The sequence below is a fragment of the Montanilutibacter psychrotolerans genome, assembly GCF_003719825.1.
GTDB classification, from domain to species: domain Bacteria; phylum Pseudomonadota; class Gammaproteobacteria; order Xanthomonadales; family Xanthomonadaceae; genus Montanilutibacter; species Montanilutibacter psychrotolerans.
The window spans coordinates 1-57,671 of the sequence record NZ_RIBS01000001.1; the positions used below are offsets into that span (position 1 = coordinate 1).

Consider the following 57,671-nt stretch of genomic DNA (forward strand, 5'->3'; position numbering starts at 1 on the left):
TGAAACGCACATGCGCCGATGGTAGTGTGGCTTAAGCCATGCAAGAGTAGGTCATCGCCAGGGGCTTTATTGAAAGGCAACCCCCACCTCGCAAGAGGTGGGGGTTTTGTCTTTTCCGGATACAACAACCCACTACGGCCGCCCTCGTGCGGCCGTTTGCGTGTCCGACGTCCCGAGCCGCCACTTGCCGCGGTGAGCGGCCGGAAACTGCGATCTGAAATGGCCATCCAACCGCAGACCCGCCGCATCGCAGCACCACGTTGCGACGGCAGAATGAACGGCCCGAAACTGGGCCGGTTGAATCGATCGTGCGCGCTACTACGAGAAACCCCGCGTAGCGGCGGTGCCGCGCTCGGCATCGTCCGGATACCGCCCGGCAGGAATCAGCACGAGCAAGGACGGCGACACAAACCACCGGTAATGCGATGCCGCCCGGAACGGGCGCGGCGCTGCAACAGCTATCGGGCCAGTCGCCCGCGGCAACCGAGTCAAACAAGAGACCACCACAACGGCAATGTTCGAATCTGCGGAACGGCCGAATCGTTGTGCGCTACTACAAGAAACTCCGGGTATCGGCGGTGCTGCGTTCGGCAATGTCCGGATACTCCCGGCGAGAATTGGCACCAGCAAGCCCGTCGCGTCCGTCTTCTGCGGTCTTGGGGCGTCCTTCTGCTTTTCGATCGCGAGCCTTCCACGGATACCACGGCGGTATGCGAGCTACAGCCATCGAGCCATTGCCTGGCAACCACCACGATCGGATGGCAGTGGGCCCGTTCTGGCTTGATCGTGTCCTCTACCACCGTTTGCGGTCGGCGCCGTGGGCTGCGAATGCGAACGGACAATCCGCCTCTCAAGCATGCCGCGTAGCAGCGTTGTCGCTGGAGGCGTTCTGGCTTGATGGGGCGCTCCCTGCAACCCGGGGAGTCCTGTGCGGATGACGCGCTGGGCGCTGGCCGTCAGACGATGAGCCCCTCGCCTGGTTGGTTGCATGCGCGGACGGGCAACGACGTGATGGGAGCCGCGGAAGCCTTCTTGCGGCGGGGTGAACTTCGTCGATCAGGTGCTCTTCTGTCCTGAAAGTAGCCCAGGCGACGAGCCTGTTGCTGGCGTCGGCTGCAGAGCGCGATCGGGCAGTTGAGAACGCGAGGGCGCGGGTTTCGGAAGTCCTGCGCACGGGGCGGAGGATGCCCCTCGCTAGTAGTAGCCGCACCCGCCGGGCGCTAGAAGCGGAGCCAACCGTGAACCCCGCGCTCTCGGAGCGATCGGTAGTCGCACGAGATCGAGGTAACCAGCCGCTGTCAGCAAAGGGACGAGTACTGCGCGGTCGACGCTCACGCGCGGCGCGCCGCGACACCGTTAGGCGTCAACCGCGACCAACAAGAAGACCACCGCGAACGGTGGTCTTGGCTGATGATTGGATTGCGTCGAGCGCGCTGTTGCGCGGGAAATCGCGCACTCCATGCCCGCCACCGCCGCGATACCGAAGGCGACAACCGCCATCAACAAAAAAGACCACCGCGAGCGGTGGTCTGCGTTGGTGCTTGAATTGCTTCGAGCGCCAGGTAGCGCGGGGAGTCAGAAGACTTGCGGAGGCTCGCCGCCCACGATCACCACGTCGGCGGCGCGGCGGGCGAAGAGGCCGACGCTCACGACGCCGGGGATCTGGTTCAACGCCGCTTCCAGTGCAACCGGGTCCGTGATGGCCAGACCGTGGATGTCCAGGATCGCGTTGCCGTTGTCGGTTACCACGCCGCGTTCGTCAGCGCCTTGGCGCCATACCGGTTGTGCGCCCGTCAGCGCGACGATCCGACGCGCCACCAGACTGCGAGCCATCGGGATCACTTCCACCGGCAGCGGGAATCGGCCCAGCACATCGACGCGTTTGGCCGGGTCGATGATGCAGATGAACTTCTCGCTCGCCTCGGCAATGATCTTCTCGCGCGTCAGCGCTGCGCCACCGCCCTTGATGAGGCACTTCTTCGGATCGCACTCGTCCGCACCGTCGACATACAGCGACAGCGGGCCGGTGCTGTTCAGGTCGAGAACCTCGATGCCGTGCGCGCGCAAGCGCTGCGTGCTCTGCTCGGAGCTCGAGACGGTGCCGCGGATGCGGTGCTGGATCCGGGCCAGCGCGTCGATGAAGTACGCGACAGTGGATCCGGTGCCGACGCCGACGATCATGCCGTCCTCGACGTAGTCGATGGCCTTTTCGCCGGCCAGGCGCTTTGCTTCGGACATGGTCGTGCTTACTCGAGAGAAAGAAGGTATTTCCATTGTGCGGCCGTCACCGGGAATACCGAGAGGCGATTGCCGCGGCGGACCAGGGCGAATTCCTCGCCGAGGCCTTCGGCGTGCTGCTTGATCTCGTCCAACGAAATGGTGCGGCCAAGCTTGCGATCGAAGGCGATGTCGACGAGCTGCCAGCGCGGCTCTTCGCGCGTGCTCTTGGGGTCGAAGTAGTCCGACTTCGGATCGAACTGGGTCTCGTCGGGGTAGGCCTTGCTGGCGACCTTCGCGATGCCGACGATTCCCGGGACCTGGCAGTTGGAGTGGTAGAACAACACGCCGTCGCCGACCTGCATGCCGTCGCGCATGAAGTTGCGCGCCTGGTAGTTGCGTACACCGTTCCATGGTTCGACGCCGACCCTGCGCAGGTCATCGATCGAGAAGGCGTCCGGTTCGGATTTCATCAGCCAATAACGGCGGCGTGCGGTCATGCGTCAGCCATGCGGAAGTCGAACGTCTGGGATTCGGTGCATGCGGCGTCGAGCGTGACGTCCCAGTGGGCGGGCTCGATCTCGTCGACCTGCTGCGTCGAGAACGCGGCGCCAACCAGCCACGGCGGCGCAGGGGCTTCGTGGCGGAACGCGAAGCCGCGATCGTACCAGCCGCCCCCCATGCCGAGCCGGCGTCCGCGGCTGTCGAAGCCGGTCAGCGGCATCACCACCATCGCCATCTGGGCGGGGTCAAGCAACGAGGTGGGCGAGAGGTCGGGCTCGGGGATGCCGTAGCGATTGGTCACCAAGGCATCGCCAGGACGCCACGGAGCAAAACGCAACGTGTCCCCGTCGAGCACGGGCAGGCAATAGACGCAGTCGCTGGGCAACTTGAGCTGCCAGCTGTGCAGCGCGATCTCGCCATCCATGGCCCAGTAGCCTGCGACATACCCAGCAGACGGTGCGAACGGAAGGGCAAGCAGGCGCGCCGCCAATGCGTCGGCGGCAGCAATTCGAATGCTGGCAGGGAGCGCGCGACGGCGATCACGCAACTCGCGGCGTAGCGCCGCTCGGTCAACACGCATGCGGCGCGATCCATGGTGAGGAGGTGTTTCGCGCGGAGTCGGCGACAAGCGTGCGACAGCACGCGCGCCGATCAGCCGTGGCGACAAAAAAATATCCTCCGCCGTGGCGATGCGCGCGAAACGACCTTGAACCGGGGGTTCAAGTGGGGGCGCTTGGCGGCCGTCGGGCTTCCCGCTACAAGGCGGACCTGCACTCCGGGCTGTCGTTGCACCCCCGCGGTCGCAATTAAGGGACAAGGCGAATGTTTGCGCACGCCGTCGTCCACAGCAGAGGACGAGCGAAGTATAGCGTCCACTCCGTCAGACGAGAATCCGTTTGTCGGCATGACGCGCAAACGGTTGGCTTGCGCATTGCATACGTCGCGTTCGTCCATCCGTACAAGATCCGATCGGTGCGGCGATGCAGCCTGGAAACGTCGAGTCCGTCACGCATGTCGTCGCATGCGCTCACCGCAACACCGTAACGCCGCTGGATGAGCGTCGTCGTTCGCCGCGCTACGCATGACGCGTTGCGCGCGCGTCACTGGCTTAGCGAGGCGGCGTCTCGAACAGGCTGTCCAGGCGCCGATGCAGGTCGCCGAGCGTGCGGGACAGTTCGCGATCTCGCTGGGTTGCGTCGTCGCGCAACAGTTGCAGTTCGTGTGCGAAGTTGAGCGCTGCCAGAACGGCGACGCGATCCAGGGCCGCCATGCGGTTGTCGCCGCGGATCTCGCGCATCTTGCTGTCGAGCAGCTTCGCGGCCGCCATCAGGCTGTCACGTTCGTCGGGTTCGCAGCCAACGGTGTACTCGCGATCGAGAAGGCGGATGCTGACCGGGGTACTGCTCACGTGTGCTGCTCCAGCGACTTGAGCCGCGCGATCATCGCCTCGACACGGGTGCGTGCCTGCTCGTTCTTGGCCAACAGCGCCGAGCGCTCGCCGGCGAGGTGCTCCTGCTGCTGGCGCAGGCTTCGGTTCTCTTCGCCGAGTCGGCGCATGCATTCGGCCAGCTCGTCAATGCGGGCGGTCAGCGATTGCAGCTGGGCGAGGAGGTCGGCACGGTCCATTCCGGCACGATAGGCAGGGCCATGAAGGCGGTCAAGCTGGAGGGCGGCGAACCGCGCCAGGGCGCACGTCCGAGGCCTCGCTCAGCCGGTGGGCGGGCGCCGCCGGTCATTCCGCCGCCGCCATCCGCGCCTGGATGAATTCCAGGCATTGCGCCGATTCCAGCGGACGGGCGAACCAGTAGCCCTGGATCTCGTCGCAGTCCTGATCACGCAGGAACATCATCTGCGCTTCGGTCTCCACCCCCTCGGCCACCACGGTCAGGCCGAGGGAATGCGCCATGGTGATGACGGTCGTGACGATGGCCGCATCGTCCGAGTCGCGGCCCAGGTCCGAGACAAACGCCTTGTCGATCTTGAGCGTGGTGATGGGCAAGCGCTTGAGGTAGGCCAACGACGAATACCCCGTGCCGAAATCGTCGATCGCCAGGCCGATGCCCAGCTGGCGGAAGGCCTGCAGCGATTCCGCTGTCTGCCCGGCGTTGGCCATGATCACGCTCTCGGTCAGCTCGATCTCGAACAGCCGTCCCGGCACACCGGTCTCGACCAGCGTGCGCGCCACCACCGCCGGCAACTCGCCGCGCAGCAATTGCAGCGCCGATACGTTGACCGCCATCGACAGGTTTTCCAGTCCCAGGCCGCGCCACCGCTGCAGCGTGCGGCAGGCTTCGCCCAGCACCCACTCGCCGATCTCGTGGATGAGCCCGGTCTCCTCCGCCAGCGGGATGAACCGCATCGGTGGGATCTCGCCGTGCTCCGGGCTGGACCATCGCAACAGGGCTTCGACGCCCGTCACCTGGCCGGTGGCCAGTGACATGCGCGGCTGGAACACCAGGCGCAGTTCATTGCGTTCGATCACCTTCCGCAGTGCCGCCGACATCGTCGCGCGGCGACGGATCTCGATGTCCATCGCTTCGGTGTAGCGCATGTACGTGCGGCGGCCCAATGCCTTGGCCTGATACATCGCAACGTCGGCGAACTTCAGCAGGTCGGTGGGTACCTGCGCATGGTCGGGGTACAGACTGATGCCGATCGACGGCGAGATCACCACGTCGTGGCGTTCGTCGAAGTCGAGCGGGGCGTCGAACGCCGCGATCAGGCTGCGCGCCATCGCCTCGGCATCGTCCGGGTTGTCGATGCTCTCCAGCACCACGGTGAACTCGTCGCCGCCGAGCCGCGCGACCGTGTGCTCCTGGCCCACCGTCTGCTGCAGGCGCGTGGCGGCCGCGCGCAGGATGCGATCGCCGGCCGCGTGGCCGAGCGAATCGTTGACGTCCTTGAAGTGGTCCAGGTCGAGGAACAGGACGGCGATGCGATGGTGGTGTCGACGCGCGCGCACGATCGCGCGCGACAGGCGCTCCGACAGCAGCGTGCGATTGGGCAGGCTGGTCAGCGTGTCGTAGTTGGCCAGGTAACGGAGCTCCTGCTCGGCGCGCTTCTGGTCGGTGATGTCGGTCACCACCGCCACGTACAGGCTGTGTTGGCCGGCGGCGTCGAGCACCGCGCTGCTCTGCAGCCAGCACAGGAACTCGCTGCCGTCCTTGCGCTGTTGCCAGATCTCGCCCGACCAGCGACCGCTGCGAAGCAGTTCTTCGCGCAGTTCGCGGTAGAAGCCGGGATCGTGTTGCTGGCTGTCGATCAGGGCCGTTGGCTTGCCGATCACCTCGGTATCGCGGTAGCCGGTCATGCGTGCGAACGCGGGATTGATCGACACGAACTGGAAGTCGCGATCGAACACCGCCACCGCTTCGGCCATGCTGCGCAGCACTTCGCTGGAGATGCGCCGCTCGCGTTCGGCGCTGCGGCTTGCGCTGATGTCGCGTGCGGTGCCGGCGACACGCAACACGCGTCCATCGCGGCCACGTTCGACCGCGCGGCCGCGCGCACGAATCCAGCTCCAGCCTCCGGCGCTGTTGCGTGCGCGATGCTCCGACAGGAACAGCGGCGTGTTGCCACGCAGGTGCTCGCGCAGTTGTTCGAGTACGTGGGGCAGGTCGTCGGGATGGACGTGGTGATCGCTGTCGAAATGGGTGTCCACGTCGATCTCGGGCGTATCGCCCTGGTGTTCGACGGCCCGCATGCGGTGCATCTCGCGTCGACCCAGGTCGTAGTCCCAGAACTGTTCACCCGACGCCCACAGGGCGAGCTTGAGGCGCTCCTCGCGTTCGCGGATCTGCTGGAAATAGCCCTGCTCGCGGCTGCGATGCAGGTGCCATCGCCAGCCCAGTGCAATCACCCCGCCGATACACGCCAGCACGAACAGCAGGATCGACAGCGGGTGTCGCCACAGCGGCGGCGCGACGCGCACCGGAACCTTGAGTTCCTGGTCGCTCCAACTGCCCTGGCGATTGCCGGCCTGCGCGCGGAACGTGTAACGGCCGGGCGGCAGGCGCGAGTAGGTAATGTCCGTGCGTCCGGCGTTGTCGATCCAGTTGCGATCGAATCCTTCCATCCGGTAGCGATAACGCACCTGGGTAGACGGCGCGTAGTCCAGTGCGCCGATGCGCAGACGCAACAGCGAAGCGCCCGCGGGTACCTCGATGCTGCTCGCCCTCCATTGCGTGCCTTCCGCGTCGGCATCGGGGTCGGCGTCGCTGGCCGCGTCGCCGGAGCGGGCGGCCAACAGGCGCAGCGGCGCGGCCGGGCGCGTGTCGTTGAGTTGCGCCGGATTGAACACGTTGAATCCGCGGACGCCGCCGAACACCAGGCGTCCGTCGCGCAGGCGGGCGACGGCACCGCCGTTGAACTCGAAGTCCTGCAGGCCATCGGCCATGCCGTAGTTGCTGGCCGTGCCGGTGCGCAGGTCGAACCGCGTGATGCCCGCGTCCGTGCCGAGCCAGAGCTGTCCGCGTCCGGACTGCGCGATCGAGTACACCATCGGGACAGGCCGCTTGCCCAGTGCGTCGGCCAGCGGATGGCTGAAACCGATGCGGCCGTCGGCGCCCTCGACCACGCGGCTCAATCCCGCTTGACCGCCGATCCACACGGTGCCGTCCATGCCCAGGTGCAGGGCGCGGACGAGGTTGCCCGCCAGGCTCGTGGGGTCACCGGGGGCGTGGCGGAAATGGCGCAGGCGGCCGGTGGTCGGATCCAGCACGTCCAGTCCGTCGGCGGTGCCGAACCAGATCCGGCCACGGCGATCCTGGAGCAATGCGTGCACGTCGGGATGCGAGAGCTTGCGTGGGTCGCCGTCGCGATGGCTGTAACTGACCAGGCGCTTGCTGTCAGCCCGGTACGACAGCGCGCCCTGGCCCAGCGTGCCGATCCAGAGATTGCCCTGGCGGTCGACCATCAGGCTGCGCAGCATCGAGTTGCCGAACACGCCCAGCGGCACCTGGGTGGCGCGCCGTGTGGCCGGATCGAGCTGCAGCAGGCCATTGCTGGTGGCCAGCCACAGGCGGCCCTGGCCTGCGTCGGCGAGCGCCATGGTGCGTCGGAACTGCTTGCCGGGCTCTGGCACCAGCGGCAGGACCGCACTCCAGTCGTCGAAGCGGTCGGCGGTCAGGTCGTAGCGCAGCAGGCGGGCGTTGTCGGTGCTCAGCCACAACGCCTGCGAGTCCTGCGCGGGCAGGATCGAGCGGATGCTGTCGTCGGCCGCGGGGTTGTCGGTCCGGCCACTGGCGCCATCGAGCACGTAGCGAAAGCGCGTGCCGAGCGGATCGGTCACCGCCACGCCGCGGAACTGGCCACCGATCCACAGCATGCCGCCGCGATCGACCATCAGGCTGGTGACGGTGTTCTCGGGCAGCGTGTGCTCGATCATCTGCTGCTCGTCGACGGTCTGGGCCTTGCCAGTGCCGGGGTCGAAGCGACGCAACCCCCGGCCAAACACCGACAGCCACAGGCGGCCGTCGGGGGCCTGGGCGATGGCGCGGATCTCGGACTGATCGTAGAGGGAGGCGTTGGGCCCGGGCCAGGCGGCAATCTGCTTGCCGCTGGAGTCCAACCGGAACAGGCCATCGACTCGACCGATCCACAGCCGACCGGAGCGGTCGATCAGCAGGCTGCGGGTCGTCCACGGCGGCCCGACCAATGTCGGACGCTGGTTCTCGATCTTGTACAGGCCGGCGGCGCTGGCAAACCAGATCACGCCGGCGCGGTCCACCACCAACTGCTGCCATGGCGCATCGCGCAGGCGTGCGGAATCGAGCGCGAGCACGCTGCTGCGCGCACCGGTGGCCGGATCCAGCACCTCCAGCCCGGCCGCGGTGCCGATCCAGATGCGGCCGGCATGCGGCAGCAACGCCATCACCTGGTAGTGCGCGCGGCCGGCGGCCTGGCCCGTCGCGTACCGTCGGATTTGACCGTTGGTCAGGTCGAGGCGGGCGACGTACTGTGAATAGGTGCCGACCCACAGCGCGCGCCCGGATTCGACCGCGAGCGCGGTGATGTAGTTGTCCGGCAGGCTGTCGCTGGCGCGGGGATCGTGGCGGAATGCCAGGAAGCGCTGGCCGTCGTACCGTTGCAGGCCACCCTGGGTCCCGACCCAGATGAATCCCTGGCGGTCCTGGGTGATCGCGGTGACCGAGGTCTGGACCAGGCCGCGGTCGCGGCCGAGCTGCTCGAAATAGAAGTCGCGCGTGGTCGCATTCGCCACCGGTGCGAGAGCCAGCCCAAGCAGGGCTTGCCCACACAGCAGCAGGGCCAGGAGCCCGGCACGGCAAAAAGCGGAAAGGCGGTTCGAGCGCACGAGCACCGAGGGGCTAGCGTGTCAGGGGCCCAGTGTAGGCAGCCACCGCCAAGCGCGCCAATGCCGCGCGGGTTGGGTCGCTGTCACCGTTGCTACACTGCGATACCTCTCACACAACCATCACCGTGGCCACTACCGACCTGCCGTCCCTGTCTTCCGTCGATGCCGAGATCCGTCAGCTCGCGCTCGCCACCCCGCCCTCGGAGATGCACGGTGCGCTGTGCGGCTGGCTTGCCGGCGGCGGCGCCTCGGTACGCCAGTGGCCGGCACAGGTGCTGGTCGACGATGCCCTGGCCACGCCGGCCGAAGGCAGTGCGCTCGATCGGTTGCGCCTGGCCAGCGCCGCGCAACTGGCCGACCGCAGTTTCAACTTCGAGCTGCTGCTGCCCGACAGCGAAGCGTCACTGGCCGAGCGCAGCGGCGCGCTGTTCGACTGGTGCCGCGGGTTCCTGGGCGGGTTCGGACTTTCCGGTGGCGGGCGCGTGCAGTTGTCGGAAGAGGGCAACGAGGCGCTGGCCGACATCGCCAAGCTGGCCGCCGCGCGTCCCCAGGACGATGGCGACGAGGAAGACGAGGCCGCGCTGGTCGAGATCGAGGAATTCGTACGCGTCGCGGCGCTGCTGCTGCACGGCGATTGCGTGCTGGCCGCGCAGCACCGGCAGCGCCTGAACTGAACCACGCGCCGGCGGTGCGGCAAGCGCACCGCGCGAGCGCAACCGGAAGGCCAGCGCGCTGGCCATGCCGCCCTCTTCGAGCCATCCGATCCGATGCACAAGCCACTCCAGATGCCCGCCAAGGCCCACGTTCGCCGCCGCCGGCAGCTCATGCGAATGGCCGGCACCGACGCGATCCTGATCCTCCCGGCCGCGCGCGAAGCGGTGCGCAGCCGCGACACCCACTACCCCTACCGGCAGGACTCGGACCTGCTGTACCTGACCGGGTTTCCGGAACCCGAAGCGGTGCTGGTGCTGGTGCCGGGCCGCAAGCACGGTGAAACCCTGCTGTTCTGCCGCGAACGCGATCGCGAGCGCGAAGGCTGGGACGGCCCGCGTTTCGGGCCCGAAGGCGCGACGGAAGCATTTGGCCTCGACGATGCCTACCCGATCACCGATCTCGACGACATCCTGCCGGGCCTGCTCGAAGGCCGGACGCGCGTCTACTACCACTTCGGCCGCGATGCCGAGTTCGACCTCAAGCTGATCGGCTGGGTCAACCGCGTGCGCGCGATGATGAAGATGGGCAACAAGCCGCCGCACGAGTTCCTCGAACTGGGGCATCTGCTCGACGAACTGCGCCTGTTCAAGGATCGCGACGAGCTGCGCATGATGCAGCGCGCGGCCGACATCAGCGTGCTTGCGCACGAGGCGGCGATGCGCGCCGCGCGTCCTGGCATCCACGAGTACGAACTGCAGGCCGAACTCGAGCGCGCGTTCCGCATGAACGACGCGGTGCCGGCCTACGGCAGCATCGTCGGTGCCGGCGCCAACGGCTGCGTGCTGCATTACCACGCCAACAACGCGCAGGCGCGCGACGGCGACCTGGTGCTGGTCGACGCCGGCGCCGAGTACCGCGGTTACGCGTCCGACATCACCCGGACGTTCCCGGTCAACGGCCGCTTCAGCCCGGAGCAGCGGGCCCTGCATGATCTGGTCGGCGCCGCCCAGGCCGCCGCGCTCGCGCAGGCGCGGCCGGGCGTGGCGTACGAAGCCGGCCACCTGGCCGCGGTTCACACCCTGACCGAAGGTCTGCTGCGCCTGGGCCTGCTCAAGGGCAAGCTGGAGACCAACATCGCGCAGGGCCTGTACAAGCGCTTCTACATGCACAAGACCGGGCACTGGATCGGCCTGGACGTGCACGACGTCGGTGACTACCGCATCGAGGGCGAATCGCGCCTGCTCGAGGCGGGCATGGTGTTCACGATCGAGCCGGGCCTGTACGTGGCGCCCGACGATGGGACGGTCGACGCGAAATGGCGCGGCATCGGCATCCGCACCGAGGACGACGTGCTGGTGACGGCGTCCGGTCCGGAGGTGCTGACCGGCGCGCTGGCGCGCAGTGCCGATGAGATCGAGGCGTTCATGGCGCAGGGCGTGGCGTCCGCGCACTGATTCCGTCGCAGCATCAATGCGATTGGCCGTGGCTCACCGCGGGCCGACGGATCTGCAGGACATCATTCATCGCGTCAGCGGCACGGGACTTGCCCCGTGCCGCGTTGCGGGCCCGGCCTCAGGCTGCGTTCGCAGCGAAGCCCTCGCGGGTCAGGTTGAGCGGCGCGCCGTCCGTGCACGCCACGTTGTCCTCGATGCGGATGCCGCCGTACGGACGGAACGCCGCGATGCGATCCCAGTCGACCGCATCGGCATGCGGGCCCTGGCGCAGGCCATCCAGCAACAGGTCGACGAAGTAGATTCCCGGCTCGATGGTCACCACCATGCCCGGCTCCAGCACCCGGGTCAGGCGCAGGTACGGATGGCCGTCGGGTTTGGCGATCGTGCCGCCGCTGTCGTTGGCGGCGAAGCCGGCGACTTCGTGCACCTGCAGGCCGATGCCATGGCCGATGCCGTGCGGGAAGAACACGTTGCTGACGCCAGTCTCCAGCGCCGCTTCCGGCGACAGCTTGCTGATGCCGAAATCCTTGAGGATTCCGGCCAGTGCCAGGTGTGCGTCGAGGTGAAGTTGCTTGTAGTCGAAGCCGGCACGGACCGCGTCGCACATCGCCAGTTGCGCCGCGTCGACGGCGTCGATCAGCGCCTGGAACTCGCCGCCGGTGTCGTGCGCATAGGTGCGGGTGATGTCGCTGGCGTAGCCGCGGAAGCTGCCGCCGGCATCGATCAGGAAGCTGCGCGCCGGCTTGGGCGGCAGGTGGTCGCGTTCGGTGTAGTGCAGGATGGCGCCGTGCTCGTTGAGCGCGACGATGTTGTTGTACGGCAGCTCGCTGGCGTCCTGCCCGGCGGCCTGGCAGTAGGCCAGGTGGATGCCGAACTCGCTGGCGCCGGCGCGGAACGCGCGTTCGGCGGCGCGGTGCGCGCGCACGCCGATGCGGGTGGCCTGGCGCATCATCGCGATCTCGTACGGCGTCTTGTAGGCGCGGTGGTATTCGAGGTAGTTGACCACGGCCGGCGGGTTGTTCGGCACAAACGCACCGAGCGTGCTTTGCGGCTCGCCGAGGATCGCGCAGCGCGCGGCGTCGCGGGGAAGGTGCTGCAGTGCTTCGTCGGGTTTGCGGATCACCACGACGTCGAAGTGCTCGACCCAATACCCTGACGGAGCTTCCGGTACCGCGTGCCAGTAATCGAACGGCTGCAGGTAGATCAGCGTGGGCTTCTGGCCGGGCGTGACCACCACCCAGCTGCCGGGATTTCGGGTCAGCGGCACCCAGGCCTTGAACTGCGGATTGGTCGCAAACGGATAGTCGCGGTCGTCGAACAGGTGGTAGTGCAACGTACCGCTGGGGACGACCAGGTGATCGAAGCCGCCGCGCTGCAACGCCTGTGCAGTGCGGGCCAGCAGTTGCTCGATGTGTTGCGGGTATAACATCGCCAGGTCTGGGGCGGTCATTGGGGGCGTCTCTTGGGAGCGTCAATGGATTCTGACGGATTATCTCCCCCGTCGCGGGTGCCGACGATTGGCGCTGGCGACGAAAGCGAGGCGGCGCAGCGTTTTCCGGCTTGGCTCTGGGGACTGATGGCACTGGCGTTCGGCGTCGCGGTGTCGCTGTGGCTGGCGCAGGTGCAGAAGCAGCAGCACCAGGCCGAGCGCGCTGCCGCGATCGAGCGCGTGGCCGAGAACGGCTACCGCGCGCTGCGCTCGCGGCTGGAGTCGTGCGAGTTGCTGGTGCGCTCGGTGCAGACGCTGTTCCTGGCTTCCGAGTCCGTCTCCGATGCCGAGTTCGCGCACCTGTACGAAAACCTGCAGCCGCGCCGAAAATTTCCGAGCCTGATCGCGCTGGCCTACGCGCGCCGCGAGGTGCAGGCGCGCAGCGAGCACTACATCACCGACCGGATCGCGCCGATTCAGGGCAACGAGCGCCTGTTCGGGCTGGACATCGCCGCGCAGCCGGCCAATTTGCGGGCCGTGCTGACGTCGCGGGACAGCGACCTGCCGACGCTGTCGGCGCCGTTCCGCCTGATCCAGCTCGCCGGCCAGGGCCACGATGCCGACGGCGTGACCCTCCGCTTGCCGGTGTTCACGCCCGGTGCGCCGCCGCGCGACCTCGCGCAACGCCGCGCACGCATGGTGGGGTCGCTGGCCGTGTCGTTCCGCGTGGGCCACCTGATCGAGACCGCATTCCCGCAGGAAGCGCGCGAGATGCTGCACATCGCCGTCACCGACGTCACCGACGGCGCGGCATTGCCGTTGTTCGATTCGCACCCGCAGACGACGCACACGCCCGGCGGCGTCCGTTTCGAGCGCGACCTGGATTACGGCGACCGCACCTGGCGGGTGGCGATGCAGCCACTGCGGACCGTGCCCGCGCGCGTCGACTGGGCGCAGTCGCTGCTTCCCACGGGCCTGCTTGCCAGCTTGCTGCTGGCGCTGCTGGCGTGGTCGCTGGCAGGTACGCAACGTCGCGCGCTGGAACTGGGCTGGCGCATGAGCCGGCGATACCGCGAGAGCGAAGAGCGCTTCCGCGCGCTCAACGAGCTTCTGCCGGCCCTGGTGTTGCTGGCCGATGGCGAAAGCGGGCGTGTCACGTACGCCAACCAGGCATCGCGAACGCGCCTGGGCGGTGCGTTGACGCACGTCACGCTGGCGAGTCTGTTCGAAGACCCGGACCTGCGGCTGCAGCTGGAGGAACCCGGCACGCACGGCACCAGCAATGCCGAGGCCGTGCTGCGGGGCCGCGATGGAACGCGCTTCTGGGCCAGCGTGTCGATCGCCCGCGTCCAGCTCGATCGCCGCGACCAGTTGCTGATGGTCGCGGCCGACATCTCCGAACAGCGCGAGCTCACCGAGCGGCTCAGCTACCAGGCCAGCCACGACGCGCTGACCGAGCTCTACAACCGTCGGGAGTTCGAGCGCCGCGCCGAGCGCGTGCTGTCGGGACTGGCTGCCGGAGGCCAGGCCGGAGCGCTGCTGTACATCGACCTGGACCAGTTCAAGCTCATCAACGACACGTCCGGCCACATCGCCGGCGACCAGTTGCTGGCGCAGCTGGCGATGGTGATGCGCGAGCAGTTGCGCGAGGGCGACGTGCTGGCGCGCCTGGGCGGCGACGAGTTCGGCGTCCTGGTCGCCAACGTGCACGACGAGGCCGGGGTGAGGCTGGTCGCTGAGCGCGTGCGCGAACGCATCGATGGCTACGTGTTCGCCTGGGAGGCGCAGACCTACACCGTCAGCGCGAGCATCGGCGCGGTGATGCTCTCGCGTCCGGGGCTTGGTCTCAACGAACTGCTCGCCCATGCCGACACTGCCTGCTACATGGCCAAGGAAAGCGGTCGCAACCGCGTGCATTTCTATTCCGAACAGGACGACGAGGCCGCGCGCCGACGCAGCGAGATGGAATGGGCCAACCGCCTGCGCTGGGCGGTCGACGAGCGCCGCCTGCTGCTGCGTTACCAGGAAGTGTGGCCGCTTGCGCGCGCCGCCGGAGACAGCAAGCGCATCGAGTTGCTGCTGCGTTTCCGCGACGAAGACGGACGGCTGGTGGTGCCCGGCGCGTTCATCCCCGCGGCCGAGCGCTACGGACTCATGCCGATGATCGATCGCTGGGTGATCGAGACCACGCTGGCCAACTTCGACCACCTCCACCCCAGCGGCAGCGCACTGGCACTGGCCACCATCAACCTGTCCGGCGCGAGCATCGAGGACGAGTCGCTGGTCGAGCTGATCCTCTCGCAGCTGGAGACCCACCGCGTGGACCCGGGCCGCGTCTGCTTCGAGATCACCGAGACCGTGGCGGTACGCAATCTGTCGCAGGTCGCACGCTTCATCGAGCGGTTGCGGGTGGTGGGCTGCCGGATCGCACTGGACGATTTCGGCGCTGGCATGTCCTCATTCGGTTACCTCAAGAACCTGCCGATCGACATCATCAAGATCGACGGCAGCTTCATCCGTGACCTGCTGACCGATCCGATGAGCCACGCGATCGTGCGTGCGGTGACCGACATCGGCCACCAGCGCGGCCTGCAGGTGATCGCCGAGTGGGTGACCGGCGAGGAGATCGCGCACGAGCTGGTGGCGCTGGGCGTCGACTACGGCCAGGGCTTTGCCCTGCACGAGCCCGAGACGGTGGTGTTCCAGCGGGATTGAGCGCGTCGGCGGGGTGGGCCGTCGGGAAATGGACGTCGGGAGATGGACCCCGGGCGCGACTGCCCGGCATCGAGTGGCGCGCTGAATCGTCACGCCCGAATCGTCACGCTCGAATCGTCAGGCTCCGGACACGCCCCTTACCTGCGTGCGGCGAATCCGCTCTTGGCGCGATTCAGTTGCAGCCAGCGCTGCAGCTGCGTCAACTGGCTGTCGAGCAGGGTGATGAAGCGCAGGCCGATCCAGGTCTGCCCCGACGCGCTTTCCTGTTCCTGCCACAACACGTGCGCACCTGCTTCGATCGTGGTTATCGGCTCGCCCGGCACGGAGAGATTGAAGCGGAACTGGTACAGCGCATCGTCGACAAGCGCCTTGTTGGCGATCAGCAGCATGCCCGTTTCGGAAAGGTTGCCCAGTTGGCCAACCACGTGATCGGTCATCGTGTCGGTGACCGGCACCAGCTCGGCGATGGGATGGCGATGTACCCGACGGAATTCCTGGTTCATTCGGGGGCCCTGTCCTGATTCGGTTCGGCGAGGTCGTTGAGGCTGCGCAGCGTCATCATCTCCACCTGCCAGGCCCTGTCGACCAGGCTCGCGCAGGTTGCAGGTACCACCCGGACCAGGCCCTGCGCCATCAGGCGCGCCACGCTGTCCAGGCTCTGTTCGCCGATCCGCTGGCCCCGCTGATTCACGAACAGTGCGCTCTCGGTGACCGGGCTGTACCAGGCCAGTCGCCGCCGCACCACGTCCGATTCTCCGGTCCCGGCGAACTCCAGCCAGCTGCCGAATGGCAGCGTGCGCAGCTGATCGAAGCAGGCCTGCGCCTCGGGCGTACGCGGCGCCGTCGGGGCGCCGCGCAGGGCGTCGGGCAGTTCGCCAAGGCGCGTGCGCGCCTTGAGTCGCATCGCCAGTTCGGTACGCGAGACCGGATCGTCGGCGGTCTCGGCGATGGCGGTGAGACGCCGCGCGATCACCAGCGCATCGTCGCCCTGGTAGCCCACCAGCTCCAGCGCCTGTTCGACATGGCCACACAGATCCGGTGGTGCTTCCTGTTCACCGCTGCACACATCGACGATCTGGTCGGTGATCTGGCGTAGCGACCGCCACTGCGGGGAACCTTCACCATTGCGCAGCAAGGTCAGGGTGAGCGCCTCCTGCCACGGTTGCTGCAGCAAGCGGCGCACGAACGGCGGCACCTCGCGTCCGTGGAGGCTGTCGACGATGATCTCGCCGGCGCGCTGCTTGGCCAGCTCCAGCTTCTCCTTGCCGCGCGCCGCCTCCACGTGGCGGCGTTCGGCGATCTCCGCCTTGCGCGCCATCAGCTGGAGGTGTTCCTGCAGCGGCTGGTTGGCCTCGGCAAACACCGACGCATCGCCGTGGTAGTTCTGCACCACGTGGTTGACGGCACGGTGCAGCTGCGTGTCCAGCTGCGGGTCGACCTCGTCCTCGCTGATCCAGTTCGCACCGGCCTCGGCCACCACGTCGAGCAGGCGCCGCGCGGGGTGCTGGTGGTGCACGAAGAAAGCCTGGTCGCGCAGCGCCACGCGCAGCAGCGGCACCTGCAGTCGTTCGAGCAGGGAGGTGCTCGAGGTGCCCGCCCGCAGCTCGCGTCCGATCTGGTCGTACAGCATCGACACCAGTTCGAACGCATCGTTGTCCTCGCGCGACAGGCGGATGGCGTGGCCGGCCTGCTGGCGGCCCTGCGCCAGGACATCCAGGCGAATGTCGTCGGGCGTGCGCGCGCCACCGGCGTGCCCCGACGCGATCCGCGCCTGCTGGCGTTCCAGCGTCTCGGTGAGGGCGTCGGTGGCGATGGTGGGCGTGGGGTCGCCGTTGTTTTCGCCCTTCGCCCCCGCCAGCTCGCGGCGACGCATCAGCAGTTCGCTCAGCCGCGCCATCGCGGCGTCCTCGACGGAGGGAGAATCGGCCTCCGCATCGCCGAACCAGCCCGTGTGCGCGCGCGGCGCGACGACGCCCGACGGCGCCGCCGACAGTTGACGTTTGGCGTGTGCCGTCTGCACGGGTTCGTTCTGCGCCCTGGGCCGGGCTCGCAGTGGAACGAACGACAGCGACGGCAGGACGTTTTCGCGGGCGAGCAGCGCGTTCATGGTGTCCACCATCTGCGCGTACTCGCTCATGACGGTGGTTTCAAAGCTCTCGTACAGCTCGATGCGTGCCGCTTCGTCCAGTTGCAGCGCGTGGCTGCTGGCGCGCGAGAGCATCAGGCCGAGCTGGCGTGGCCCCACCGGCAGCCGCTCGGCATCGAACGCAGGCGTGGCGGCCAGCACGCCGAAGCGCATTCCCAGCAGCATCAGTGACAATCCGGCGCGTGCTTCCTGGCGTGCGGCGATCGCGCGAAGAACGGCCGATTCGTTGGCCACGCTTTCGTCCACCAGCCGCAACTCGCGGGACACGATGGGCGCGATGGCGTCCTGGACACCGCGGATTTCTTCCAGCTCCGGCGTGCGCAGGGCGGCGAAGGCCTCGCCCAGTTCGCCGAACAGACGCGGCCTGAGCGCCCCGCGGTTGGCCTGGACCTGTTCCAGCGCGGTCATGCGGTGCGCCTGCAGGACCGGCATCGTGGTCTGCTCGGCTTGTCGCAGCAGGTGGTGGATGTGGTAGTCGAGCATCTTCTCGACGTGCCGGCCCAGTTCTTCGGCCAGGAAGTCGTGCAGATGGTCCAGCGTGCGCTGGACGCGTCGGGGCAGGCTTTGGCGGGGGGATGTCGGTCGCATCGGCGCGGTTGGTGGCGGCAGCGTGGACATGCGTTTTTCCCGGGGGCCGGAACGGCGATCAGACCATGACGCCGCGGTGTCCGCCAACTGGGCGGCGCTGCGACGACCTGCGGTGTGGCGGCCTTGCTGTCCAACGAGGAGGCCCCGCAGGCCCGTTCAGACTAGGCCGCTTGGCGCCATGCGTAAACCCCGAATTGCGGGGGGCGCCTTCGGGGCCGGTGTGGTTGCCACGTGGCGGATGCCGCTAGGCCCCGCGGCGCGGTATCGGCGCCGCAGTCGCACAAAACGTTGCCCGGCGTTGCGCCGGACGCGGCAGGGAGATCAGTCGCCGAGGAACAGCGCAACCACGTCGTTGGTGAAACGTCGGCCCAGTTCGGTCGGGCGGACGAGGTCGGCCTCGATCGCAAGCCAACCGTTCGCCTCGGCCTGCGCCAGTTGCGCGCCGATCTGCGCCCGGGGCAGACCGGTGGAGGCCTCGAAACGGGTGAGGCTGAAGCCATCGACCAGTCGCAGCGCGTTGAGCATGAACTCGAAGGGCCGCCGCTGCAGGGTGATGCGCTCGTCGCCGCCGATCGCGGCATCGGTGCCGGCGTGGGCGAGGTAGGCCGTCGGATGCTTGAGCTTCCAGCGTCGCAGGATGTCCTGTTCGCTGCCCAGGGTGATCTTGGCGTGCGCCCCGGCGCCGATGCCGAGGTAGTCGCCGTACTTCCAGTAGTTGAGGTTGTGGGCGCACTGACGCTCGGGCTGGGCGTAGGCACTGACCTCGTACTGCCCATAGCCGGCGGCGGCCAGCATCGCCTGGCAATGTTCCTGCATGTCCCAGCTGTCGTCCTCGGCGGGGATGCCGGCCGGTGGGCGCGCGGCGAACACGGTGTTGGGTTCCAGCGTGAGCTGGTAGTGCGACACGTGCGTGGGCTGCAGCGCGAACGCGCGCTCCAGGTCGCGTTCGGCCATCGCCAGCGTCTGGCCGGGCAGGGCATACATGAGATCGAGGTTGAAGTTGTCGAAGCCGGCGTCCTGGGCGAGCTTGACCGCGGCATCGGCCTGCGCTGCGTCGTGGATGCGGCCCAACCGCTTCAGGCAACCGTCGTCGAAACTCTGGATGCCGAAGCTCAGCCGATTCACGCCCGCGGCGCGATAGCCCCCGAAGCGCCCGTGCTCGGCCGTGCCCGGGTTGGTCTCCAGCGTGATCTCGCATCCCGGCGCCATGCGCAGGCGGCTGCTCGCGCCCTGCAGGAAGCGGTCGATGAACTCCGGCGGCATGAGGCTGGGCGTGCCGCCGCCGAAGAAGACGCTGTGCACCACGCGCCCCCACACCAGCGGCAGGTCGTGGTCGAGGTCGGCCAGCAGGGCATCGACGTACGCGGCGAACGGCAGCTCGCCGCGGCCCTCGTGCGAGTTGAAGTCGCAGTACGGGCATTTGCGCACGCACCACGGAACGTGGACGTACAGGGACAGCGGTGGGGTGGTCAGCATGGCGATATTGTCCCACCGGGCCGGCCGGGGAAGTGAACGGCGGCGGGCTCCCGAGCCCGCATTCCCGCGGGGCCTCGGCTTACCCGGCCTATGCGCGCTCGACCTCGCCCTGGGCACGTCGCGCCAGCTTCTGTCGCAGGCTGGCCAGCGCCAGGCCGCGGTGGCTGATGGCGTTTTTCAGTGCGGGCGCGATCTCGGCTGCCGAAACGCCGTTCACCGTGTCCAGGAACACCGGGTCGTACCCGAAGCCGCCGTCGCCACGCCGTGCTTCGAGCACGCGGCCGTGCCATTCGCCCTCGGCGATCAGGGGTTGCGGATCGTCGGCATGGCGGACCAGCACGATCACCGCATAGAAGTGCGCGCCGCGTTGCGTCTGCGGCACGTCGCTCAGTGCGGCGAGCAGCTTGTCGATGTTGGCCTCGGCGTTGCCATGGCCTCCGGCGTAGCGCGCCGAGTACAGGCCGGGTGCGCCGTCCAGAGCATCCACGCACAGCCCCGAGTCGTCGCCCAGCGCCGGCAGGCCGGTCACGCGCGAAGCGTGGCGCGCCTTCAGCAGCGCGTTCTCGACAAAGGTGAGCCCGGTCTCCTCGATGTCCTCGACCCCCAGCTCGCCCTGCGTGACGCAATCAAAACCGCTGTCGTGCAACAGCGCGTTGAACTCGGCGAGCTTGCCGCGGTTGCTGCTGGCGATTACCAGTCGTTTCATGCCTTGTGCTCCAACAGGTCCCAACGATTGCCACACAGATCTTCGAACACCGCGACGCTGCCGTAGGCCTCGCGCCGCGGTGCCTCCAGGAAGCGGACGCCGCGCGCGGTCATGGCGGCGAAGTCGCGGTCGAAGTCGTCGCTGTGCAGGAAGTAGCCGACCCGGCCGCCGGTCTGGTCGCCGATGCGGGCGATCTGGGCGTCGCCCACCGCGCGCGCCAGCAGCAGGCCCGTCGCGTTCGCGCCCGAACCCGGTGGCGTCACGCGCACCCAGCGCTTGCCGTTGCCCAGGTCGGTGTCCTCGCGCAGTTCGAAGCCGAGCACGCCGGTGAACCACGCGATGGCCGCGTCGTAGTCGCGCACCAGCAGGGTGAAGTAGCCGATGGTCTGGGGCATGGCGTGGCGCTCCGGGTCGTGGCGTGGGGGCATGCAGTGGGATCGAGCGCACGCATCGCCCCCGGTTCGAGCCGGGCGCGACCGTGCGGCAGTCGTGACAGGTCCGGCGCCGGCCCGCGTGGGGCTGGACGCGGTTCAGCCCGCCAGCGCCTCGCGTTGCTTGGACACGAGTTCGGCGATGCCCGCTTCGGCCAGCGCGGTCATGGCGGCCAGTTCCTCGCGACGGAACGCATGGCCTTCGGCAGTGCCCTGCAGCTCGATGAAGCCGCCGCCGTCGTTCATCACCACGTTCATGTCGGTGTCGCAGTCGCTGTCTTCAGCGTAGTCCAGGTCGACCACCGGCACGCCACGGTAGATGCCCACCGACACTGCGGCGATCGCACCGAAGATCGGATCGCGTTTGATCTCGCCACGCTTGATCAGCCACTGCACTGCGTCGACCAGCGCCACGTACGCGCCGGTGATCGCCGCGGTGCGGGTGCCGCCGTCGGCCTGCAGGACGTCGCAGTCGAGCGTGATGGTGCGTTCGCCCAGCGCCTTGCGGTCGATGCAGGCGCGCAGGCTGCGGCCGATCAGGCGCTGGATCTCCAGCGTGCGTCCGCCCTGCTTGCCGCGCGCGGCCTCGCGATCGGAACGGGTGTGCGTGGCGCGCGGCAGCATGCCGTACTCGGCCGTGACCCAGCCTTCGCCCTTGCCGCGCAGGAAGGCGGGCACGCGGTTCTCGACGCTGGCCGTGCACAGCACGCGGGTGTCGCCGAAGCTGACCAGCACCGAGCCTTCGGCGTGCTGGGTGTAGCCGCGCTGGATGCGGACCTCGCGCAGCTGTCCGGGAGCGCGGCCGCTGGGACGTGCCACGGTCAGGTCGGGGGCGGCAGTGGTGCCGGTTGTCATCGCGCGATTACCTTGGAAGGGGCGCGCGAGTTTACCATTCGCCCCCTCGCGCCCCTGCCGGAACCTCCGGCGGAGGCCGCCGCGCCCGTCCGGGCGCTTCCCGCAGCGTGGCTGCAAGCCGCTTTGCGCGGCGCCACGCCGTTCCAGGAGCAAGCATGTCGATCCGCAGCATGACCGCGTTTGCCAGTGCCGAACGCGTAACCGAATGGGGCACGCTCGGTTGCGAGCTGCGCTCGGTGAACCACCGTTTTCTCGAAGTGGGCGTGCGCCTGCACGACGAGCTGCGCTCGCTCGAGCCGATGCTGCGCGAGCGGGTGGCCACGCGCATCAGCCGCGGCAAGGTCGACCTGACCCTGCGGCTGCGCGCACCGGAAGGCGCCAACGAGCTGCAGATCAACCCGACCCGCCTTCGCGAACTGGGCGACCTGGCCATCGACATGGCCGCGCGCTTTCCGGGGCTGCACACCGATTTCACCCAGTTGCTGCAGTTCCCCGGCGTGCTGCAGGCACCCGCCGGCGACCCGGCGGCGCTGCAGGCCCAGGCGATCGCGCTGCTGGACGAAACCCTCGACGAATTCGTCGCCGCGCGCGAGCGTGAGGGCGGCAAGCTCGCGGCCGTGATCGGCGAGCGCGTCGATGGCATCGCCCGCATCGCCGCGGACGTCCGCACGCTGATGCCGCAGATCCGCATCGGCCAGCGCACCAAGCTCGAAACCCGCCTGGCCGACCTGGCGCAGCCTGCCGACCCGGGCCGCCTGGAGCAGGAGTTGGTGATCTGGCTGCAGAAGCTCGACGTCGATGAAGAGCTCGACCGCCTCGACGCGCACGTGTCCGAAGCGCGTCGCGTGCTGAAGCTGCGCGAGGCCGTCGGTCGCCGCCTGGACTTCCTGCTGCAGGAGTTCAACCGCGAGGCCAACACCCTGGGCTCCAAGTCCGTTGACGCGCGCAGCTCCGCTGCCGCGGTCGAGCTGAAGGTGCTGATCGACCAGGTCCGCGAGCAGATCCAGAACATCGAGTAGTCCACCCGGGGGAACGGGGAACGACGGGGCAGGTATCGTGATGGCGCGAACCGCCAATGCTTCCGCCAATCCCGTTGCCGCCGTTGACGAATTCCCAGCCCTCACGCTTCCAGACACTGATTGCCGACCCTATGCGCGGAACCCTTTACATCGTTGCTGCGCCTTCGGGAGCCGGGAAGTCCAGCATCGTCAACGCGGTGCTGGCGCGCGATGCCAACATTGCCCTGTCAATCTCGTTCACCTCGCGGGCACCTCGCCCAGGCGAGCGTCACGCCGAGCATTACCACTTCGTCAGCGCCGCCGAGTTCGAGCGCATGGTCGAGGCCGGCGACTTCTTCGAGCACGCGCTCGTCCACGGCGACTGGAAGGGCACGGCGCGCCAGTCGGTGGAGCCGCAGTTGGCGGCCGGCAAGGACGTGCTGCTGGAGATCGACTGGCAGGGTGCGCGACAGGTGCGCGCCAAGGTGGCCGATGCGATCAGCGTGTTCATCCTGCCGCCCTCGCGTGAGGCGCTGGATCAGCGCATGCGCAGTCGCGGGCAGGACACCGAACAGGTCATGGCCCAGCGCCTGGCGGCCGCGCGCGAGGAGATGTCGCATTACGGCGAGTTCGACTACGTGGTCGTCAACGAGCACTTCGCGGTCGCCGTGGATGAAATGTGCGCGATCTTCACCGCCAGCCGCTTGCGTCGCGATCAGCAGGTGGCTCGCCACTCGCGCCTGATCACCGCGCTGTTGGCCGAGTAGCATTCCTGCGGCGTCTTGCCGCGGCAGCGCCGTGACCGTGTGACCGACGCAGACCAGGGTGATCGGACTGGGCTTCTCAATGTCCGGCGCGCATCTCGGGTGCCTGCCCCGCCACGCCGGCCGGCTGGACGATTCCGCGTTCCGGCTTCTGGTTCACAGTCGCCGCCGTCGCCCGACGGGTTGCAGTGGAACGCCACCGCACGCCCCCGCAGGCGGGCGGGGGCTCTGGTTCGCATTCAGCTGGCAGGTGGGCGGGGTATCCAGGAGGGCGGCCAGGCGGGGCATCGTTGGCATAACTTCCTGATTCGCAAGGCGCCCGGTTCCCGGAAACTTGCCTTTGCGGGGCGCGCGCAGCTAAAATCCCCACCCCTTTCTGTAATTCATGGCTGGCCGTACGGCCGCCGGGAGCCCCATGGCCCGCATCACCGTTGAAGATTGTCTGGAAGTGGTCGACAACCGCTTCGAACTCGTCATGCTGGCCGCCAAGCGCGCCCGCCAGCTGGCCAATGGCGTCGAGCCGCAGCTCGACAACAGCGAAGCCAACGACAAGCCCACCGTGCTTGCCCTGCGTGAGATCGCAGCCCGCCAGATCAACCCCGAGTACATCGACGCGGTCGAGAAGTCCGAGCGCGAGCGCAAGGAGCGCGAGGCGCTGGAGTGGGCTGCCGCCGAAGTGGTGGCCGACGACGACCTGTCCAAGGGCGACGACTGAGTCCGATGCGCGGCCGGCAACGGTCGCGATGATCGCCACGGCGATCGACAGCATCGGCAACCAGGCCCCGCCATGTGCGGGGCCTTTGTTTTGGAGGGCCTGCCAGGCAGGTATGCCCTGACCGGACCGCGTCGCCGCCCAGCGCGTTGCGCCGCGCTGCATTGGACGCGTAGATTCCAGACATGACCCCAACCGAGACCGCCCTCAGCTTGTCCACGACCCCTGCGTTCGATGACGCGGCGTTGCCGGACTACGTGCTGGAGCTGGAACGCTCGGCCGACTACCTGCCGGTGCCGCAGCGCGAGTTGTTGCGACGCGCCTGGGCGATCGGCGCGGCGGCCCATGCCGGACAGACCCGCAAGTCCGGCGAGCCCTACATCACCCATCCGGTGGCGGTGGCGAAGGTGCTGGCCGAGCAGGGCCTCGACGTGGAGACCCTGGTCGCGGCGATCCTGCACGACACCATCGAGGACACGCCGGTCACCCGCGACTGCCTGGCCAAGGAATTCGGCGAGACGGTGGCGGAGCTGGTCGACGGCGTCACCAAGCTCGACAAGCTGCAGTTCCGCGACCGCCAGGAAGCGGCCGCGGAAAGTTTCCGCAAGATGCTGCTGGCGATGTCGCGCGACCTGCGGGTGATCCTGATCAAGCTCGCCGACCGCCTGCACAACATGCGCACGCTCGGTGCCCAGAATCCCGAGGCGCGCGAACGCATCGCCCGCGAGACGCTCGAGATCTACGCACCGATCGCGCAGCGCCTGGGCATGAACCTGATCAAGGCCGAACTGCAGGACCTGGGCTTTCGCGCGCTGCACCCCTGGCGGCATGCGGTGATCGCCAAGCGCATCCGCACCCAGCCGGTGGTTCGGCGCGAGTCGCTGGTCCAGATCGAAGGCCACCTCGCCCAGCGCCTGGCCAAGGAGAAGCTGGTGCACCGGTTGATCAGCCGGGTGAAGTCGCCGTGGAGCATCTACACGAAGATGCGCGGCGAGCACAAGAATTTCGCCCAGGTGATGGACGTGTTCGGATTCCGCGTGGTGCTGCGGTCGGTACCGGACTGTTACCACGCGCTCGGTGTCGTGCACGCGGCCTACAAACCGCTCGACGCGCGCTTCCGCGACTTCATCGCCATCCCCAAGGCCAACGGCTACCAGTCGCTGCACACGGTGTTGTTCGGTCCGTACGGCTCCCCGGTGGAAGTTCAGCTGCGCACCGAGGAGATGGACCTGATCGCCGAACGCGGCATCGCCGCGCACTGGTCGTACAAGCACGGCGGCGAAGGCCCCAACAGCGCGCAGAGCCGCGCGCACAGCTGGATCGCCAATCTCGTCGAATCGCAGCAGGGCACCGGCTCGTCGCTGGAGTTCCTGGAGAACGTCAAGGTCGACCTGTTCCCGGACGAGGTCTACCTGTTCACGCCCAAGGGCGACATCCTGTCGTTGCCGCGCAATGCCACCGCGCTGGACTTTGCCTACGCGGTGCACACCGACGTGGGCAACCGAGCGGTCGCCGCGCGCGTCGACGGCAAGCTGGTGCCGTTGCGCACGCGCCTGGCCAGCGGCCAGCGCGCGGAGATCGTCACCGCCAAGTCGTCCACGCCCAAGCCACAGTGGCTGGAGTTCGTGGTGTCGGGCAAGGCGCGCACCTCGATCCGCCAGCAGCTCAAGCAGCTGGGCCACGAGGACGCCGTGCAACTCGGCCACCGCATGCTGGACCGCGCGCTGGAAGCGCTGGAGACCTCGCTCGAGCGCGTGCCCGCGCCGCGCCTGGAGGCCTTCCTCACAGAGCACCGCTACCAGCGCCTCGAGGCGCTGCTGGCTGACATCGCGCTTGGCAACCGGATGCCGCAGCAGGTGGCGCTGGCGCTGTTGCGCGAGGCGCCCGGCAAGCCGCAGCGCCGTCGCCTCGACCACCGACCCTCGACCACCGACAAGATCCTGATCACCGGCGCCGAGCGTGGCGTGATCAGCTTCGCGAACTGCTGCCTGCCGTTGCCCGGCGACGAGATCATGGGGTATCACACCGCCGGCAAGGGCATCGTGGTGCACCGGCTCGACTGCCCGAACGTGGCCGAGTACCGCAAGTCGCCCGATCGCTGGGTCCCGATCGGCTGGGACCGCGAGGTGGCGGGCGATTTCGGTGCCGCGCTCAAGATCGAAGTCGACAACCGCCCCGGCGCACTGGCACAGGTGGCCGCGGCGATCGCCGATGCCGATTCCAACATCGACCGCATCGAGTACCTCGACCGCGACACCAACATGGCCGTGATGCGATTCGCCATCGAGGTCAGCGACCGTCGTCATCTGGCTGACGTGATCCGTCGCGTGCGCCGGCTCAACGTGGTGCTCGGCGTCACGCGCATCTAGGGCCAGTAGCGCCCTGGTGGCGCCGTACCGTCGTGCGTGGGCGGACAGGTCGCGTGGTTGCCGCTACGATTCACGGCCCACCCCTGCCGACCGACGACATGAGCCGAGAAATCATCCACACCGACCGAGCCCCCGCTGCCATCGGCCCGTACTCGCAGGCCGTGCGCGTCAACGACACGGTGTACCTGTCGGGGCAGATTCCGCTCGACCCGTCCAGCGGCCTGCTGGTCGAAGGCGACATCACCGCGCAGGCGCGGCGCGCGTTCGACAACCTGCAGGCGGTGTGCGAAGCGGCCGGTGGCTCGCTCGCACAGATCGCCCGGCTTGGCCTGTACCTGACGGACCTGGGCGATTTCGCCGCGGTCAATGCGGTGATGAGCGACTACTTCGATGCGCCGTACCCGGCGCGCTCGACGGTCGAGGTCGCCGGCCTGCCGCGCGGCGCCGTGTTCGAAGTCGACGCGGTGCTCGTGCTGCGCTGAAACCCGCGCACGGCACATGGGCTGGGGTGAGCGAGGCAAACCCCACCCGCGGTCGTAGGATGGGTTGAGCGAAGCGATACCCATCGCGCGCAACTTCCGTCGCGGCGCTTCGCCACGATGCGGCATCCGCACCGTCAATCCGCCGCGACGCGGCACGAAGCTTATCGGGCGCGGGTCCGGCAACTACGAGTCCCGCGATGGCGGGTTTTCCAGCGCGTGCACCACGCCGCGCCACACACCGCCACGCACCGCCGTTACCCGCGTGCGTTGCGCGGTGCTTCGCCCGTCCAACGCTTGAACGCGCGGCGGAACTCGCGCGCGTCCCGGAACCCGATCGATGCGCCGACCTGGGCAATGGTGAGGCGGTGCTCGCGCAGCAGCTCCAATGCGCGTTCGCAACGCAGGCGGTCGTGGATGGCTTTGAAGCTGCTGCCGGCCAGCAGCAGGTGACGCCTGAGGGTGCGTTCGGTGAGGTGCAGCGCGGCGGCGATCTCCGCCACGCCGGGGTTGTCTCGCAGGCGCGCGCGCAGCAGCCGTTCGACCGCGGCAATGGTCTCGTCACCGGCGTCGCTGGCCGGCATCTGCTCTCGACACAACGACAGTGCCAGCCGCGCCGTCAGCGTGTTGTGGCTGCTCAGCGGCTTGGCCAGCCACGCCTCGTCGATCACGAGGCGATTGCCTGTGGCGCCGAAGTGCGCCGGACAGCCGAACACCTCGCTGTACTGACTGGCGTACGCCGGCGCGGGGTAAGCCAGCTCGATGCGCAGCGGCGCGAAGTCCGGGCCGGCCATCGTGCGCGCCAGCATCAGCGAGCTGGCGAACAGTTCCTCACAGCAGAACGGCTCGATGGCGGGATCGGGCTCGTTCATGCGCGCGCGCATCGCCACTTCGCCATGGCCGTTGGATTCCAGATCGAGCGCCATCAACGTGCCGATCGCGCGCGAGTACTCGACGCCGATGCGCATGCCCTCGCCGAAGTTCGCCGCGGTGATCACCGCCAACCCGACCACGCCGAAGTTGCCAACGCCCTGGCGGCAGCCCATGCGCAGGCCCAGGTCGGCGTGCGGCAGCGTCGCCAGCGCGCGATGGAGGATCTGGCTGGCCTGGCGGTACGACACGCGCACGTCGGGATCGCAGACTTGCGTCCGGTCCAGTCGCAGCCCGGTGAACCAGTGGTCGCAGGGCACGCCCAGCTCGGCGGCGTACTCGGTCAGCCCGGCCAGCACGCCGGTGCGCAGCACCGTGGCGTGCAGGCGCGCGTCGTCGACGGGCTTGCGCGCGACGGGCGGACGCGTGGTGGACGACTGCACGGGTGGATGGTTGTCGGTCATTCGAATGTCCGGTTTCCCCCCCTGAGTATGCCTGCCCGGCCCTCCATGCGGGTCGTCGCGAAACGGGAGACTGCGGGATGGGGCGGCGCGGGACTGGCCGTATCGGAACGGACGGAACGGAGGACGGCATGGGCAAGGCGAAGACCGCGGCGACGCGCGCGAAGATGACGGCATTGGCGGTGGCGGTGCTGGCAACGGCATGCCAGCAGCAGGCGCCGACGGCGACCGCACCGGTCGACGGCGGGTACCAGGCGAAGCTGCAGGAGCGCCTGCTCGACGCAAAGCCCGGCGACGTGATCGAGATCCCGGCCGGCCGCCATGTGTTCGATCGCAGCCTCAGCCTGCGCGTCGATGGCGTCACCCTGCGCGGCGCGGGCATGGACAAGACGATCCTGAGCTTCAAGGGCCAGAAGAGTGGCGCCGAGGGGCTGTTGGTCAACGCCGGCAACTTCACCCTGGAGAATCTCGCGATCGAGGACAGCAAGGGCGACGGCCTCAAGGTCAACGAAGGCGACAACATCACCATCCGCGGCGTGCGCGTCGAATGGACACGTGGCCCGCACACCAGCAACGGCGCCTACGGGTTGTACCCAGTGCAGGCCAGCAACGTGCTGATCGAGGATTGCGTGGTGATTGGCGCGTCCGATGCGGGCATCTACGTGGGCCAGTCCAACAACATCGTCGTGCGGCGCAATCGCGTGGAGCGCAACGTCGCCGGAATCGAGATCGAGAACAGCGTCGGCGCCGACGTGCACGACAACCTGGCCACCGGCAACACCGGCGGCATCCTGGTGTTCAACATGCCCAACCTGCCGGTGCCGGGGCATTCCACGCGTGTTTTCAAGAATCGCGTGATCGCCAACAACCACGACAACTTCGCCGCCAAGGGCGCGGCCGTTGCCAGCGTGCCGGCCGGTTCGGGCGTGGTGATCAACTCCAACGACAAGGTGGAGATCTTCGACAACGACATCGCCGGCAACCGCACCGCGAACGTCATCGTCTCCAGCTACTGGTCCACCGGCTACATGAACAAGTACGGCGTGGCGAAGGACTACGACCCCTATCCGGAGCAGATCGCGGTGTTCGGCAATCGCTTCAGCGGTGGCGGCGATTCGCCCGACGGCTTCGACCTGAAGGCGCTGAAGCTGGCGCTGTACGGGCTCGGCGGCCACCTTCCGGACGTGCTGTGGGATGGCTATGCCAATCCCAAGCTCGCCACCGGCCCGCAGATCTGCGTGCGCGATGCCTCCGGGCTGATCAACGCCGACGGCCCGAACAAGTACGCCAATCCCAGCCACGTCGACCTGGCCGCGCCCGACGGTGCGGCGTTCCGGTGCACCCTGCAGCGCTTGCCGGCGATCGCGCTGGCTGCGCCTGCCGCAGCGCCTGGTGCGGGCGTCGTTGCCGCGCCGGCCGCAGCGGTCGCTCCCGCCACCGCGGTGCCGCAGGGTTGAGCGTGGGCGGTTCGATCCGGCCCCGCTGGGGCGTGCATCGCGTCAGGACGACGGCACCGACAACCACCCGCGCGTGGCGTGCGATCGCGCTGCTGGTCGTCGCGCTGCTGTTCGTCGCGTTGCTGGGCGCATGCGCGCGATCGCCTGCGCCCGTGCGCTTCCACGCCGACGGCAGCCCGCGCACGCTGGCCGAGTGGGGCGTGCTGCAGTCCGACGGAACACGGTTGCGGCTGGCAGGCGGCGTGCTGCCGTACGACCTCAACACGCCGCTGTTCTCCGACTACGCACACAAGCTGCGCACGGTGTGGATGCCGGCCGGTACCGCGGCCCAGTACCGCGCCGACGACAGCTTCGCGTTCCCGGTCGGCACCATCATCAGCAAGACGTTCTACTACCCTCGCGCTGGCGGCGCGGCTGCCGCAAACGCGGTGCTGAAGGCCGATGCCACGCCCGACGAGCGCATCGGCGATGGCCTGGACCTCACCCGGGTACGGATGATCGAGACGCGCCTGCTGGTGCGTCGCGAAGGCGGGTGGGCCGCACTGGCCTACGTCTGGAACGACGCCCAGACCGAGGCCGTGCTGAGCCGCGCGGGCGCGTCGTTGCCGCTGCAACTGGTGGCCCAGGATGGAGGTGGCACGGACTTCACCTACCAGGTGCCCGATCAGAACCAGTGCGCGGGCTGCCACGCCAGCAACAACACCACGCGCGCGATCGCGCCGATCGGGGCGAAGGCGCGCCACCTGCATCGGGATTACGCCTATGCCAACGGCAGTGCACCGCAGCTGCAGCGCTGGCAACAGGTTGGCTACCTCACCGGCGCACCGGCCGCCGCCGCGACGCCGCGCAACGCCGATTGGCGCGATGGCGCACGCGCGAGCCTCGATGCGCGCGCACGTGCCTACCTCGACATCAACTGCGGCCACTGCCACAACGCGCGCGGCCCGGCCGATACCTCGGGCCTGCTGCTGGACAGCAGTGTCGTGTCGACGCGGCAACTGGGCATCTGCAAGCCGCCGGTGGCGGCCGGGCAGGGCACCGGCGACCACACCTTCGACATCGTGCCGGGACAACCGGCCCAATCGATCCTGGTGTATCGGATGCGCAGTCTCGACCCGGGCGCGATGATGCCCGAGCTGGGGCGCGACCTGATCCACGAGGAAGGCGTGGCACTGGTAAGCGAGTGGATCGGGGCGCAGAACGGACGGTGCGATTCGGAGACATGACCGCGGTCGGGGGACCGCGGCGCAGGGGGAGCAAGGCGATCGGGCAGTAACGCAAGGGAGCGTGGTCGTCACGACCGCGACGATCAACGTACGGGGAACGGAGGGGTTAGGAATGCCGATGCGACAACACCAGCTCGCCAGCGCGCTTGCGCTGGTTCTATCCAGCGGCGTGCTTGCACTTGCGCTACCGGGAACGGCGCGCGCGCAGGACAGCGTCAGTGGGGAAGCGGCGAGCGACAAGGCGGCCGTGCTCGACAGCATCATCGTCACCGCGCAGAGCCGCGAGCAGCAGTTGCAGGACGTGCCGATCGCGTTGCAGGTGGTCAACGATGCGCTGATCGAAGAAGTGGCCGCGGAAGACCTTGGCGACCTGGACAGCTTCGTGCCCGGGCTGGTGGTCGACAGCCTGCAGCCGACGCAGTCGTCGATCGCGTTGCGCGGCATCAGCACCGACGACTTCGGCATCGGCACCGATCCGGCGGTCGGCGTCTACATCGACGGCGTCTACGCCGGGCGCGGCGGTGGCATGCTGCTGCCGTTCACCGATGTCGAGCGGATCGAAGTGCTGAAGGGGCCGCAGGGCACCCTGTTCGGTCGCAACACCGCCGCCGGTGCGATCTCGATCGTGACCCGCAGCCCGGCCGACGAAGTGGAGGCGCGCGCGCGCCTGCGCGTGGGCAACTATGGAAAGCGCTACTTCGAGACGATGGTGAACGTGCCCACCGGCGAGGACGCCGCGCTGCGGCTGAGCGCGCTGGTCAATCACAGCGACGGCTGGCTGCGCGACGCGGCCACCGGGGAGGATCTCGGCGGCGAAGACACCTGGGCCACGCGCGCCGCGTTCAAGCTCGGCCTCGGCGACAACACCAGCGCCGTGCTGAGCTGGGACCACGAGAGCCTGGACCAGAACGCCCGCCCGACCACAGGCATCGTGCCGCTGCCGCCCGCACCGGGCCGTCCGGCGGTACCGCTGGACCCATTGGACTACCTCGACCCGCGCAAGGTCGACACCTTCAATGACCTCGTCGACAACGACGAATGGCGCACCTTCGACGGCGTCAACCTGATCGTCGACCACGCCTTCACCTGGGGCCACCTGACGTCCACCTCGGCGTGGCGGCAGTACGACGCGATCAATCACACCGAGGAAGACGGCACCAACCGCGTCAACCTGTACATCGACTCGGAAAACACCGAGAGCAACGAGAGCGTCTACCAGGAGTTCAAGTTCAACGGCAGCAGTGCGCGCTTGGACTGGGTGGCCGGCGTGAGCTATTTCGCCGAGGATTCCGACCAGACCAGCGAGGTCAACACGCTGACCGATGCGGTGGATACGGCTGTGTTCAATCTCGGCCTGGCGGCGACGCCGGACGGCACGCTGTTCAACTTCTTCACCCAGGTCGCACAGGCCAATGGCATTCCGGTCAGCCTGCTCGGCCACCAGTGGAACGAGAAGTTCGTCAACACGTTGTCGACCAAGTCCTATGCGGCCTTCGGAGACGTGATCTGGCATGCCAACGACAAGCTCAACCTGACCTTCGGCCTGCGCTACACGCGCGACGAGAAGCGCTTCAGCTGGTTCAACGACCAGCGCGACGCGCCCACGCTCGACGCCGCGCTGGACCAGCTCGAGGCCATCGGGTTCTTCCAACTGGTCGGCGTGCCGCGCGAGGCATTCGTCTTCGACCTGGCCTTCATCGATCCACCGGCGATGCTCAACAAGGGACGGCTCAACGGTGACCGCAAGTCGTGGAGCGATTTCAGCCCGCGCTTCGTCGTCGACTACCACTTCAACGACCGTTCGATGGTGTACGCCTCGCTGGCCAAGGGCTACAAGGCCGGCGGCTACAACGCGCTGCAGATCGGCTCCAGCTTCGACAACGAGGACGTGTGGAACGTCGAGGCCGGCATCAAGCAGGCGTTTCCGGACTGGCGCCTGCAGTACAACGCGTCGGTGTTCCACTACGTCTACAGCAACCGCCAGTCGGTGCGCCTGGACAGCAGCACGGTGATTCCGCGCTTCGTCGTCGACACTGGCGACCTGCAGGCCTGGGGGCTGGAGTTCGATACGCGTTGGCAGGCCACCGACGCGTTCGTGCTGGACTTCAACGCCGCGTTCATCGACTCGGAGTTCAAGGACTACACCGGCATCGGTGGCAACGACCTCAGCGGCCAGCCGACCGGCGAGCCGTACTTCTCGGCAGCGGCTGGTGCGAGCTACCGCTGGCAGCTGGGCGATGCCGGCGACCTGCGTCTGTCGGCGCGCCACACGTACCGCGGTGCCACGCGCTGCAACGACGAATCGCAGACGCAGACCACCTGTGGAACCAGCCCCGCGCTGGATCAGGGCGAGGCGCAGAGCCGCACCGACCTGCGTCTGGGCTGGAGCTCGGCCAGCGGCCGGCTGGGGATGGCCGTGTACGGCCACAACCTGGCCGACAACCGCTACGTGACCGGGCTTAACACCTACGGCAAGGACGCGTTCGGCACGGTCGGCGCGACGGTCAGCGAGCCGCGCACGTACGGATTCGAGGTGACGTTGCAGTACTGAACCGCCGGTCCGCCGGGAGACCGGCGATCGGGCCATGACGCAACCCCGGCAGTGCGAACTGCCGGGGTTTTCGTTTGCGGGGGATCACGGCATCCTTGCACGATGCCGATGCGCAAGGACGGGGTCACCGTCGATCTTCAGATGCAACCGCTGGACCGCCTCCGTGGGGTCGGCCCGGCCGTGGCCGAGAAGCTTGCCGCGCGCGGCCTGTCGACCCTGCAGGACCTGTGGCTGCATCTGCCCCGGCAGTACGAGGATCGCACCCGGCTGACGCAGATCCGCGCGTTGCAGCCGGGTGTTGCGGCGCAGGTCGAAGGTCGGGTGGAGGCGGTCGAGCGCGGCTTCCGTTACCGGCCCATGCTGCGCGTGGCGATCTGCGACGACTCGCATGCCACCCTGGTGCTGCGCTTCTTCCATTTCCGCGCCGCGCAGGTTGCCCAGTTCGCGCCGGGCGCGCGCGTGCGCTGCTACGGCACGCCCAAGCCGGGACAGAACGGCCTGGAGATCGTGCACCCCAGCTACCGCGTGCTCGACGATGCCGTCGAGACAGTGCTCGGCGACCAGCTCGATCCGGTCTATCCGACGATCGACGGCGTCGGCACCACCGTGCTGCGGCGGCTGATCGACCAGGCGTTGCAGCGCCTGCCTGACGACGATTCGCTGGAGCTGTTGCCGCAGTCGCTGCTGAGCCATTTCCAGTTGCCGACCTTGCGCGAGGCGCTGCTCACCGTGCACCGGCCCGCGCCGGACAGCGACATCGCCGCCTTGCTGGCCGGACGCCATCCCGCGCAACGGCGCCTGGCCCTGGAGGAACTGCTCGCTCACCACCTGAGCCTGCGCGGACAGCGCATCGCCCAGCAGGCGCACGCGGCACGTTCGCTGCGCGGCTTGACGCTCGCAAGGAAGCTGCGCGACGCGCTGCCGTTCCGGTTGACCGGCGCGCAGCAGCGCGTGTTCGAACAGATCCGCACCGACCTGCGCAAGCCGTCGCCGATGCTGCGGCTGGTGCAGGGCGACGTCGGCAGCGGCAAGACCGTGGTCGCGGCCCTGGCGGCGATGCTCGCCGTGGAGGACGGCCGCCAGGCGGCGCTGATGGCGCCCACCGAATTGCTGGCCGAGCAGCACCTGGGCAACCTGCGCGCGTGGCTGGAGCCGCTCGGCGTGCGGGTGGCATGGCTGGCGGGCAAGGTGACCGGCCGCGCGCGCGCCAAGGTGATTGCCGAGGTCGCGTCCGGCGAGGCGCAGGTGGTGGTGGGCACGCACGCGTTGATGCAGGAAGGCGTCGCGTTCGCCGATCTCGCACTGGCGATCGTCGACGAGCAGCACCGCTTTGGCGTGCACCAGCGGTTGGCCCTGCGCGACAAGGGCGCCGGCGGTACGGTCGGTGCCGACGCGGTGGTGCCGCACCAGCTGGTGATGACGGCCACGCCGATCCCGCGCACGCTGGCCATGGCGGCGTATGCCGACCTGGACGTGTCGGCGATCGACGAACTGCCACCGGGTCGCACACCGGTGCAGACCGTCGCGCTCAGTGCCGAACGCCGCCCCGAACTGGTCGAGCGCATCCGCGCCGCGTGCGCCGAAGGCCGCCAGGCGTACTGGGTGTGCACGATCATCGACGAGTCCGACGAAGTCGTGGCGCAGGCCGCGCAGTCCACGTTCGAGGAGCTGTCGCGGCAGTTGTCGGGACTGCGCGTCGGGCTGGTGCACGGCCGCCTCAAGGCGGCGGAAAAGCAGGCGATGATGCGCGCGTTCAAGGAAGGCGAGATCGACCTGCTGGTTGCGACCACGGTGATCGAGGTCGGCGTCGACGTGCCCAACGCGTCGTTGATGATCGTCGAGAACGCCGAACGCCTCGGCCTGGCGCAGTTGCACCAGCTGCGCGGGCGCGTGGGACGCGGCAGTGCGGCCTCCAGTTGCGTGCTGCTGTACCAGCCACCGCTGTCGCAGATGGCCAGGCAGCGCCTGGCGACGATGCGCGAAACAAACGACGGCTTCGTGATCGCCGAGAAGGATCTCGAACTGCGTGGTCCGGGCGAACTGCTCGGCACGCGCCAGACCGGCATCGCCGGGTTCCGCGTCGCCGATCTCGCACGCGATGCCGACCTGCTGCCGCAAGTGCAGGCGCTGGGCGAACGGCTGCTGGCGGACTCCCCGGCACTGGCCGCCCGCATCGTGGCGCGCTGGGTGGGCGGCGCCGCGCGCTATGCGTCAGCATGAAGTCGCCACTACGCCCATGACCGATCGCGGCAACGCCACCACGCGCTGGTTCGGCGCGCATTTCGACCGGTTGCACCCGTTGCTGCAGGCGCTTCACCGCGATGGCGGCACGCTGCGGGGCGACGTCGCCATCCGCACCGGTCGGGGACTGGCGGGCGTGCTCGGACGTCGCCTGGGGCGTCGGCTGGGCATCCCGCTCGACCGCCCGACCCGCGGCATCGAGGTGCGGATCCACCACGACGACGTCGAGATGCACTGGGTCCGGACCTTCGACGATGGCAGCGTGCTGCGCTCGGTGTTTCGTCCCGTCGGTCGCTTCCCGCAGGGGCATTGGGTGGAAACAACGGGGCCGGTGCGCATGCGCCTGGCCGTGGACGTGGCCGACGGTGGCTGGCGATGGCGCCTGCTGGGCGTGGACGTGCGTGGCCTGCCGTTGCCCCTGTGGCTGTTCCCGCGCGCCGACGCCAGCAAGCGCATCGACGAGGCCGGTCGCTATCGCTTCGGCGTGGCGTTCTCGCTCTGGCCGCTGGGCGAGGTACTACGGTACGAAGGCGCCTTGCGTGCGGCCCCGTACCGCGACCAGCCGATCCACGCATAATCGGGCCATGACAAATCGCATCCCACTGCTGATTGATACCGACCCAGGCGTCGACGACGCGCTGGCCCTGTTGATGGCCTTCAACGATCCGCGCCATGAGGTCGTCGGGTTGAGCATCGCCGCCGGCAACGTCGGCCTGGCGCATACCGTGGCCAACGCGCTGAAGCTGTGCGAAGTCGCAGGCGTCGACGTGCCGGTGTTCGCCGGTTGCGCCGAACCGCTGCTGCATCCGGCGCGCGACGCGGCGTACGTGCACGGTCGCGACGGCTTCGGCGACATCGGCTATCCGCCGGCCACCCGCGCCGCGGAAAACGAGCACGCCGCGCTGGCGATCCTGCGCCTCTCGCACGAACACGCCGGCAAGTTGCTGCTGGTGGCCCTCGGTCCGCTGAGCAACATCGCGCTGGCCCTCAAGCTGGACCCGACCCTGCCGTCGCGCGTCGCGCGGCTGGTGGTGATGGGCGGCGCGGTGACGGCGCACGGCAACATCACGCCTGCGGCCGAGTTCAACATCGCCTTCGATCCGGAGGCCGCGCACATCGTGCTGTCGGCATTCCCGCACTTCGACCTGGCCGATTGGGAGGCCACCATCGCCCACGGCCTGCTGCACGACGAGGTGCTGGGTTGGCTGGCCGCCGACAGCGAACGGGCGCGCTTCTACGAGGCCATTTCGCGCAAGACGCGCGAGTGGTCGGCCGATCGCCGTGGCGACCACTGGCATTCGGCCGACGGCCTGGCGATGGCCTACGCGTTGCAGCCCGAGGGCGCGGTCGAGGTGGAGTCGCGGCCCGTCGCCGTCGAGCTGGAGGGGCGACATACCCGCGGCGCCACGATCGTCGACTGGCTCCGCCAGGACGGGGCGCCCGACAACGCGCGGATCCTGCTGAAGTACGACCAGGCCCGTTTCGAAAGGCTGGTGCGTGCCGCGCTGGCGGCGGTCTGAGCCAGTCGGGACGGCCTCGGGCGGGCCGGAGAGAGCGGGGGAAGGGGCAGGGCTTGCGACGCGCCGGAGCGGTCGTTATACTGCCCAGCTCTCCCGCATAACATTGGTACATGCCATGAAGGCCGGCATCCATCCCGAATACCGCGACGTCGTGTTCCAGGACGTCACCACGGAATTCCAGATCCTGACCCGCTCGACCCTTGGCAGCAAGGAATCGATCAAGTGGGAAGACGGTAACGAGTACCCGCTGATCAAGGTCGATATCTCCTCGGCCTCGCACCCGTTCTACACGGGCAAGCACAAGATCATGGATACCGGCGGCCGCGTGGACAAGTTCCGCAAGCGTTACGCGCAGAAGTAATCGCGCCGCAAGTGTTCCGCATGACGGCCGCCGAAAGGCGGCCGTTGTCGTTTCCGGAGCCGACGGAGCAAGGTTCGCCGAGGCATCGTTGCTCCGCGGACTACCCATTGCACGACCAAAGTCCGAGCGTTCGCTCCAGGTCGTTGTGCGATAATTCAGTGTCGCGGTAAACCCGCGGTTCCCTGTTTCCCCTCCTTGCCGCGGCCACCCCTGCGGCATGCCGACTGAGGAGTGCTTCGTGTCCGACAACAAGACTGGCCTTGACCAGGTCACCCTGGCCGCTGGCGACAAGAACATCGTCCTGCCCGTGCTGCACCCGACCCTGGGTGCGCCGTGCATCGACATCGCCAAGGTGCCGAAGGAAACCGGCTGCTTCACCTACGATGCGGGTTTCACCGCTACCGCCAGTTGCAAGTCGGCGATCACCTACATCGACGGCGATGCCGGCGTGCTGCTGTATCGCGGCTACCCGATCGAACAGCTGGCCGAGAAGTCGAGCTTCCTCGAAGTCGCCTATCTGCTCATGAACGGTGAACTGCCGACCACCGGCGAGTTCGAGAAGTTCGAGCACGAGGTGACGCATCACACGATGATGCATGAGGCCTTCAAGAGCTTCCTGGGCGGCTTCCGCCACGACGCGCACCCGATGGCGATGCTGACCGGCATGCTCGGTTCGCTGGCGAGCTTCTACCACAACGATCTCGACCTCGAGGACCCGGAGCAGCGGCGCATGACCGCGATCCGCCTGATCGCGAAGGTGCCGACGATCGCCGCGGCCTGCTACCGCCATTCGATCGGCTGGCCGATCCGCTATCCGCGCAACAACCTCGAATACACCACGCGCTTCCTGCACATGCTGAAGGAAGTGCCGAGCGAGCCGCTGGAACTCAGCCCGGTGGCCGCCAAGGCGATGGACCTGCTGTTCATCCTGCACGCCGACCACGAGCAGAACGCGTCGACCTCGACCGTGCGCCTGGTCGGTTCGACCGGTGCCAATCCGTATGTCAGCGTCGCCGCCGGCGTCGCCGCGTTGTGGGGCCCGGCGCATGGCGGTGCCAACGAAGCCGTGCTCAAGATGCTCGCCGAGATCGGCCGTCCGGAGAACGTCAAGTCGGCGATCGACAAGGCCAAGGACAAGGAGTCGGGCTTCCGCCTGATGGGCTTCGGCCACCGCGTCTACAAGAACTACGACCCGCGCGCCGCGCTGGTGCGCAAGATGACCCACGAGGTCCTGGGCCAGCTCGGCGTCAGCGACCCGCTGCTCGACGTGGCGATGAAACTCGAGGAGGCGGCTCTGCAGGACGAATACTTCGTGCAGCGCAAGCTCTACCCGAACGTCGACTTCTACTCGGGCATCATCTACAAGGCGCTCGGCATTCCGGTCGAGATGTTCACCGTGATGTTCGCCATCGCACGCACCGCCGGCTGGGTGTCGCATTGGCTGGAGCAGCAGGAAGACCCGGAGAACAAGATCGGCCGTCCGCGCCAGATCTACACCGGTTCGGCGAACCGCGATTACGTGGGCATCGACAAGCGCTGATCCTGCCGACGGTCCTGCCGGCACGTTCTGGCGGGTCGATGATTGCAACGAAGCCGCGGCCTGTCCGCGGCTTCGTCGCATGTGGGAGTGGCGATGGTCGTCCTGCGCTAGCCGGCCGACAGCACGGGCCGGCCCGCTCAGTCCGGCCCGCTCAGTCCGTCGCGTGTTGGGATTCGTAGCCGGCGATTTCCTCGTCGGCAAGCAGCTGTCGCAGCTGCGCTGCCGACGCGCGTCGCATCGGTTTCTCGTCGATTCCGGAAAGCGGGGCTTGGCGCAGCACGTCGTGCGGCAGCACGGTCAGGTCGAACGTGAAGTCCTCGGCACTGAACAGCCAGACCGGCAGGTCCAGGCTGCGCTCGCGATCCAGGCGTACGCGGCGGCTACGCGCTTCGGCCGGGACGTGGTGCTGTGCCAGGAACCGCGCGATCGCGTCAGGGTCGTCGCAGTGTAGGTGCAGGGCCACCGGGCTGCGACCGTCGGCCGTGCCTTCCAGCACCGGGCCGACGAGCCTAGGCGAGAACTCCGCAAAGAACTCCAGCGCCCGAAGCGCCGCCTCGCGGCGCAGGCGCAGGCCTTCCAGGTTGTCGCGCTGGAACAGGCGCTGGTACTCGCGCAGTGCCTCCTCGATCTCGCGATTCCGGGGCAGCGAAGCATCGTCGAAGATGCCCAGCCGCTGGGCGGCCTTGAGCTTTGCCTGGTGGAAGTCGCGGATGCCGCTTTCGGCCATCAGGCGCGCGGCCTCATGGGCGAGGCGATGGCGGCGTTCGCGGGTTCGGGCTAGTGCGTGCAGCTGGGCATGGTGCGGCATGACGTCCTCCGCGGCGGGCGCGTCGGCGGTGCCACCCGCCGGTGGCCGGTCGCGGGGACCGGCCACGCGAAGCTAGCACGGCTCAGAAGATATCGAACGATTGTTCCTGCTGGGCCGGGTCGGACTGTTCAGGACCGTAGTCGACGTAGCTTTCCATGCGCTCGAGGTCCTCGGCCTTGACCCATTCGCCAATGCCGCCTTCGCCGGTCGGGATGAGCGTGCCATTGCCAGTGACGGCGACCCTGACCATGCCTTCGGGCGGTTCATTGCCCGTGATCGGCTGGTCCTTGAGCGCGACGCGCATGTAGTCGATCCAGATCGGCAGCGCGGCCTTGCCGCCGTACTCGCGGTAGCCCAGCGACTTGTAGTTGTCGCGACCGACCCAGACGGTGGTCACGTACGGGCCACCGAAGCCGGAGAACCACGCGTCGCGGTGCTCGTTGGTCGAACCAGTCTTGCCACCGACGTCCTCGCGGCCGAGCACCTTGGCCGCCGTGCCGGTGCCGCGCTGCACCACGTCGCGCAGCATCGACACCAGCTGGTAGGCGATGCGGCCGTCGATCGCGCGAGGCGCGAGCACGGTGGTGGCCGGATCCAGCGGCGTGGCCGTGGGCCGGGGCTTGGACGCCTCGGCGGTGACCGGGCGCGCGGCGGGCGCGCCGGCGCCGGGGTCGTTACCCAGGTTGAAGCCGTCGACCACGGTCGAGCTGCGCGCCGCGGCGGCGGCACTGCCCGCGCCGGTGGGCGTGCATTGCGGGCAGGCGGTGGCGGGCTTTTCCTTGAACACCACGGCACCGTCGCGGTCCTTGACCTCGTCGATGAACCACGGGGTGATGCGGAAGCCGCCGTTGGCGAACACCGAGTAGCCGCGCGCGACCGACAGCGGAGTCAGCGAGGCGGTGCCCAGCGACATCGACAGGTTCGGGGGCAGGCTGGCCTCCTCGAAGCCGAAGTTGCTGATGTACTTGCGAGCGAAGTCGACGCCGATCGCATCGAGCAGGCGCACCGACACGAGATTGCGCGACTGCACCAGCGCCTCGCGAACGCGCATCGGACCGGCGAAGTTGCCGCTGTCGTTCTGAGGCCGCCAGAGATGGCCACGGCGATCCTTGAACACCACCGGGGCGTCGAGCACGATCGAAGCGGGGTTGAAGCCACGCTCGAATGCCGCCGAGTACAGGAAAGGCTTGAAGCTCGAGCCGGGCTGCCGGCGCGCCTGGGTGGCACGGTTGAACTTGTTGCCCGCGAAGCTGAAGCCGCCCGAGATCGCTCGCAGGGCGCCGTTGTGGGGTTCGAGCGACACCAGCGCCGCCTGTGCCTGCGGGATCTGCACCAGCTTGTAGCGGGCCTCGGACGCCGGCACCACGATGGCCACGGCCGGTGCGGCCTCGCCTTCCTTGGGCACGGCTTCCACGCGGCGAACACGCACGATGTCACCGCGCTTGACCAGGCTGGCCGGGCTGCGGCCACCGAAGCCATCGCCGTTGCCCAGTTCGATCTGGCTGCCATCGCCCAGGGCGAGGGTGGTGCGGGTGCCGTCGTTGCCCAGCACGATGGCCGGCAGCATGTCGGCCTGCGGCGGGTTGCCCCGCAGGTGCGCACTGGCGGCCTTGGCGTCGTCACCGGCGGCCAGGTCGATGTGCTTTTCGACCCCATGCCAGCCATGGCGAACGTCGTACACCTGCAGGCCATCACGCACGGCCTTGTCGGCCGCCACCTGCAGTGTCGGGTCGATGGTGGTGAAGACGTGGTAGCCCTTGGTCAGTGCTTCGGGACCGAAGCGCTCGATCATCTCCTGACGCACCATTTCGGCCACGTAGGGGGCGTACACCTCGACCGGGCGCTCGTGGGGGCTGGCGTGCATCGGCACGGCGCGCGCCGCGGCGGCCTCGGCGGGGGTGATGTAGCCCAGTCCGGCCATGCGCGCCAGGATGTAGTCGTCGCGGCGCTCCTTCGCGCGTTCCGGGTTGTTGAGCGGGTTGCCGCTGGAGGGGAACTTCGGAATGCCGGCCAGAGACGCCATTTCGTCCAGGCTCAACTCGCCCAGCTTCTTGCCATAGTAGAACTCGGCCGCGGCACCGACGCCGTAGGCGCGATTGCCGAAGAAGCTCTTGTTGAGATACAGCTCGAAGATGTCGTCCTTGCTGAGCTCGCGCTCCATCCGCAGCGCCAGCAGCATCTCCGCGAACTTGCGGGTGTAGCTGTACTCCGAGCTCAGGAAGAACTGGCGGGCCACCTGCTGGGTAATGGTCGATCCGCCCGGGACGCGCTTGCCGTCCGTGGTCGCCAGCAACCAGACCGCGCGGCCGATGCCCTTGAAGTCCAGTCCGTTGTGCTCGTAGAAGCGCGCGTCCTCGGCGGCGAGGAAAGCCTGCTTGAGCCGCGGCGGGACGTCCTCGATCTTGATGGGATAGCGACGCGTCTCGCCGAACAGCGCCATCAGGCGGCCGTCACGCGCATAGACGTACATAGGCTCCTGCATCTCGACGCTACGCAACGTCTCGACATCGGGCAGCTTGGGCGCGATCAGGTAATAGAGTGCGCCGATCGCGATGGCGCCGAGCAGGGCCAGGCCGATGATCGAATACAAGGCCCAGCGCAACAACCGACGAATACGTGGCATCGAAGCGGGTTCCGATTGCAGCTGAAGTGGGCGTGGAGTATAGATGACCGCGCCTAAAGGGCTGCATGCGTCCGGAAGCGAGGCAAGGTGGCGTTAGGGCTGGGGAAGGTGGAACGGGTCGGCATTTTCGAAAAGAAGTGGTTGCCACCCTGTAAAAAGTCCGTTATTTAAGGCGGGGCCACACTAATTGCTCGTAAGCGATTGTGGCATGGGGAGAAAATCGTGGGCGTGATCACAAAAAGCCAGTCGGCCTTGGTCGGCGTGGATATCAGTTCGACCGCAGTCAAGCTTTTGCAGCTCTCCCGGGCCGGCAACCGCTATCGCGTCGAACACTATGCGGTTGAGCCGCTGCCGCCGAATGCGGTAGTCGAGAAAAACATCGTCGAGGTCGAGGCCGTCGGCGAAGCCATCAAACGCGCGGTTTCGCGTTCGGGCACAAGGGCCAAGCACGCCGCTGCCGCGGTCGCTGGTTCGTCGGTCATCACCAAGGTGATCCCGATGGCCGCCGATCTCGAAGGCGACGAGCTCGAGGCCCAAGTGGAGCTGGAAGCCGTCAACTACGTGCCGTACCCGATCGAGGAAGTGAACCTCGATTTCGAGGTGCTCGGCCCGATGCCGAATAATCCAGAGTCCGTCCAGGTCCTGCTCGCCGCCTCGCGCGCCGAGAACGTGGAGCTGCGCTCTTCCGCGCTCGAGCTCGGCGGCCTGACCCCCAGGGTCATGGATGTCGAGGCGTTCGCGATCGAGAACGCGTTCGCGTTGCTGGCCGACCAGCTGACCAGCCCGCGTGACGGCATCGTCGCCCTGATCGACTCGGGCGCGACCATGACCACGCTCAACGTCCTGCGTAACGGTCGCAGTCTGTACAACCGCGAACAGGTGTTCGGCGGCAAGCAGCTCACCGACGAAGTGATGCGGCGCTACGGACTCAGCTACGAGGAAGCCGGACTGGCCAAGCGCCAGGGCGGTTTGCCGGAGAGCTACGAGGCCGAGGTGCTGGAGCCGTTCAAGGAGGCGATGGTCCAGCAGGTCAGTCGCCTGTTGCAGTTCTTCTACGCCGGCAGCGAGTTCAATCGAGTTGACCAGATCGTGATTGCGGGCGGTTGTGCCGCGATCCCGGGCATCGCGCAGATGGTCGAGGAGCAGCTCGGCGTGCCGACCATGATCGCCAATCCTCTGGCGCACATGACCCTCGGTCCGCGCGTGCAGGCGCACGCACTGGCTCAGGATGCGCCGGCCCTGATGATCGCTTGCGGCCTTGCCTTGAGGAGCTTCGACTGATGGCACGGATCAATCTGCTCCCATGGCGGGCTGAGCGGCGCAAGCAGCGCCAGAAGGAATTCGCGACGATGCTCGGCGCGTCGGCAATTGCCGCCGTCCTGGTTTCGTTCCTCATCATCAGCTTCTACAACGGCCAGATCAGCGGCCAGAACGATCGCAACGCGTACCTCACCGACCAGATCAAGCAGCTCGACACCCAGATTGCCGAGATCGAAGAACTCGACAAGAAGAAGGCCAAGCTGCTGGCCCGCAAGGAAGTCATCGAGCAGCTGCAGGCCAACCGCTCGCAGATGGTCCACCTGTTCGACTCGCTGGTCCGCACCATTCCCGATGGCGTGGTGCTGACCTCGATCAAGCAGGAAGCGGACATCCTGACGCTGGAAGGTCGGTCGCAGTCCAACGCACGCGTCAGTACGTACATGCGCAACCTCGAAAGCTCGGGCTGGATGACCAAGCCGGACCTGTCGATCATCGAGGCCAAGGGTGAGGACAAGGGCCTGCCGTATGTGTACGCCCTGAAGGTGAAGCTGGCCAACCCGAACGCGCCCAAGGACGAGAACGGCGACGGCATACCGGATGCGCCTGCCGCGCCGGTCGCCACGACCGACAACGCTCCGCTGGTTCCGGCCGATGGCACGGCACCGGTCGTTCCGGCCGGCACCACCGCGGCCCCGGCCAGCGGCACGGCACCGGCGGCGCCGGGCACCGCGCCAGCATCGGCCACCCCGACCGCACCCGCACCCGCAGCACCTGCGGCCCCGAAGCCGGAGCAGGCCTCCGCACCTGAAAAAGGAGCCGCCTCGTGAGCCAGAAGAAGATTTCGCTCAGGGACCTCGACTTCAATAACATCGGTGCCTGGCCGCGCCAGGCGAAGATCGGCTTCTGCGTGCTGATCGGTCTGCTGATCATCGGCCTGGCCTGGTACCTGTTCGTCGCCGACAAGCGTGTCGAGCTGGAAGGCCTCGAAAGTCAGGAAACCACGCTGCGCGAAGAGTTCGAGAAGAAGCAGGGTCGCGCCGCCAATCTCGAGCCGCTGAAACTGCAGCTCGTGCAGATGGAGCAGCAGCTGCAGCAGATGCTGCGCCAGCTGCCCAGCAAGACCGAAATGCCCGACCTGATCGTCGACATCTCGCAGACCGCCCTGGCTACCGGCATTGCCAACGAGTTGTTCCAGCCCGGTCCGGAGCAGCCCAAGGAGTTCTACGCCGAGAAGCCGATCGCGCTGCGCATGGTGGGTACCTATCACCAGTTCGGCGGTTTCGTCAGCGGCGTGGCGTCGCTGCCGCGCGTGGTCATCATGACGATGCACGACATCTCGCTGAAGCCGCGTGCCAAGGACGCTGCCGCAGGCATCACCCCGAACAGCCCGCTCGAACTGGCCGGTACGGTGAAGACCTACCGCTATCTCGACGAAGACGAAGTGGCTGAACAGCAGAAGGCGGATGCTACTGCGGGCAAGCCAGCCGCGCCCGCCCAGGGGGGGACCTGAGATGCATGACTTGACCGTACGCCGCGGGTTTCCACTCGCGCGCCCGCTCCTGGCGCTGTCGGTGCTGCTGGCGCTTGCCGGTTGCTCCCGCGGTGTCACCAGCACCCCGGGTGATGCGCCGAACCTCGAAACCTACGTCGCAGAGATCAAGGCCAAGCCGGCTCCACCGCTGGAATCGCTGCCGGTAATGCAGCAGTTCGAGACGTTCGAGTACGCCGCCTACGCCTTGCGCGATCCCTTCAGTCGCGCCTTCACCGATGACGGTGGCGGCGGTGGACCGCGTCCGGACTCGGCGCGTCGCAAGGAAACCCTCGAGCAGTTTCCGCTCGATAGCCTCGACATGGTTGGCACGCTCGGCCAGGGAAGTGGGGTAGTCGCGCTGGTCATGGCACCCGACAAGGTGACCTATCGAGTACGACCCGGTGCATACCTGGGACAGAGCGACGGTCGAGTGACCGCCGTCTCCGAGGATCGCATCGAATTGGTGGAACTGGTGCCGGATGGCGCGGGTGGCTGGCTGGAACGTCCGGCTACCGTCGCGTTAGAAGATAATTGATTGGGGGATAGCACGATGACCGTATTCAATGCCACACGATCGCGGCCTGCCCGGCGCCCCTTGCTGTTGCGCAACGGGAGCGTTGGGCTCCTGGTAGGCGCAATGGCAGCCATCAGCGCTGTCCACGCCGGTACGCCGGCGGGTTCGGCCGTCCACGCTTCGGCATTCGCGGCTCAGGTCGCGCCGGCTGCCAGTGTCGACCCCGCCAAGCAGGTGCCCGGCGCGATCTCCGTGTCGAACATCGACTTCAAGCGCGGCGACGGCGGTGCGGGCCGCCTGGTGCTCAAGTTCAGCGGCGAAGGTGCCGCGCCGGACCTGCGCAACCAGGGTTCCAAGGTCGTCATCAACGTGGGCAACGCCCAGTTGCCGGCGTCCCTGCAGCGACCGCTCAACGTCAGCGACTTCGCGACGCCGGTGCAGCAGATCGAGGCACGCGCCAGCGGTGGGGGTACCCAGCTGGTGCTCGACACCAGCGGCAACTACGAGTCGATGGCCTACCAGACCGGTAGCGAGTACATCGTCGAGATCCTGCCGCGCGCGGCAGCTCCGGCGGGTCGCGCGGTCGGCGCATCGGGCTCCAATGGCACCTCCGATGCGGTGGGCGGCACCAAGAGCTACAGCGGCCGTCCGGTCACGTTCAACTTCCAGGATGTGCCCGTCCGTACGGTGCTGCAGCTGGTGGCCGAGGAATCCAGCCTCAACGTCGTCGCTGCCGACACCGTTACCGGCAACGTCACCCTGCGCCTGATCAACGTGCCGTGGGACCAGGCACTCGACATCGTGCTGCAGGCCAAGGGCCTCGACAAGCGTCGCAGCGGTAACGTGATCTGGGTGGCGCCGCAGGCAGAGATCGCCAAGTACGAGCAGGACAGGGAAGACGCGCGCATCGCGATCGACAACCGCGTCGACCTCGTCACCGAGTACGTGCAGATCAACTACCACAACGCCACCGCGATCTTCAAAGCGTTGACCGAAGCCAAGGGCATCGGCGGCGGTGCGGGTGCCGGCACGGGCGGTAACGTCGACAGCGGCTTTCTTTCGCCGCGTGGTCGCCTCGTCGCCGACGAGCGCACCAACACCCTGATGATCAGCGACATCCCGAAGAAGATCACGCAGATGAAGGAGCTGATCCACGTGATCGACCGTCCGGTCGACCAGGTGGTCATCGAGGCCCGCGTGGTTGTCGCCAACGAGAGCTTCTCGCGTGAGCTTGGCGCCAAGTTTGGCCTGTCGGGCGTGACCAACAGTGGCAAGGCGTACTTCAACAGCACCGTTGCCAACAACGTCACGACGCAGAACTCCTTCGTCAACGCAGCCAACCAGAACAGGAACAACACTGGCGGACCGCGTGTACTGCCGGTGCTCACCCGGGGTCTGATGACCGACCTGGGCGTGGCGAATCCGGCTGGCTCGATCGCCCTGGCGATCCTCAACGCCGGCTACGCTCTCGACGTGGAGTTGTCGGCGTTGCAGGAAGAAGGTCGCGGCGAAGTCATCTCGAACCCGCGCATCGTCACCAGCAACCAGCGTGAAGCGATCATCAGCCAGGGCCGCGAGATTCCGTACCAGACGGTCGAGATCGCCAACGGTGTCGCCACCACCACGATCGAGTTCAAGCCGGTCGTGCTGGAGATGAAGGTCACCCCGACCATCACCAACGACGGCCGCGTGTTCCTCAACATGATCGTCAAGAAGGACGAGCTCGAGCGTACCGTCCAGGGCACCGGTGGTACCGAGCTTCCGCTGATCAGCACCCGTACGGTCAACACCGCGGTGCTCGTCGAGGACGGTCAGACGGTGGTTGTCGGCGGCGTGTACGAGTTCCGCAATGCCAGCGACGTCACCAAGGTGCCGTTCCTGGGTGACATCCCGTTCCTGGGCAATCTCTTCAAGAAGAAGGCCCGCTCGAACGACAAGGCTGAGCTGCTGATCATGGTCACGCCGAAGGTGCTCAAGGTCGCGCAACGCTGACCGACGCGCTTCAACGATCCAGCACGGGGGCCTTCGGGCCCCCGTGTCGTTTTGGCGGCCCCGTATTCCCTTTGTGCGCCGGCGGCCGGTTTCGCGCGTGGATTTGCGCTGAACGGCACACTTGGCCGCCGAACCTTGGCGGGGCACTTGGGTCAAACTCATTCGCCCGCAGACCTCGAGGCCGAGATGGACCAACCACGTATCGCGTCGCCGCACCTGCACGCAACGTTTGCGCGACTGCGCGAAGACCTCTCGTCCGAGATCGTCGGCCAGGCCGCGCTCGTCGAAAGGTTGCTGGTGGCCTTGCTGGCCGATGGCCACCTGCTGGTCGAGGGCGCGCCAGGCCTGGCCAAGACCACCGCGATCCGCGCGCTGGCGGCGCGCCTGCAAGCCGATTTCGCGCGCGTGCAGTTCACCCCCGACCTGCTGCCGGCGGACCTGACCGGCACCGAAGTCTGGCGCCCCCAGGACGGACGCTTCGAGTTCCAGCCCGGCCCGGTGTTTCATCCGATCCTGCTCGCCGACGAGATCAACCGGGCGCCGGCCAAGGTGCAATCGGCCCTGCTCGAGGCCATGGGCGAACGCCAGGTGACCGTCGGCCGCGCGACCTATCCGCTGCCGCCGCTGTTCCTGGTGATGGCCACGCAGAATCCCATCGAGCAGGAAGGCACCTTTCCGTTGCCGGAGGCCCAGCTCGACCGATTCCTGATGCACGTGCGCATCGGTTACCCGGAGGCCGCCGCGGAGGCGGAGATCCTGCGACTGGTGCGCGAGCGCGCACGCAACGCGATAGATGCCACGCCCGCCGCGGCGCTCGCGCGGATTCCGCTCGATGACGTGTTCGCCGCGCGTTCGGCGGTGCTGGCCTTGCACCTGGCGCCGGCCGTCGAGCGCTACCTGATCGAACTCGTGTTGGCATCGCGCGACGCCGCGCGGTATGACGCCGCGCTGGCGCGTCGCATTGCGTGGGGCGCGAGCCCGCGCGGGTCGATCGCGCTCGAGCGCTGCGCTCGCGCGCACGCCTGGCTGGCCGGGCGCGACTACGTGACCCCCGACGACGTCCGCGCGATCGCTCCGGACGTGCTGCGCCATCGCATCCTGCCCAGCTACGAGGCCACCGCCGAAGGGTGGGATGGCGACCGGCTGGTCGCCGAGTTGCTGGCCCGCGTGCCGTTACCGTGAGGGGAGTCATCGATGCGCGCCAGCACTGGCAATCGCATGACGTGGCGGCGGCCACCCACCATCGACGGTGCGGCGGTTGACTGCACCGCGTGGCCACGCTCGTTGCGACGACCGGGCGCCTCCGCGTGGCGAGGGGCTGTCCATCGGGCGCCATCGCGCTGCAGAGGCGACCGGCACCCAACGCGCCAGCAGGGTACCCGGGTTCGCGTGATCGGCATCCACGGCGCGCGCCACGATGGTCGATGACATCGCCAACACCCAGGGCATCGTGCCGACGCTGCCGGAGCTGGTCGCGTTGCGCGGCGCCGTTGCCGGACGGCGCGCGGCCCGGCTCGGTCGCCACGGCGTCGGCGGGCAGGCGCTGTCGCCGTTGCGTGGCCGCGGCATGGAGTACGCCGAGTCGCGCGAGTACGTTGCGGGCGACGACGCGCGGCATATCGACTGGCGCCTCACCGCGCGTACCGGTCGTGCCCACACCAAGCTCTACCAGGCCGAACGCGAGCGGCTCAGCCTGATCGTTGCCGACACGTCGCCGTCCCTCTACTTCGGCACGCGCGTGCGCTACAAATCCGTGCAGGCCGCGCGCGCCGGAGCCGTCGCCGCCTGGGCCGCGGCGCGCGATGGCGATCGCATCGCGGCGTTGCGCGGCAGCGTGCGCGAGCCACCCGTCACGCCGGCTTCGGGTGCACGCGGCGCCTTGCGCGTGCTCGACGCGCTGGTGCGGTGGTACCGCGGCCCGCCGCCCGACGACGCCGGCCTCGAGGTCGCGCTCGACCACGCCGCGCGCCTGCTCCGGCCCGGCTCGCGGCTGGTGGTGCTGGCCGACCCGGCATCGTTCGCGGCCGTGCCCGAACGGCGTTGGCCCACCCTGGCCCAGCACCACGAGGTGATCGTGCTGTTGCTGGTCGACCCGCTGGAACTCGCCCCGCCGACAGGGCGCCTGCCGTTTCACAGCGGCGGCCACCGCGTCGAACTCGATCTGGGCAGCGCCGCGCAGCGCCAACGCTGGCGCAACACGTTTGCCGCACCGGTCGACGCGGCGGTGCAGTCGCTGCCGTTGCGCGGCGTGCGCGTGCAGGCCTTGTCCACCGACGCCTCCAGCGAATCGTGGCTGCCCCTTCTCGGCCGCGCGCGGCCAATGGTGGCGTGATGGCTGCCGATACGCTGGTCCTGCGCGACATCCATCAACCGGCCGCGCCGCCGCTGTGGCCACCGGCGCCCGGGTGGTGGTTGCTGCTGGTGATTGGGTTGGCGGTGGTCGCGGTGCTGTGGTGGTGGCGCGCGCGCCAGCGTCGTCGACGCGAGCAACTGCTCGTGCTGTTCGATGCCAGCGTCGACGCCGCGCCGACACCGTCGGCGCAGGTCGCGGTCATCTCCGAACTGCTGCGCCGGGCCGCGCGCCGGCACGACCCGCGCGCTGACCGGTTGGACGGCGACGCGTGGCTGGCGCTGCTCGACGCCGGCGCCCGTCGGCCGGGGTTTGTCACCGGCCCCGGACGCCTGCTGCTGGATGGCGGTTATCGGCGCGATGTCGATCCGGTCGACGTCGAGGCCATGCGGGTCCTGGCGCGCGCGCGATTCCTCGAATGGATGGCGCGGCGATGAACGGCCTGGTCGCCACCTGGATCGACAGCACGCTTTCCCTGTTCGACGGAATCGCGCTGGCCTGGCCGTTGTGGTTGCTCGCGCTGCCGTTGCCGCTGCTCGCGCGCTGGCTGCTGCCGGCTGCGCGTGACAACGCCGCCGCGTTGCGGGTTCCGTGGGGGCAACGCCTCGACGCGATTGCCGCAGGTGGCGGGCGCAGCCTGCGCGGCGGTGGCGCGGGCGCGTTGGTGTGGCTGGCGTGGGCGCTGTTGTGCCTGGCCGCGGCGCGCCCGCAACAACTGGGCGAAGCGCAGCAGCCGCCGCAGACCGGTCGCGACCTGATGCTCGCGCTCGACCTGTCGCAGAGCATGGCCGAGGCCGACATGGAACTTGGCGGCCGCGTGGTCGACCGCCTCACCGCGGCCAAGGCCGTGCTCTCCGACTTCCTCGAACGGCGCGCGGGCGATCGTATCGGTCTGCTGGTATTCGGCGAGCGCGCCTACGCGCTGACGCCGTTGACGCTCGACCGCGCCAGCGTGCGCGAACAACTCGACGACAGCATCGTCGGGCTGGCGGGACAGGCGACCGCCATCGGCGATGGGATCGGCCTGGCCGTCAAGCGCCTGCACAACCAGCCCGCCGGCCAGCGCGTGCTGATCCTGCTGACCGACGGCGTCAACACCGCCGGCGCGCTCGATCCGCGCAAGGCCGCGGAACTGGCGCGGGAGAACGGCGTGCGCGTGCACACGATCGCGTTCGGCGGCGAAGGCGGCATCAACGTGTTTGGCATCCGCCTGCCGATGCCCGGTGGCGACGAGATCGACGAAACCGTGCTGCGCGCCATCGCCGAGGAAACCGGCGGTCACTTCTTCCGCGCACGCGACACCGGGCAACTGGCCGGCATCTACGCACAGATCGACCGCATCGAGCCCATCGAACGTCCGGCGCAGGCGGTGCGGCCGCGCCTGGAACGCTATCCCTGGCCGTTGGGCGCGGCGCTGCTGCTGGCACTGATCGCGTTCGCCCGGCCGCGGAGGCGCGCATGAGCACGCCGGGCATCGAGTGGCTGGGTCTGCACCTGCAGCGCCCACACTGGCTGTGGCTGCTGCTCGCGCTGCCGCTGCTGGCCTGGTGGTGGCGTCGTCGCCGTCGGCACGCCAACGCGTGGCGCACGCAGGTCGATCCGCACCTGCTGCCGCACCTGCTGGTGGCCGCAGGCGCGGCGCGCTCTGGGATCGCGCCGCTGCTCGCGGGCCTGGCCTGGCTGCTGGCGGTGCTGGCCATGGCGGGGCCCGGCTGGAGCCAGACCGAGCAACCGCTGTGGCGCGATCGAACCCCGCTGGTGGTCGCGCTCGACCTGTCCGGTGACGCCCTCGCTGCCGATCTGCCGCCGTCGCGACTGGCCCACGCGCGCGCCAAGCTGATGACGCTGCTTGACCGGCGCGACGGCGGCGACATCGCACTGGTGGTGTTTGCCGACGACGCCTACACGGTGGCCCCGCTGACCGATGATGCGGCCAACGTCGCCCTGTTTCTCGATGCGCTGGAGCCGGCGGTGATGCCGGTCGACGGCCAGCGGGTCGACCGGGCAATCGACTGGTCGGCGCGCCTGCTGCGTCGCGCCGGTGCCAAGGGCGGCGCCATCGTGTTGCTCACCGACCACGCCGACGCTGCGGCGCTCGCGGCCGCCGCGCGCGTGCGCGCCAGCGGCTTCGAGGTGTCTGTGCTGGCGCTGGGTCGGCAGGCAGCCGTGGCCTATCCGCGTGCCGACGGCTCGCTGGGCAGCAGCCGCTTCGATGCCGCATCGCTGCGCGCGCTGGCCGCGGCCGGTGGCGGTCGTTACGCGCCGATCGCCACGGACGCCTCGGACCTTCAGTCGCTGGGCATGCTCACCGCCGAGGCTGCCACGGGCACGGCGCGCGGCACCGGCGCCCTGACGTGGCAGGACCAGGGTTACTGGCTGCTGCCGCCGTTGCTGTTGCTGGGATTGTTCGCTTTCCGGCGTGGCGGCGTGGCGGTGGTGCTGCTGGCCTGCCTGTGGCTGCCGTGGCAGCCCGCCGCGGCCGCGGACTGGTGGCGGCGGCCCGACCAGGCGCAGCACGCGCGCATGCAGCAAGGTCACGATGCCTACCGCCGCGGCGACTTCGCGGGTGCCGCGGCGCTGTACAGCGGCGTCGAGGGCGCCGACGCGAACTACAACCGCGGTAATGCGCTGGCCAAGGCGGGGCAGTACCCACAGGCCATCGAAGCGTACCGGCGCGCACTGCAGCAGCAACCCCGGATGCCAGATGCCAGCGCAAACCTGCGCGCGGTGGAGGCGGCCGCCAAGCGTCAACGCCAGCAAGGGCAGGGGCAAGGCCAGAGTGGCCAGCAAGGCCAAGGCCAGCAGCAAGGTCAGCAGCAAGGTCAGCAGCAAGGCCAGCAGCAAGGTCAGCAGCAAGGTCAGCAGCAAGGTCAGCAGCAAGGTCAGCAGCAAGGTCAGCAGCAAGGCCAGCAGCAAGGCCAGCAACAAGGCCAGCAGCAGGGCCAGCAGCAGGGCCAGCCGCCGCAGCCGGGCAAGTCGTCGGGCCGACCCGAGCCGACCGCGCGGCAACGGTCCGGCACACCCGCAGGGCGGTCGGAAACGGAGCAGCCGTCTTCTGCCGGTGCCGGCGACAGCGCGGCCCAGCGGGCGGCCGACGCCGCGCAACGCGAACGCATGCAGCGAGCGTTGCGCGAAGGCGTGGCCGGTGACGCCAGCGACCGCGGCGACGGCCAGGCCGAGGCCACCGCCGGCAACCCGAAAGAAACACAAGCGCAGCGCGAGCGACGGCTGGCCAACGAGGCCTGGCTGCGGCGGGTGCCGGACGATCCCGGTGGCCTGCTGCGTGCCAAGTTCCGCGCCGAACAGCAACGCCGCCAGATGCGGGGCCAGGACCCATGAACGCGATACCACGACCGAACCGCTTCTGCTTGCTTGGCATCGGCCTGCTGATGTCGATGCTGGCTTCCATTGCGGGTGCGCAGACCCGCGCCTGGCTCGATCGCGATCGCATCGCCGCCGGCGAAACCGTCACGCTCAACATCGAGACCGATCAGTCCGCCACGCCCGACTACACACCGCTGCAAGCCCTGTTCGTGGTGAGCGGCAACAGCAGCCGGCGCAGCTACGTGAACGGCGTGCGCAGCAGCCTGTTCGCCGTCGCCCTCCGCCCGCGCCGCGAGGGCGTGCTGACCGTGCCGGTGCTGGCGGTTGGCAGCGCGCGTACGCAGCCGCTGGCGCTGGTGGTCGCCCCGGCCAGCGCGCAGCAACCGGCTCAGGCCAGCGGCGACGTGTTCATCCAGAGCGAAGCCGACGACAACGACCCCTACGTGCAGCAGGCGGTCGGCTGGGTGGTGCGGTTGTACTCGCTGGCGCCGCTGGTGTCGGGCGTGCTCGACCAGCCCAACCCGGAAGGCGCCTCGATGCAGCGTGTCGGCGACGACGCCCAGTACACGCGCGTGGTCAACGGCGAGCGCTACAACGTCGTCGAGCGCCGCTACCAGTTGATCCCCGAGCGGAGCGGCGCGTTGAGCATCCCCGGTGCGTCGTTCGAGGGGCGTGGCGCCGGCGGCTTCTTCGATGACCTGTTCGGCGATCGCGGCGGCGAGCTGCGCGCCAACGCCGCGCCGCGCACGTTGCAGGTGCGGGCGATCCCCGCCAATGCCCCGCAGCCCTGGCTGCCGCTGCACGACCTGCAGCTTCGCTATGTCACCACGCCGCAACAGTTGCAGGTCGGCGCGGATGCGACGGTGACCATCGAAGCCATCGCCGACGGTGTGACCTCGGCGCAGATGCCGGAACTGCAACTGCCGCCGATCGATGGCGTGCAGGTGTTCGCCGACCCGGTGAAGGCCGACGACAGTTTCGTCAACGGACGCCCGCGCGCGCGGCTGCAGCGGCGGTTTGCGCTGGTGCCGTCGCGCGCCGGCACCGTGCGCCTGCCCGAGACCCGCCTGGGCTGGTGGGACGTGCGCTCCGGCGCGGCGCGTTGGGCCACCCTGGCCGAGCAGTCCTGGCTGGCCACCGGATCGGCGGCGAATGCGACATCGGGCGCCACCGCGTCATCGGCCACGGGTCCGACCGCCGCACCGGTGGGCGTCGCCGGCATCGGGTCCGATGGTGTGGATGCCGAAGGCGCGCTGCCATCTCGCAACTTCTGGGCCCCGTTGGCGGTGCTGTTCGCGCTGCTGTGGCTGGGCACGCTGGTGTGGGCGCTGCAACGGCGGGCCGCCGCATCGACGTCGGGACGCCGTGGTCTGCCGCCGCGCGCGGACGCGCCGCCGGTCATGCCGCCTGCGCCGGGCCTGGCCGCGCTGCGACAGGTGCTCGACAGCGGCGATTTCGGCGAGGTCGCCGACGTGCTGTGCGCAATGGCCCGCCCGCCAGCGACCGATGTCGACGACGTGAGCGCGCGCCTGGACGATCCCGCGCAGCGCGCCGCGCTCGACGCACTGCAGCGCGCGCGATGGGCAGGAGGCGATGGTGTCGACGCGCGCCGACAGCTGCGCGCCGCATTCGCCAGCGGACCGCGCTGGCACCCAACCGTGCGGGTGGCCGCCGAGCCGCTGGCGCCGCTGTATCCACAACGACAAGGACGCTGACACGATGACAGGACGCCCACTGCTGGTCGCCGCCGCTGCACTGAACGCCATCGCGGCATTGCTGCACATCGGCTGCATTGTGTTCGGCGCGCCGTGGTACCGCTTTTTCGGCGCAGGCGAGGGCATGGCCCAATTGGCCGAGGCCGGCTCATGGCAGCCGACACTGATCACCTCATTGATCGTCGCCGTCCTGGCCACCTGGGCGCTTTACGCGCTGTCAGGAGCCGGTCTGGTGCGACGGCTTCCACTGCGCAGGACCGTGCTGTGCCTGGTCACCGCGGTCTACCTGCTGCGTGGACTGGTGGTGGTACCGATGGCGGCGTTCGCGCCAGCGTCGATGACTCCGTTCGTCCTGTGGAGTTCGGCGATCTGCGTGGCCGTCGGCCTGGTGCACCTGTTTGGCGTGCGTGGCGCGTGGTCGCAGCTGTGATCTGATCCTCCGGCGTCGGCGGCCGCCAGCGGCCGGGTGGGACCTCCGAGCGGAATACGCGCCCGCGGCCCGCGGAAGCGGCCGCACGGGCGTCGTTTGCTAAGCTCGCCGCCACCTTGCACGGAGCGACACGATGAGCGAAGCCACCCCCGCAACCGGCGCCACGCGGCCGAAACTGCCGCTGCACTGGAAGATGGCGATCGGCTTCCTCGCCGGCCTCGTGCTCGGCCTGCTGGTCTACGCCTCCGGGCTGGGCAAGCTGAGCAGCCTCCCGGCCGACAGCGCGGCCTGTCTCGGCGCCGCGGCGGAGCTGCCGTGGCAATGCACACCGTGGGTGAAACTGATCACCCAGTACGTCACCGACCCCATCGGTCAGCTGTTCCTGCGGCTGATCTTCATGCTGGTGATCCCGCTGCTGTTCTCGGCGCTGGTCATGGGTGTGTCGGAGATGGGCGACGTCCGTGCGTTCGGCCGGATCGGCTGGCGCACGCTCGGGCTGACGGTGGTGATGTCGGCCATCGCGGTGCTGATCGGCCTGGTGCTGGTCAACTGGCTGCAGCCCGGTGCGGGCATCGATCCGGTGCTCGCGCAGCAACTGCTGACCGAGAACGCCGAGCGCGCGCAAAGCATCGTCAGCGACAGCACCAAGTCGGCCAAGGGCCTGGGCATGCTGATGTCGATCGTGCCCGACAACGTGATCGGCGCCGCCGCCGACGGCACCATCCTGGCGGTGATGTTCTTTGCGTTGATGCTCGGCATCGGCATCGTGTTGACGCCGGGCAAGGCCACCGACACCCTGCGCAACGGCATCCAGGGCCTGTTCGACGTGTCGATGACACTGATCGGCCTGGTGATCCGGCTCGCGCCGTACGCGGTGTTCTGCTTCATGTTCAACCTGGCCGCGCTGTTCGGCTGGGACCTGCTGCTGAAGCTGGCCAATTACGTCGCGGTGGTGGTGCTGGCGTTGGCGCTGCACCTGTTCGTGGTGTACTCGCTGGCGCTGAAGTTCATTGGCGGACGTTCGCCGATGGCGTTCTTCCGCGGTGTGCAGGAAGCGATGGTGCTGGCGTTCTCGACCGCCTCCAGCAACGCCACGCTCCCCACCGCGCTGCGCGTGGCCGACGAGAAGCTAGGCCTGCCACGCCGCGTCTCGCGCTTCGTGCTGACCGTCGGCGCCACCGCCAACCAGAACGGCACGGCGCTGTTCGAGGGCGTCACGGTGATCTTCCTCGCCCAGTTCTTTGGTGTCGACCTGAGCCTGGGCCAGCAGGTGCTGGTGATGCTGGTGTGCATCCTGGGCGGCATCGGCACGGCCGGCGTGCCGTCGGGTTCGTTGCCGGTGGTGGCGATGATCTGCGCGATGGTCGGCGTGCGCCCGGAGGGCATCGGCCTGATCCTGGGCGTCAATCATTTCCTCGACATGTGCCGCACCACGCTCAACGTCACCGGCGACATCGCGATTGCGGCGATGGTGTCGCGCGGCGAGAGCGAGGCGTCCGCAGCCGCCCTGCCGGATCCGGCCGCGGACTGAGGCGTCCCCGAACCGACGGTCCCGACGCAACGGTCCCGCGGCCGCCGATGGCGCCGTGGGCACGTCCGGGCGCGGGCTTTCCGATGCCCGGTCTCGCGGCTCCGGTCTCGCAGCGCGCGGCTCACCCGGCGCCCGGTTCACGCAAAGCCTCGTTCAGCCAGATCGCCCGGAGCCGCTGCCACGGGGCGTCTTCCGGCGGGTGTGCACGGAAATGACGTCGGGCCGCGCGACACGGCGGCCCCCGGGATGGGACAATGCCGCGCCTGCCCGGCTGAGTCCTCGCCGCGGGCGCCGCCCTCCGCCGCCTCCCAGATGACCGCCACCCCATGACGACGCCCAGCCGCCGCGACCTCGCCAACGCCATCCGTTTCCTCGCCATCGATGCGGTGCAGGCCGCCAATTCCGGCCATCCCGGCATGCCGATGGGCATGGCGGATATTGCCGAAGTGCTGTGGAACGACTACCTCAGCCACAACCCCAACAACCCGAAGTGGTTCAACCGGGATCGCTTCATCCTGTCCAACGGCCACGGCTCGATGCTGCAGTACGCGCTACT

General features: G+C 68.4%; 46 protein-coding genes and 1 other RNA gene (1 of these 47 running past the window's edge). 30 read left to right on the forward strand and 17 right to left on the reverse strand.

Features of this window, described 5'->3' with window-relative positions; all coding sequences use genetic code 11:
* Positions 1–1,575: 1,575 nt before the first annotated feature.
* From rpiA to EER27_RS00035, 7 genes are all read right to left on the reverse strand, one after another.
* Positions 1,576–2,238 carry a ribose-5-phosphate isomerase RpiA gene (gene rpiA / locus EER27_RS00005; RefSeq protein ID WP_123085996.1) on the reverse strand — a complete coding sequence of 221 codons (663 nt, stop codon included), beginning with the start codon at positions 2,236–2,238 and terminating at the stop codon, positions 1,576–1,578.
* Between the two features lie 8 nt (positions 2,239–2,246).
* Positions 2,247–2,717, reverse strand: coding sequence for an EVE domain-containing protein (locus EER27_RS00010; protein WP_123085997.1), 471 nt, complete (start codon positions 2,715–2,717; stop codon positions 2,247–2,249).
* Entirely contained in the window at positions 2,714–3,301 is a 588-nt protein-coding gene (locus EER27_RS00015) for a 5-formyltetrahydrofolate cyclo-ligase (protein ID WP_123085998.1), read from the reverse strand. The genes EER27_RS00010 and EER27_RS00015 overlap by 4 nt, the downstream gene beginning before the upstream one ends.
* 91 nt (positions 3,302–3,392) lie before the next feature.
* A non-coding RNA gene (gene ssrS / locus EER27_RS00020) (6S RNA) lies at positions 3,393–3,578 on the reverse strand.
* Positions 3,579–3,829: 251 nt separating this feature from the next.
* Positions 3,830–4,129, reverse strand: coding sequence for a cell division protein ZapA (locus EER27_RS00025; RefSeq protein WP_123085999.1), 300 nt, complete (start codon positions 4,127–4,129; stop codon positions 3,830–3,832).
* Positions 4,126–4,347 (reverse strand): TIGR02449 family protein, encoded by a 222-nt coding sequence (locus EER27_RS00030; RefSeq protein WP_123086000.1) that lies wholly within the window; start codon positions 4,345–4,347, stop codon positions 4,126–4,128. Before EER27_RS00030 ends, EER27_RS00025 begins: the two co-directional genes overlap by 4 nt.
* 106 nt (positions 4,348–4,453) lie before the next feature.
* Positions 4,454–8,941: an EAL domain-containing protein gene (locus EER27_RS00035; RefSeq protein ID WP_190285572.1), complete on the reverse strand. Its 4,488-nt coding sequence runs from the start codon at positions 8,939–8,941 to the stop codon at positions 4,454–4,456.
* A gap of 218 nt (positions 8,942–9,159) precedes the next feature.
* Between EER27_RS00035 and EER27_RS00040 the strand changes: the two genes are divergently transcribed.
* Both EER27_RS00040 and EER27_RS00045 read left to right on the forward strand, forming a co-directional pair.
* The gene (locus EER27_RS00040; RefSeq protein ID WP_123086002.1) at positions 9,160–9,708 is read left to right on the forward strand and encodes a UPF0149 family protein; all 549 of its coding nucleotides are present in this window, start codon (positions 9,160–9,162) and stop codon (positions 9,706–9,708) included.
* A gap of 93 nt (positions 9,709–9,801) precedes the next feature.
* Positions 9,802–11,142, forward strand: coding sequence for an aminopeptidase P N-terminal domain-containing protein (locus EER27_RS00045; RefSeq protein WP_123086003.1), 1,341 nt, complete (start codon positions 9,802–9,804; stop codon positions 11,140–11,142).
* A 118-nt stretch (positions 11,143–11,260) separates the two neighbouring features.
* Here EER27_RS00045 and pepQ read toward each other — a convergent pair whose 3' ends face one another.
* A complete protein-coding gene (pepQ, locus tag EER27_RS00050) occupies positions 11,261–12,592 on the reverse strand; it encodes a Xaa-Pro dipeptidase (RefSeq protein WP_123086004.1) in 1,332 nt (443 codons plus the stop codon).
* Between the two features lie 24 nt (positions 12,593–12,616).
* Here pepQ and EER27_RS00055 point away from each other — a divergent pair, with 24 nt between their 5' ends.
* Positions 12,617–15,286: a bifunctional diguanylate cyclase/phosphodiesterase gene (locus EER27_RS00055; RefSeq protein WP_123086005.1), complete on the forward strand. Its 2,670-nt coding sequence runs from the start codon at positions 12,617–12,619 to the stop codon at positions 15,284–15,286.
* A gap of 137 nt (positions 15,287–15,423) precedes the next feature.
* On the opposite strand, the gene EER27_RS00060 is transcribed toward EER27_RS00055, so the two are convergent.
* From EER27_RS00060 to rph, 6 genes are all read right to left on the reverse strand, one after another.
* Positions 15,424–15,789: a PilZ domain-containing protein gene (locus tag EER27_RS00060; protein WP_123086006.1), complete on the reverse strand. Its 366-nt coding sequence runs from the start codon at positions 15,787–15,789 to the stop codon at positions 15,424–15,426.
* Positions 15,786–18,050 carry a DUF1631 family protein gene (locus EER27_RS00065; protein ID WP_123086007.1) on the reverse strand — a complete coding sequence of 755 codons (2,265 nt, stop codon included), beginning with the start codon at positions 18,048–18,050 and terminating at the stop codon, positions 15,786–15,788. The genes EER27_RS00060 and EER27_RS00065 overlap by 4 nt, the downstream gene beginning before the upstream one ends.
* A gap of 291 nt (positions 18,051–18,341) precedes the next feature.
* Positions 18,342–19,496: a radical SAM family heme chaperone HemW gene (gene hemW, locus EER27_RS00070; RefSeq protein WP_123086008.1), complete on the reverse strand. Its 1,155-nt coding sequence runs from the start codon at positions 19,494–19,496 to the stop codon at positions 18,342–18,344.
* Between the two features lie 88 nt (positions 19,497–19,584).
* Positions 19,585–20,202: an RdgB/HAM1 family non-canonical purine NTP pyrophosphatase gene (rdgB, locus tag EER27_RS00075; protein ID WP_123086009.1), complete on the reverse strand. Its 618-nt coding sequence runs from the start codon at positions 20,200–20,202 to the stop codon at positions 19,585–19,587.
* Positions 20,199–20,597: a VOC family protein gene (locus EER27_RS00080; RefSeq protein WP_123086010.1), complete on the reverse strand. Its 399-nt coding sequence runs from the start codon at positions 20,595–20,597 to the stop codon at positions 20,199–20,201. The genes rdgB and EER27_RS00080 overlap by 4 nt, the downstream gene beginning before the upstream one ends.
* Before the next feature lie 135 nt (positions 20,598–20,732).
* Positions 20,733–21,458, reverse strand: a complete 726-nt coding sequence (gene rph / locus EER27_RS00085) for a ribonuclease PH (protein WP_123086619.1) — start codon at positions 21,456–21,458, stop codon at positions 20,733–20,735.
* Between the two features lie 200 nt (positions 21,459–21,658).
* Between rph and EER27_RS00090 the strand changes: the two genes are divergently transcribed.
* From EER27_RS00090 to EER27_RS00110, 5 genes are all read left to right on the forward strand, one after another.
* A complete protein-coding gene (locus EER27_RS00090; protein WP_123086620.1) occupies positions 21,659–22,507 on the forward strand; it encodes a YicC/YloC family endoribonuclease in 849 nt (282 codons plus the stop codon).
* Between the two features lie 131 nt (positions 22,508–22,638).
* The gene (gmk, locus tag EER27_RS00095; RefSeq protein ID WP_123086011.1) at positions 22,639–23,253 is read left to right on the forward strand and encodes a guanylate kinase; all 615 of its coding nucleotides are present in this window, start codon (positions 22,639–22,641) and stop codon (positions 23,251–23,253) included.
* A gap of 412 nt (positions 23,254–23,665) precedes the next feature.
* Positions 23,666–23,965, forward strand: coding sequence for a DNA-directed RNA polymerase subunit omega (gene rpoZ / locus EER27_RS00100; protein WP_055900332.1), 300 nt, complete (start codon positions 23,666–23,668; stop codon positions 23,963–23,965).
* Between the two features lie 182 nt (positions 23,966–24,147).
* A complete protein-coding gene (locus EER27_RS00105) occupies positions 24,148–26,331 on the forward strand; it encodes a RelA/SpoT family protein (RefSeq protein ID WP_123086012.1) in 2,184 nt (727 codons plus the stop codon).
* A 98-nt stretch (positions 26,332–26,429) separates the two neighbouring features.
* Positions 26,430–26,813 (forward strand): RidA family protein, encoded by a 384-nt coding sequence (locus EER27_RS00110; protein WP_123086013.1) that lies wholly within the window; start codon positions 26,430–26,432, stop codon positions 26,811–26,813.
* Positions 26,814–27,067: 254 nt separating this feature from the next.
* Here EER27_RS00110 and EER27_RS00120 read toward each other — a convergent pair whose 3' ends face one another.
* Positions 27,068–28,144 carry an AraC family transcriptional regulator gene (locus tag EER27_RS00120; protein ID WP_190285573.1) on the reverse strand — a complete coding sequence of 359 codons (1,077 nt, stop codon included), beginning with the start codon at positions 28,142–28,144 and terminating at the stop codon, positions 27,068–27,070.
* A gap of 128 nt (positions 28,145–28,272) precedes the next feature.
* Between EER27_RS00120 and EER27_RS00125 the strand changes: the two genes are divergently transcribed.
* The 8 genes from EER27_RS00125 to EER27_RS00160 all read left to right on the forward strand — a co-directional run bounded on the left by EER27_RS00125 (position 28,273) and on the right by EER27_RS00160 (position 39,037).
* Positions 28,273–29,598: a parallel beta-helix domain-containing protein gene (locus tag EER27_RS00125; RefSeq protein ID WP_123086014.1), complete on the forward strand. Its 1,326-nt coding sequence runs from the start codon at positions 28,273–28,275 to the stop codon at positions 29,596–29,598.
* Between the two features lie 32 nt (positions 29,599–29,630).
* A complete protein-coding gene (locus EER27_RS00130; RefSeq protein ID WP_223807094.1) occupies positions 29,631–30,824 on the forward strand; it encodes an SO2930 family diheme c-type cytochrome in 1,194 nt (397 codons plus the stop codon).
* A 118-nt stretch (positions 30,825–30,942) separates the two neighbouring features.
* Positions 30,943–33,375, forward strand: a complete 2,433-nt coding sequence (locus tag EER27_RS00135) for a TonB-dependent receptor (protein ID WP_190285574.1) — start codon at positions 30,943–30,945, stop codon at positions 33,373–33,375.
* A gap of 102 nt (positions 33,376–33,477) precedes the next feature.
* Positions 33,478–35,595, forward strand: coding sequence for an ATP-dependent DNA helicase RecG (gene recG, locus EER27_RS00140; RefSeq protein ID WP_123086016.1), 2,118 nt, complete (start codon positions 33,478–33,480; stop codon positions 35,593–35,595).
* Positions 35,596–35,611: 16 nt separating this feature from the next.
* Complete coding sequence (locus tag EER27_RS00145) at positions 35,612–36,193, forward strand: DUF4166 domain-containing protein (protein WP_190285575.1); 582 nt, start codon at positions 35,612–35,614, stop codon at positions 36,191–36,193.
* 7 nt (positions 36,194–36,200) lie between these two features.
* Positions 36,201–37,136 (forward strand): nucleoside hydrolase, encoded by a 936-nt coding sequence (locus EER27_RS00150; protein WP_123086018.1) that lies wholly within the window; start codon positions 36,201–36,203, stop codon positions 37,134–37,136.
* Between the two features lie 115 nt (positions 37,137–37,251).
* Positions 37,252–37,497, forward strand: a complete 246-nt coding sequence (locus EER27_RS00155) for a type B 50S ribosomal protein L31 (protein ID WP_123086019.1) — start codon at positions 37,252–37,254, stop codon at positions 37,495–37,497.
* Positions 37,498–37,735: 238 nt separating this feature from the next.
* Complete coding sequence (locus EER27_RS00160; RefSeq protein WP_223807095.1) at positions 37,736–39,037, forward strand: citrate synthase; 1,302 nt, start codon at positions 37,736–37,738, stop codon at positions 39,035–39,037.
* Positions 39,038–39,188: 151 nt separating this feature from the next.
* Here the strand turns inward: EER27_RS00160 and EER27_RS00165 are convergent, their stop codons facing one another.
* Complete coding sequence (locus EER27_RS00165; RefSeq protein WP_123086623.1) at positions 39,189–39,845, reverse strand: hypothetical protein; 657 nt, start codon at positions 39,843–39,845, stop codon at positions 39,189–39,191.
* 82 nt (positions 39,846–39,927) lie between these two features.
* A complete protein-coding gene (locus EER27_RS00170; RefSeq protein ID WP_123086021.1) occupies positions 39,928–42,468 on the reverse strand; it encodes a penicillin-binding protein 1A in 2,541 nt (846 codons plus the stop codon).
* A gap of 222 nt (positions 42,469–42,690) precedes the next feature.
* Between EER27_RS00170 and EER27_RS00175 the strand changes: the two genes are divergently transcribed.
* The 14 genes from EER27_RS00175 to tkt form a co-directional block, all read left to right on the forward strand.
* Positions 42,691–43,749, forward strand: a complete 1,059-nt coding sequence (locus tag EER27_RS00175; protein WP_123086022.1) for a pilus assembly protein PilM — start codon at positions 42,691–42,693, stop codon at positions 43,747–43,749.
* Positions 43,749–44,555, forward strand: coding sequence for a PilN domain-containing protein (locus EER27_RS00180; RefSeq protein WP_123086023.1), 807 nt, complete (start codon positions 43,749–43,751; stop codon positions 44,553–44,555). Before EER27_RS00175 ends, EER27_RS00180 begins: the two co-directional genes overlap by 1 nt.
* Positions 44,552–45,238, forward strand: a complete 687-nt coding sequence (locus EER27_RS00185) for a type IV pilus inner membrane component PilO (protein ID WP_123086024.1) — start codon at positions 44,552–44,554, stop codon at positions 45,236–45,238. The genes EER27_RS00180 and EER27_RS00185 overlap by 4 nt, the downstream gene beginning before the upstream one ends.
* A 1-nt stretch (position 45,239) precedes the next feature.
* Entirely contained in the window at positions 45,240–45,794 is a 555-nt protein-coding gene (locus tag EER27_RS00190; RefSeq protein ID WP_123086025.1) for a pilus assembly protein PilP, read from the forward strand.
* Between the two features lie 15 nt (positions 45,795–45,809).
* The gene (locus EER27_RS00195; RefSeq protein ID WP_123086026.1) at positions 45,810–47,765 is read left to right on the forward strand and encodes a type IV pilus secretin PilQ; all 1,956 of its coding nucleotides are present in this window, start codon (positions 45,810–45,812) and stop codon (positions 47,763–47,765) included.
* A 186-nt stretch (positions 47,766–47,951) separates the two neighbouring features.
* On the forward strand, positions 47,952–48,947 hold the full coding sequence (locus EER27_RS00200; protein ID WP_123086027.1) for an AAA family ATPase: 996 nt from the start codon (positions 47,952–47,954) through the stop codon (positions 48,945–48,947).
* 235 nt (positions 48,948–49,182) lie between these two features.
* Positions 49,183–50,097: a DUF58 domain-containing protein gene (locus EER27_RS00205; RefSeq protein WP_123086028.1), complete on the forward strand. Its 915-nt coding sequence runs from the start codon at positions 49,183–49,185 to the stop codon at positions 50,095–50,097.
* Positions 50,097–50,552: a DUF4381 domain-containing protein gene (locus tag EER27_RS00210; RefSeq protein ID WP_123086029.1), complete on the forward strand. Its 456-nt coding sequence runs from the start codon at positions 50,097–50,099 to the stop codon at positions 50,550–50,552. Before EER27_RS00205 ends, EER27_RS00210 begins: the two co-directional genes overlap by 1 nt.
* Positions 50,549–51,577, forward strand: a complete 1,029-nt coding sequence (locus EER27_RS00215) for a vWA domain-containing protein (protein ID WP_123086624.1) — start codon at positions 50,549–50,551, stop codon at positions 51,575–51,577. Before EER27_RS00210 ends, EER27_RS00215 begins: the two co-directional genes overlap by 4 nt.
* The gene (locus tag EER27_RS00220; RefSeq protein ID WP_123086030.1) at positions 51,574–53,454 is read left to right on the forward strand and encodes a tetratricopeptide repeat protein; all 1,881 of its coding nucleotides are present in this window, start codon (positions 51,574–51,576) and stop codon (positions 53,452–53,454) included. Before EER27_RS00215 ends, EER27_RS00220 begins: the two co-directional genes overlap by 4 nt.
* Entirely contained in the window at positions 53,451–55,154 is a 1,704-nt protein-coding gene (locus EER27_RS00225) for a BatD family protein (protein WP_223807096.1), read from the forward strand. The genes EER27_RS00220 and EER27_RS00225 overlap by 4 nt, the downstream gene beginning before the upstream one ends.
* A 4-nt stretch (positions 55,155–55,158) precedes the next feature.
* On the forward strand, positions 55,159–55,584 hold the full coding sequence (locus EER27_RS00230) for a hypothetical protein (RefSeq protein ID WP_123086031.1): 426 nt from the start codon (positions 55,159–55,161) through the stop codon (positions 55,582–55,584).
* A gap of 133 nt (positions 55,585–55,717) precedes the next feature.
* Positions 55,718–57,115, forward strand: a complete 1,398-nt coding sequence (locus EER27_RS00235; protein WP_123086032.1) for a dicarboxylate/amino acid:cation symporter — start codon at positions 55,718–55,720, stop codon at positions 57,113–57,115.
* A 326-nt stretch (positions 57,116–57,441) separates the two neighbouring features.
* Positions 57,442–57,671: the start of a transketolase gene (tkt, locus tag EER27_RS00240; RefSeq protein WP_123086033.1), read on the forward strand. It continues 1,759 nt past the right edge of the window; 230 of the gene's 1,989 nt are visible here — the first part of the coding sequence; its start codon is at positions 57,442–57,444; its stop codon lies beyond the right edge, outside the window.

Excerpts from the sequence above, each read along its gene's own strand:
- rpiA (WP_123085996.1), bottom strand. The coding sequence starts at position 2,238 with ATGTCCGAAGCAAAGCGCCTGGCCGGCGAAAAGGCCATCGACTACGTC.
- EER27_RS00010 (WP_123085997.1), bottom strand. The coding sequence starts at position 2,717 with ATGACCGCACGCCGCCGTTATTGGCTGATGAAATCCGAACCGGACGCC.
- EER27_RS00015 (WP_123085998.1), bottom strand. The coding sequence starts at position 3,301 with ATGCGTGTTGACCGAGCGGCGCTACGCCGCGAGTTGCGTGATCGCCGT.
- EER27_RS00030 (WP_123086000.1), bottom strand. The coding sequence starts at position 4,347 with ATGGACCGTGCCGACCTCCTCGCCCAGCTGCAATCGCTGACCGCCCGC.
- EER27_RS00045 (WP_123086003.1), top strand. The coding sequence starts at position 9,802 with ATGCACAAGCCACTCCAGATGCCCGCCAAGGCCCACGTTCGCCGCCGC.
- pepQ (WP_123086004.1), bottom strand. The coding sequence starts at position 12,592 with ATGACCGCCCCAGACCTGGCGATGTTATACCCGCAACACATCGAGCAA.
- EER27_RS00055 (WP_123086005.1), top strand. The coding sequence starts at position 12,617 with ATGGATTCTGACGGATTATCTCCCCCGTCGCGGGTGCCGACGATTGGC.
- EER27_RS00060 (WP_123086006.1), bottom strand. The coding sequence starts at position 15,789 with ATGAACCAGGAATTCCGTCGGGTACATCGCCATCCCATCGCCGAGCTG.
- EER27_RS00065 (WP_123086007.1), bottom strand. The coding sequence starts at position 18,050 with ATGTCCACGCTGCCGCCACCAACCGCGCCGATGCGACCGACATCCCCC.
- hemW (WP_123086008.1), bottom strand. The coding sequence starts at position 19,496 with ATGCTGACCACCCCACCGCTGTCCCTGTACGTCCACGTTCCGTGGTGC.
- rdgB (WP_123086009.1), bottom strand. The coding sequence starts at position 20,202 with ATGAAACGACTGGTAATCGCCAGCAGCAACCGCGGCAAGCTCGCCGAG.
- EER27_RS00080 (WP_123086010.1), bottom strand. The coding sequence starts at position 20,597 with ATGCCCCAGACCATCGGCTACTTCACCCTGCTGGTGCGCGACTACGAC.
- EER27_RS00090 (WP_123086620.1), top strand. The coding sequence starts at position 21,659 with ATGACCGCGTTTGCCAGTGCCGAACGCGTAACCGAATGGGGCACGCTC.
- gmk (WP_123086011.1), top strand. The coding sequence starts at position 22,639 with ATGCGCGGAACCCTTTACATCGTTGCTGCGCCTTCGGGAGCCGGGAAG.
- rpoZ (WP_055900332.1), top strand. The coding sequence starts at position 23,666 with ATGGCCCGCATCACCGTTGAAGATTGTCTGGAAGTGGTCGACAACCGC.
- EER27_RS00105 (WP_123086012.1), top strand. The coding sequence starts at position 24,148 with ATGACCCCAACCGAGACCGCCCTCAGCTTGTCCACGACCCCTGCGTTC.
- EER27_RS00110 (WP_123086013.1), top strand. The coding sequence starts at position 26,430 with ATGAGCCGAGAAATCATCCACACCGACCGAGCCCCCGCTGCCATCGGC.
- EER27_RS00120 (WP_190285573.1), bottom strand. The coding sequence starts at position 28,144 with ATGACCGACAACCATCCACCCGTGCAGTCGTCCACCACGCGTCCGCCC.
- EER27_RS00125 (WP_123086014.1), top strand. The coding sequence starts at position 28,273 with ATGGGCAAGGCGAAGACCGCGGCGACGCGCGCGAAGATGACGGCATTG.
- EER27_RS00135 (WP_190285574.1), top strand. The coding sequence starts at position 30,943 with ATGCGACAACACCAGCTCGCCAGCGCGCTTGCGCTGGTTCTATCCAGC.
- recG (WP_123086016.1), top strand. The coding sequence starts at position 33,478 with ATGCCGATGCGCAAGGACGGGGTCACCGTCGATCTTCAGATGCAACCG.
- EER27_RS00145 (WP_190285575.1), top strand. The coding sequence starts at position 35,612 with ATGACCGATCGCGGCAACGCCACCACGCGCTGGTTCGGCGCGCATTTC.
- EER27_RS00150 (WP_123086018.1), top strand. The coding sequence starts at position 36,201 with ATGACAAATCGCATCCCACTGCTGATTGATACCGACCCAGGCGTCGAC.
- EER27_RS00155 (WP_123086019.1), top strand. The coding sequence starts at position 37,252 with ATGAAGGCCGGCATCCATCCCGAATACCGCGACGTCGTGTTCCAGGAC.
- EER27_RS00165 (WP_123086623.1), bottom strand. The coding sequence starts at position 39,845 with ATGCCGCACCATGCCCAGCTGCACGCACTAGCCCGAACCCGCGAACGC.
- EER27_RS00170 (WP_123086021.1), bottom strand. The coding sequence starts at position 42,468 with ATGCCACGTATTCGTCGGTTGTTGCGCTGGGCCTTGTATTCGATCATC.
- EER27_RS00180 (WP_123086023.1), top strand. The coding sequence starts at position 43,749 with ATGGCACGGATCAATCTGCTCCCATGGCGGGCTGAGCGGCGCAAGCAG.
- EER27_RS00190 (WP_123086025.1), top strand. The coding sequence starts at position 45,240 with ATGCATGACTTGACCGTACGCCGCGGGTTTCCACTCGCGCGCCCGCTC.
- EER27_RS00195 (WP_123086026.1), top strand. The coding sequence starts at position 45,810 with ATGACCGTATTCAATGCCACACGATCGCGGCCTGCCCGGCGCCCCTTG.
- EER27_RS00200 (WP_123086027.1), top strand. The coding sequence starts at position 47,952 with ATGGACCAACCACGTATCGCGTCGCCGCACCTGCACGCAACGTTTGCG.
- EER27_RS00205 (WP_123086028.1), top strand. The coding sequence starts at position 49,183 with ATGGTCGATGACATCGCCAACACCCAGGGCATCGTGCCGACGCTGCCG.
- EER27_RS00210 (WP_123086029.1), top strand. The coding sequence starts at position 50,097 with ATGGCTGCCGATACGCTGGTCCTGCGCGACATCCATCAACCGGCCGCG.
- EER27_RS00215 (WP_123086624.1), top strand. The coding sequence starts at position 50,549 with ATGAACGGCCTGGTCGCCACCTGGATCGACAGCACGCTTTCCCTGTTC.
- EER27_RS00220 (WP_123086030.1), top strand. The coding sequence starts at position 51,574 with ATGAGCACGCCGGGCATCGAGTGGCTGGGTCTGCACCTGCAGCGCCCA.
- EER27_RS00225 (WP_223807096.1), top strand. The coding sequence starts at position 53,451 with ATGAACGCGATACCACGACCGAACCGCTTCTGCTTGCTTGGCATCGGC.
- EER27_RS00230 (WP_123086031.1), top strand. The coding sequence starts at position 55,159 with ATGACAGGACGCCCACTGCTGGTCGCCGCCGCTGCACTGAACGCCATC.
- EER27_RS00235 (WP_123086032.1), top strand. The coding sequence starts at position 55,718 with ATGAGCGAAGCCACCCCCGCAACCGGCGCCACGCGGCCGAAACTGCCG.